At 63.5% G+C, this 55,763-nt stretch carries 56 protein-coding genes and 1 pseudogene (1 of these 57 running past the window's edge); 24 read left to right on the top strand and 33 right to left on the bottom strand.

Going from position 1 to position 55,763, the window contains the following annotated elements; genetic code table 11:
- Together argF and VQ044_RS02245 are read right to left on the bottom strand one after the other, a co-directional pair.
- On the bottom strand, positions 1–174 hold the 5' portion of the coding sequence (gene argF, locus VQ044_RS02250) for an ornithine carbamoyltransferase (RefSeq protein ID WP_327625159.1). It extends 789 nt beyond the left edge of the window; 174 of the gene's 963 nt are visible here — the first part of the coding sequence; the start codon lies at positions 172–174; the stop codon falls past the left edge of the window.
- Positions 175–184: 10 nt separating this feature from the next.
- On the bottom strand, positions 185–1,399 hold the full coding sequence (locus VQ044_RS02245) for an aspartate aminotransferase family protein (RefSeq protein ID WP_327625160.1): 1,215 nt from the start codon (positions 1,397–1,399) through the stop codon (positions 185–187).
- 251 nt (positions 1,400–1,650) lie between these two features.
- Here VQ044_RS02245 and VQ044_RS02240 point away from each other — a divergent pair, with 251 nt between their 5' ends.
- Together VQ044_RS02240 and VQ044_RS02235 are read left to right on the top strand one after the other, a co-directional pair.
- Positions 1,651–2,598, top strand: a complete 948-nt coding sequence (locus VQ044_RS02240) for a DUF5996 family protein (RefSeq protein ID WP_327645887.1) — start codon at positions 1,651–1,653, stop codon at positions 2,596–2,598.
- Positions 2,599–2,820: 222 nt separating this feature from the next.
- Positions 2,821–3,372, top strand: a complete 552-nt coding sequence (locus VQ044_RS02235) for a GcrA family cell cycle regulator (RefSeq protein ID WP_327625162.1) — start codon at positions 2,821–2,823, stop codon at positions 3,370–3,372.
- 112 nt (positions 3,373–3,484) lie between these two features.
- On the opposite strand, the gene phoB is transcribed toward VQ044_RS02235, so the two are convergent.
- The 8 genes from phoB to VQ044_RS02195 all read right to left on the bottom strand — a co-directional run bounded on the left by phoB (position 3,485) and on the right by VQ044_RS02195 (position 12,302).
- Positions 3,485–4,225 (bottom strand): phosphate regulon transcriptional regulator PhoB, encoded by a 741-nt coding sequence (gene phoB / locus VQ044_RS02230; RefSeq protein WP_327625163.1) that lies wholly within the window; start codon positions 4,223–4,225, stop codon positions 3,485–3,487.
- A gap of 6 nt (positions 4,226–4,231) precedes the next feature.
- Positions 4,232–4,969, bottom strand: a complete 738-nt coding sequence (phoU, locus tag VQ044_RS02225; protein WP_327625164.1) for a phosphate signaling complex protein PhoU — start codon at positions 4,967–4,969, stop codon at positions 4,232–4,234.
- 25 nt (positions 4,970–4,994) lie between these two features.
- The gene (gene pstB / locus VQ044_RS02220) at positions 4,995–5,795 is read right to left on the bottom strand and encodes a phosphate ABC transporter ATP-binding protein PstB (RefSeq protein ID WP_327625204.1); all 801 of its coding nucleotides are present in this window, start codon (positions 5,793–5,795) and stop codon (positions 4,995–4,997) included.
- 32 nt (positions 5,796–5,827) lie between these two features.
- Positions 5,828–7,108, bottom strand: a complete 1,281-nt coding sequence (pstA, locus tag VQ044_RS02215) for a phosphate ABC transporter permease PstA (protein ID WP_327625165.1) — start codon at positions 7,106–7,108, stop codon at positions 5,828–5,830.
- A complete protein-coding gene (pstC, locus tag VQ044_RS02210; protein WP_327625166.1) occupies positions 7,101–8,483 on the bottom strand; it encodes a phosphate ABC transporter permease subunit PstC in 1,383 nt (460 codons plus the stop codon). Before pstC ends, pstA begins: the two co-directional genes overlap by 8 nt.
- 80 nt (positions 8,484–8,563) lie before the next feature.
- A complete protein-coding gene (locus VQ044_RS02205) occupies positions 8,564–9,601 on the bottom strand; it encodes a substrate-binding domain-containing protein (protein ID WP_327625167.1) in 1,038 nt (345 codons plus the stop codon).
- A 161-nt stretch (positions 9,602–9,762) separates the two neighbouring features.
- A complete protein-coding gene (locus VQ044_RS02200; protein ID WP_327625168.1) occupies positions 9,763–10,803 on the bottom strand; it encodes an ATP-binding protein in 1,041 nt (346 codons plus the stop codon).
- 392 nt (positions 10,804–11,195) lie between these two features.
- Entirely contained in the window at positions 11,196–12,302 is a 1,107-nt protein-coding gene (locus VQ044_RS02195) for a hypothetical protein (protein ID WP_327645885.1), read from the bottom strand.
- Between the two features lie 208 nt (positions 12,303–12,510).
- Between VQ044_RS02195 and VQ044_RS02190 the strand changes: the two genes are divergently transcribed.
- From VQ044_RS02190 to VQ044_RS02180, 3 genes are all read left to right on the top strand, one after another.
- Complete coding sequence (locus VQ044_RS02190) at positions 12,511–14,376, top strand: glycoside hydrolase family 15 protein (protein ID WP_327645884.1); 1,866 nt, start codon at positions 12,511–12,513, stop codon at positions 14,374–14,376.
- Positions 14,363–15,172, top strand: a complete 810-nt coding sequence (locus VQ044_RS02185) for an SDR family oxidoreductase (RefSeq protein ID WP_327645882.1) — start codon at positions 14,363–14,365, stop codon at positions 15,170–15,172. Before VQ044_RS02190 ends, VQ044_RS02185 begins: the two co-directional genes overlap by 14 nt.
- A gap of 119 nt (positions 15,173–15,291) precedes the next feature.
- Positions 15,292–16,083 (top strand): SDR family NAD(P)-dependent oxidoreductase, encoded by a 792-nt coding sequence (locus VQ044_RS02180; protein ID WP_327625172.1) that lies wholly within the window; start codon positions 15,292–15,294, stop codon positions 16,081–16,083.
- Positions 16,084–16,167: 84 nt separating this feature from the next.
- On the opposite strand, the gene VQ044_RS02175 is transcribed toward VQ044_RS02180, so the two are convergent.
- The 3 genes from VQ044_RS02175 to VQ044_RS02165 all read right to left on the bottom strand — a co-directional run bounded on the left by VQ044_RS02175 (position 16,168) and on the right by VQ044_RS02165 (position 18,524).
- Complete coding sequence (locus VQ044_RS02175; protein WP_327645880.1) at positions 16,168–16,866, bottom strand: DUF1013 domain-containing protein; 699 nt, start codon at positions 16,864–16,866, stop codon at positions 16,168–16,170.
- A gap of 369 nt (positions 16,867–17,235) precedes the next feature.
- Entirely contained in the window at positions 17,236–17,685 is a 450-nt protein-coding gene (locus tag VQ044_RS02170) for a cupredoxin domain-containing protein (protein ID WP_327645878.1), read from the bottom strand.
- A gap of 176 nt (positions 17,686–17,861) precedes the next feature.
- Positions 17,862–18,524 (bottom strand): ArsR/SmtB family transcription factor, encoded by a 663-nt coding sequence (locus tag VQ044_RS02165; RefSeq protein ID WP_327645877.1) that lies wholly within the window; start codon positions 18,522–18,524, stop codon positions 17,862–17,864.
- 93 nt (positions 18,525–18,617) lie between these two features.
- Between VQ044_RS02165 and VQ044_RS02160 the strand changes: the two genes are divergently transcribed.
- From VQ044_RS02160 to VQ044_RS02150, 3 genes are all read left to right on the top strand, one after another.
- The gene (locus tag VQ044_RS02160; protein WP_327645876.1) at positions 18,618–19,490 is read left to right on the top strand and encodes a sterol desaturase family protein; all 873 of its coding nucleotides are present in this window, start codon (positions 18,618–18,620) and stop codon (positions 19,488–19,490) included.
- An 84-nt stretch (positions 19,491–19,574) separates the two neighbouring features.
- On the top strand, positions 19,575–20,330 hold the full coding sequence (locus VQ044_RS02155) for a DUF1499 domain-containing protein (RefSeq protein ID WP_327645875.1): 756 nt from the start codon (positions 19,575–19,577) through the stop codon (positions 20,328–20,330).
- 72 nt (positions 20,331–20,402) lie between these two features.
- Positions 20,403–20,756 carry a DsrE/DsrF/TusD sulfur relay family protein gene (locus VQ044_RS02150; RefSeq protein WP_327645873.1) on the top strand — a complete coding sequence of 118 codons (354 nt, stop codon included), beginning with the start codon at positions 20,403–20,405 and terminating at the stop codon, positions 20,754–20,756.
- A gap of 16 nt (positions 20,757–20,772) precedes the next feature.
- Here the strand turns inward: VQ044_RS02150 and VQ044_RS02145 are convergent, their stop codons facing one another.
- Together VQ044_RS02145 and rocF are read right to left on the bottom strand one after the other, a co-directional pair.
- Positions 20,773–21,831, bottom strand: coding sequence for an ornithine cyclodeaminase (locus VQ044_RS02145; RefSeq protein WP_327645872.1), 1,059 nt, complete (start codon positions 21,829–21,831; stop codon positions 20,773–20,775).
- A 2-nt stretch (positions 21,832–21,833) separates the two neighbouring features.
- Positions 21,834–22,769 carry an arginase gene (gene rocF / locus VQ044_RS02140; protein ID WP_442872842.1) on the bottom strand — a complete coding sequence of 312 codons (936 nt, stop codon included), beginning with the start codon at positions 22,767–22,769 and terminating at the stop codon, positions 21,834–21,836.
- A gap of 122 nt (positions 22,770–22,891) precedes the next feature.
- Between rocF and VQ044_RS02135 the strand changes: the two genes are divergently transcribed.
- Positions 22,892–23,350, top strand: a complete 459-nt coding sequence (locus tag VQ044_RS02135; protein ID WP_327645947.1) for an Lrp/AsnC family transcriptional regulator — start codon at positions 22,892–22,894, stop codon at positions 23,348–23,350.
- Between the two features lie 54 nt (positions 23,351–23,404).
- Here the strand turns inward: VQ044_RS02135 and VQ044_RS02130 are convergent, their stop codons facing one another.
- Entirely contained in the window at positions 23,405–24,412 is a 1,008-nt protein-coding gene (locus VQ044_RS02130) for an NAD(P)H-quinone oxidoreductase (protein ID WP_327645871.1), read from the bottom strand.
- 388 nt (positions 24,413–24,800) lie between these two features.
- Here VQ044_RS02130 and rcdA point away from each other — a divergent pair, with 388 nt between their 5' ends.
- The gene (gene rcdA / locus VQ044_RS02125) at positions 24,801–25,316 is read left to right on the top strand and encodes a protease adaptor protein RcdA (protein WP_327625182.1); all 516 of its coding nucleotides are present in this window, start codon (positions 24,801–24,803) and stop codon (positions 25,314–25,316) included.
- Between the two features lie 139 nt (positions 25,317–25,455).
- On the opposite strand, the gene VQ044_RS02120 is transcribed toward rcdA, so the two are convergent.
- Positions 25,456–25,734: a hypothetical protein gene (locus tag VQ044_RS02120; RefSeq protein WP_327645869.1), complete on the bottom strand. Its 279-nt coding sequence runs from the start codon at positions 25,732–25,734 to the stop codon at positions 25,456–25,458.
- A 120-nt stretch (positions 25,735–25,854) separates the two neighbouring features.
- On the opposite strand from VQ044_RS02120, the gene VQ044_RS02115 reads away from it, so the two are divergent.
- Positions 25,855–26,757, top strand: coding sequence for a LysR substrate-binding domain-containing protein (locus VQ044_RS02115; RefSeq protein ID WP_327645868.1), 903 nt, complete (start codon positions 25,855–25,857; stop codon positions 26,755–26,757).
- Between the two features lie 110 nt (positions 26,758–26,867).
- Here VQ044_RS02115 and rpmE read toward each other — a convergent pair whose 3' ends face one another.
- Positions 26,868–27,089 (bottom strand): 50S ribosomal protein L31, encoded by a 222-nt coding sequence (gene rpmE / locus VQ044_RS02110; protein WP_327625185.1) that lies wholly within the window; start codon positions 27,087–27,089, stop codon positions 26,868–26,870.
- A gap of 198 nt (positions 27,090–27,287) precedes the next feature.
- Between rpmE and VQ044_RS02105 the strand changes: the two genes are divergently transcribed.
- Positions 27,288–29,093: an ABC transporter transmembrane domain-containing protein gene (locus tag VQ044_RS02105; protein ID WP_327645945.1), complete on the top strand. Its 1,806-nt coding sequence runs from the start codon at positions 27,288–27,290 to the stop codon at positions 29,091–29,093.
- 25 nt (positions 29,094–29,118) lie between these two features.
- On the opposite strand, the gene VQ044_RS02100 is transcribed toward VQ044_RS02105, so the two are convergent.
- From VQ044_RS02100 to VQ044_RS02060, 9 genes are all read right to left on the bottom strand, one after another.
- Positions 29,119–29,457 (bottom strand): c-type cytochrome, encoded by a 339-nt coding sequence (locus VQ044_RS02100; RefSeq protein WP_327645866.1) that lies wholly within the window; start codon positions 29,455–29,457, stop codon positions 29,119–29,121.
- A 161-nt stretch (positions 29,458–29,618) separates the two neighbouring features.
- On the bottom strand, positions 29,619–30,875 hold the full coding sequence (locus VQ044_RS02095) for a PQQ-dependent sugar dehydrogenase (RefSeq protein WP_327645864.1): 1,257 nt from the start codon (positions 30,873–30,875) through the stop codon (positions 29,619–29,621).
- Between the two features lie 170 nt (positions 30,876–31,045).
- A complete protein-coding gene (locus VQ044_RS02090; protein WP_327625188.1) occupies positions 31,046–32,074 on the bottom strand; it encodes a peptidoglycan -binding protein in 1,029 nt (342 codons plus the stop codon).
- A gap of 3 nt (positions 32,075–32,077) precedes the next feature.
- Positions 32,078–33,118, bottom strand: coding sequence for a flagellar motor protein MotA (locus VQ044_RS02085; RefSeq protein ID WP_327645862.1), 1,041 nt, complete (start codon positions 33,116–33,118; stop codon positions 32,078–32,080).
- Positions 33,119–33,327: 209 nt separating this feature from the next.
- The gene (locus VQ044_RS02080) at positions 33,328–34,161 is read right to left on the bottom strand and encodes an inositol monophosphatase family protein (RefSeq protein WP_327625190.1); all 834 of its coding nucleotides are present in this window, start codon (positions 34,159–34,161) and stop codon (positions 33,328–33,330) included.
- A 128-nt stretch (positions 34,162–34,289) separates the two neighbouring features.
- On the bottom strand, positions 34,290–34,853 hold the full coding sequence (gene efp, locus VQ044_RS02075) for an elongation factor P (protein ID WP_327625191.1): 564 nt from the start codon (positions 34,851–34,853) through the stop codon (positions 34,290–34,292).
- Between the two features lie 228 nt (positions 34,854–35,081).
- Positions 35,082–36,137, bottom strand: a complete 1,056-nt coding sequence (locus tag VQ044_RS02070) for a tetratricopeptide repeat protein (RefSeq protein ID WP_327645861.1) — start codon at positions 36,135–36,137, stop codon at positions 35,082–35,084.
- The gene (locus tag VQ044_RS02065; protein ID WP_327645859.1) at positions 36,137–36,793 is read right to left on the bottom strand and encodes a thiamine phosphate synthase; all 657 of its coding nucleotides are present in this window, start codon (positions 36,791–36,793) and stop codon (positions 36,137–36,139) included. The genes VQ044_RS02070 and VQ044_RS02065 overlap by 1 nt, the downstream gene beginning before the upstream one ends.
- Before the next feature lie 242 nt (positions 36,794–37,035).
- On the bottom strand, positions 37,036–37,272 hold the full coding sequence (locus VQ044_RS02060) for a hypothetical protein (RefSeq protein WP_327645858.1): 237 nt from the start codon (positions 37,270–37,272) through the stop codon (positions 37,036–37,038).
- Positions 37,273–37,588: 316 nt separating this feature from the next.
- Here VQ044_RS02060 and VQ044_RS02055 point away from each other — a divergent pair, with 316 nt between their 5' ends.
- From VQ044_RS02055 to VQ044_RS02045, 3 genes and pseudogenes are all read left to right on the top strand, one after another.
- Positions 37,589–38,182 carry a hypothetical protein gene (locus VQ044_RS02055; RefSeq protein ID WP_327645857.1) on the top strand — a complete coding sequence of 198 codons (594 nt, stop codon included), beginning with the start codon at positions 37,589–37,591 and terminating at the stop codon, positions 38,180–38,182.
- A 388-nt stretch (positions 38,183–38,570) separates the two neighbouring features.
- Positions 38,571–39,329: a sulfite exporter TauE/SafE family protein gene (locus VQ044_RS02050; RefSeq protein ID WP_327645856.1), complete on the top strand. Its 759-nt coding sequence runs from the start codon at positions 38,571–38,573 to the stop codon at positions 39,327–39,329.
- Between the two features lie 86 nt (positions 39,330–39,415).
- Positions 39,416–41,038 (top strand): annotated as a pseudogene (locus tag VQ044_RS02045) (acyl-CoA synthetase); the annotation flags it as partial.
- A gap of 184 nt (positions 41,039–41,222) precedes the next feature.
- Here VQ044_RS02045 and VQ044_RS02040 read toward each other — a convergent pair.
- Entirely contained in the window at positions 41,223–41,399 is a 177-nt protein-coding gene (locus VQ044_RS02040) for a YdcH family protein (RefSeq protein ID WP_327625210.1), read from the bottom strand.
- A 210-nt stretch (positions 41,400–41,609) separates the two neighbouring features.
- Between VQ044_RS02040 and VQ044_RS02035 the strand changes: the two genes are divergently transcribed.
- From VQ044_RS02035 to VQ044_RS02010, 6 genes are all read left to right on the top strand, one after another.
- Positions 41,610–41,813 (top strand): YdcH family protein, encoded by a 204-nt coding sequence (locus VQ044_RS02035; RefSeq protein WP_442872843.1) that lies wholly within the window; start codon positions 41,610–41,612, stop codon positions 41,811–41,813.
- The gene (purE, locus tag VQ044_RS02030) at positions 41,810–42,313 is read left to right on the top strand and encodes a 5-(carboxyamino)imidazole ribonucleotide mutase (protein ID WP_327645854.1); all 504 of its coding nucleotides are present in this window, start codon (positions 41,810–41,812) and stop codon (positions 42,311–42,313) included. The genes VQ044_RS02035 and purE overlap by 4 nt, the downstream gene beginning before the upstream one ends.
- Positions 42,310–43,395 carry a 5-(carboxyamino)imidazole ribonucleotide synthase gene (locus VQ044_RS02025; RefSeq protein ID WP_327645852.1) on the top strand — a complete coding sequence of 362 codons (1,086 nt, stop codon included), beginning with the start codon at positions 42,310–42,312 and terminating at the stop codon, positions 43,393–43,395. Before purE ends, VQ044_RS02025 begins: the two co-directional genes overlap by 4 nt.
- Positions 43,396–43,573: 178 nt before the next feature.
- On the top strand, positions 43,574–43,699 hold the full coding sequence (gene ykgO, locus VQ044_RS02020) for a type B 50S ribosomal protein L36 (RefSeq protein ID WP_206452832.1): 126 nt from the start codon (positions 43,574–43,576) through the stop codon (positions 43,697–43,699).
- 87 nt (positions 43,700–43,786) lie between these two features.
- Positions 43,787–44,545: a tetratricopeptide repeat protein gene (locus tag VQ044_RS02015; protein WP_327645850.1), complete on the top strand. Its 759-nt coding sequence runs from the start codon at positions 43,787–43,789 to the stop codon at positions 44,543–44,545.
- 98 nt (positions 44,546–44,643) lie between these two features.
- Positions 44,644–45,705: a DMT family transporter gene (locus tag VQ044_RS02010; RefSeq protein WP_327645848.1), complete on the top strand. Its 1,062-nt coding sequence runs from the start codon at positions 44,644–44,646 to the stop codon at positions 45,703–45,705.
- Positions 45,706–45,771: 66 nt separating this feature from the next.
- On the opposite strand, the gene pyk is transcribed toward VQ044_RS02010, so the two are convergent.
- The gene (pyk, locus tag VQ044_RS02005) at positions 45,772–47,208 is read right to left on the bottom strand and encodes a pyruvate kinase (RefSeq protein WP_327625202.1); all 1,437 of its coding nucleotides are present in this window, start codon (positions 47,206–47,208) and stop codon (positions 45,772–45,774) included.
- A complete protein-coding gene (locus tag VQ044_RS02000; RefSeq protein ID WP_327645944.1) occupies positions 47,205–47,636 on the bottom strand; it encodes a DUF1036 domain-containing protein in 432 nt (143 codons plus the stop codon). Before VQ044_RS02000 ends, pyk begins: the two co-directional genes overlap by 4 nt.
- Positions 47,637–47,932: 296 nt before the next feature.
- Here VQ044_RS02000 and VQ044_RS01995 point away from each other — a divergent pair, with 296 nt between their 5' ends.
- On the top strand, positions 47,933–48,238 hold the full coding sequence (locus VQ044_RS01995; RefSeq protein WP_327645846.1) for a DUF1244 domain-containing protein: 306 nt from the start codon (positions 47,933–47,935) through the stop codon (positions 48,236–48,238).
- Between the two features lie 254 nt (positions 48,239–48,492).
- A complete protein-coding gene (locus tag VQ044_RS01990; protein ID WP_327626408.1) occupies positions 48,493–48,756 on the top strand; it encodes a DUF2312 domain-containing protein in 264 nt (87 codons plus the stop codon).
- Between the two features lie 388 nt (positions 48,757–49,144).
- Here VQ044_RS01990 and VQ044_RS01985 read toward each other — a convergent pair whose 3' ends face one another.
- The 3 genes from VQ044_RS01985 to VQ044_RS01975 form a co-directional block, all read right to left on the bottom strand.
- Positions 49,145–49,576, bottom strand: coding sequence for a MucR family transcriptional regulator (locus tag VQ044_RS01985; protein WP_327626409.1), 432 nt, complete (start codon positions 49,574–49,576; stop codon positions 49,145–49,147).
- 587 nt (positions 49,577–50,163) lie between these two features.
- On the bottom strand, positions 50,164–51,861 hold the full coding sequence (locus VQ044_RS01980) for a DUF882 domain-containing protein (RefSeq protein WP_327645844.1): 1,698 nt from the start codon (positions 51,859–51,861) through the stop codon (positions 50,164–50,166).
- Positions 51,862–52,107: 246 nt separating this feature from the next.
- Positions 52,108–53,592 (bottom strand): sigma-54-dependent transcriptional regulator, encoded by a 1,485-nt coding sequence (locus VQ044_RS01975; RefSeq protein ID WP_327645843.1) that lies wholly within the window; start codon positions 53,590–53,592, stop codon positions 52,108–52,110.
- A 178-nt stretch (positions 53,593–53,770) separates the two neighbouring features.
- Between VQ044_RS01975 and VQ044_RS01970 the strand changes: the two genes are divergently transcribed.
- Entirely contained in the window at positions 53,771–55,600 is a 1,830-nt protein-coding gene (locus VQ044_RS01970; protein ID WP_327645943.1) for a M3 family oligoendopeptidase, read from the top strand.
- Positions 55,601–55,763: the final 163 nt, after the last annotated feature.

Below are 55,763 nucleotides of genomic sequence, written 5' to 3'. Positions count from 1 at the left end.
GCGGGTGCGCGTCGAGGGCTTGTCGAAGATCATCGCCAGCACCTTGCCGGCAAGCGGTTTCGGGCCGTTGCGGCCGAGCGCCTTGCGCTCCGCCGCATCGCTCATGATGGCGCGAAGCTCGCCGCTTTCGACCGCCGCGATATCGAGAAAATGCTTGGGATGTCCGTTCATCATCGCTCCGGCCTCATGCACTCTTGCGCCGGTTGCCCAGCGACAGGGAAGCAACGGCCGTTTCAATGCGGGCCATTCCTTCCCGGACTTCGTCCGCCGTCAGGATCAGCGGCGGCAGCAGACGTACGACATTGTCTCCGGCCGGAACCGCCAAGAGCCCCTGCTCCCGCATGCCCGCCACCAGTTCGGTATTGGGAACCTTGGCCTTGAGGCCGAGTAGCAGACCTTCGCCGCGGATCTCCTCGACGACGTCGGGATAGCGGTCGGCCAGCGATGCCAGCGACTGCTTGAACAACAGTGCGGTGTCGCGGACATGCTCAAGGAAACCGTCCGCCAGCACGATGTCGAGAACCGCGTTGCCCACGGCCATGGCCAGAGGATTGCCGCCATAGGTCGTGCCATGGGTTCCCGGCGTCATGCCGATGGCCGCTTCCGCCGTCGCCAGGCATACGCCCATGGGAAAGCCGCCGCCGAGACCCTTGGCCGAGGCCAGGATATCCGGCGCGGCGCCCGAATGCTCGTAGGCGTAGAGCGTGCCGGTTCGCCCGATCCCGGTCTGCACCTCGTCATAGATCAGCAGGATGCCATGCTTGTCGCAAAGCCCGCGCAACCCCCGGAGACACTGGGGCGGGACCTTGCGGATGCCGCCCTCCCCCTGGATTGGCTCGATCAGGATCGCGGCGACGTCCGGCGCGGCAGCGGCCTGTTTCAGCGCTTCGTGGTCGCCGAACGGCAGTTGATCGAAGCCCTCGACCTTCGGGCCGAAGCCTTCGAGATATTTCTTCTGGCCGCCGGCGGCTATCGTCGCGAGGGTCCGCCCGTGGAACGCGCCCTCGAAGGTCAGAATCCGGAAACGTTCGGGCGCGCCGCTGACAAAGTGATAACGCCGCGCCGTCTTGATCGCGCATTCCAGCGCCTCGGCACCCGAATTGGTGAAAAAGGCGCGATCGGCAAAGGTCGCGGCGGTCAATCGTTCGGCGAGGCGCCGCTGGCCGGGAATCTCATAAAGATTAGACACATGCCAGAGCTTCTCCGCCTGGTCCTTGAGCGCGGCGACGAGATGCGGATGGGCATGACCGAGGGAATTGACCGCGATACCGCCGCCAAAATCCATGTACCGTCGGCCATCGCGCGTCTCCAGCCAGACGCCTTCACCGCGCTCGAAGGCGAGATCGGCGCGCGCGTAGGTCTCGAAGAGAGGCGATTGATGGTCCTTGCTGTCAGCCATGGCGATCGACTTCGCTGATGATCCGGTTCGGCTCCCGGGTGGGATCGTCTTGGATCAGGTTCTGGAAACGTCAAAGCCTGCCGAGAGGGCAGGCTTTGCGGGTCGCTCCGAATGCATCGGATGCCTAGCTATACCACAGCGGGTCGGGCGGGTGTCAATGAAACCCGCAGAAGGATACTATCGGAAGCGATCGTTTGCCCCGTGGGCAACCGCCTTCGCCGCGAGGGCTTTGGCGAAAAGAGGTCGATTGAATGAATTCCGATTGGCCCGTCTTGCCTTTCCCGGCCTGGCGGGAAACCTGCAAGGCCCTTCATCTCTGGTCGCAGATTGTCGGCAAATACCGGCTCGCCCATACCCCCTGGGTCAATCATTCCTGGCACGCCACCCTCTATGTCACCCCACGCGGGTTGACGACCGGTCCGATCCCGGATCCCGGCGGCGTGGTCACGCTCAGCTTCGACTTTTGCGACCATGCTCTTGTGGCCGAAGCCGCAAGCGGTTCGCGTGAAAGCTTTCCGCTACAGCCGATGAGCGTCGCCGCCTTCTTCGACCGCACCAAGCGATTGGTCACGTCCGTGGGCGGTGAGCCTTCCATTCATGGCCGCCCTAACGAATTGCCGGACGAGGTTCCATTCGCCTCCGACACCGAGGAGCGGCCTTACGACCGCGACGCGGTGCGCCGCTTCCACCAAGCCCTTATCCATATCGATCGTGTGTTCGGACGTTTTCGCACAGGCTTTGTCGGCAAGGTCAGCCCGGTGCATCTCTTCTGGGGCGCGCTCGATCTTGCCGTGACACGTTTTTCCGGTCGCCCCGCCCCTTTGCATCCCGGCGGTTTTCCAAACTTACCGGATATGGTGACGCGCGAGGCCTACAGCCACGAGGTCTCTTCGGCAGGGTTCTGGCCGGGGGGCGGCGGCATCGACGAGGCGATGTTCTATTCCTACGCCTACCCCGTGCCGAATGGCTTCGCGGACCGTGCGGTGGAGCCGGTCGCCGCGCGCTTCGACGCGAAGCTCGGAGAGTTTCTGCTGCCGTATGAATCGGTCCGGACAAGCGCCGATCCGGAAGCGACGCTGCTGCGGTTCCTGCAATCGACCTACGCGGCAGCGGCCGATAGGGGTGACTGGAACCGGGCCGCGATGGAGTGCGAATTCGGCGTGCCTCGCGTTCCGCGCAAAATTCACGGTCTGCGTTAACGCCCCATTAACCCACAAGTCTGGGGAAAACGACAAATCGATTCGCCTGTGACACGCTGGACTCTTGTCACAGAGTCCAGCGATGGGCTAAATTGAATTCAAGATACTAGATTTCGTGCGGCGGACCTAGTTCCTCAATAAATGTAGTGCGTCACCTCGCACACCGTTTGTGCGGGGTGAAGGATTCCGCCCGCCGCATATTTTTGCTGTAAGGAGCTTGTCATGGGCTGGACCGACGAACGCGTGGAGTTGCTGAAGCAGCTTTGGACGGAGGGCCTCAGTGCCAGCCAGATTGCCGAGAAGCTGGGCGGTGTCAGCCGCAATGCGGTGATCGGAAAGGTCCATCGGCTGAAGCTGGAATCGCGCGCGAAGTCTCCCAATGTCGCGGCTCCGGTTGCGGAACGGCAAGCGTCGCCCCACTTGAAGGAAGTCGAGACCATCGAAATGGTGCAGCCGGCACGTTTTATGCCGGCGCAATCGGTTTCGGCGCGCTCGATGCCCCGCACCCACGGTGCGACGGCTTTGAAGATGGATCCCGAGGAGGAGACGGAAGTGATCGCCGAACCCCAACGTCAATCTGGCGAAGTGGTCCCGATCGCGCGTAAGCTCAGCCTCGTGCAACTGACCGAGAGCACCTGCAAATGGCCAGTGGGCGATCCGCTGAAGCCGGGTTTCCACTTTTGCGGCAACGGCTCGAACGAGTCTTCGCCCTATTGCGAATACCACGCGTCATTGGCCTTCCAGCCGGCATCCGAACGGCGACGGGCGCGCTGACAAGCGCGCGTCCTTCCGAACTTTCACTTTCCGGGAAATCGAGACCGCCATTCGGCGGTCTCTTGGTATTCGGAGGTCTCTTCGTCTTGAACGGCCGCGGATGCTCGTTCCTCTACGACCCCGCGCTCTCCATCGCGCTTGTCGCCGACGGTTTGGCGGTGGCGGAGAATTGCTCGTCGAGGGCGTAGCCGGCACCGCGAACAGTCCGGATCGGGTCTCGCTCGCGGCCGCGTTTGATTGCCTTGCGCAGGCGTCCGACATGGACGTCGACGGTGCGCTCATCCACATAGATGTCCCTGCCCCAGACGCCATCGAGCAGTTGCTCGCGGGAGAACACCCGCCCTGGGGACTGCATGAAGAACTCCATCAGCTTGAACTCGGTCGGGCCGAGCTTGATCTCGCGGCCGGCCCGGCGAACCCGGTGGTTCTCCCGATCGAGGTCGATATCACCGGCGGTCAAAAGCTTGGAGATTTTCTCGGGCTTTGCCCGCCGCAGCATTGCCCGAACCCGTGCGATCAGTTCCGGCGTCGAGAACGGCTTGACCACGTAATCGTCGGCGCCGACCGACAGGCCGCGCACGCGTTCGCTTTCCTCGCCGCGGGCGGTCAGCATGATGATCGGAAGTTTCTCGCTCTCGCCGCGCTGACGAAGTCTGCGGCAAAGTTCGACGCCGGACAAACCCGGCAGCATCCAATCCAGGATCAGGAGGTCGGGTAATTCTTCCTTGAGGCGCAGGTCCGCCTCGTCGCCCCGGGTAATGACGTCGACCTGGTAACCTTCGGCTTCGAGATTGTAGCGAAGCAGGACGCCGAGCGCGTCCTCGTCCTCCACCACGGCGATGCGTGTGGCCATGTCCGTTTACCCTTCGGGGCCGGCGGGCGGCAGGTTGGACCCCTGCTGCACCAAGGACGGAGTGCTGTCGCCTTTCGGCCGCTCCGCCTCCATCTGTTCGCCGGTCTGGATATAATAGATCGTCTCGGCGATGTTGGTCGCGTGGTCGCCGATGCGCTCGATGTTTTTCGCGCTGAACAGCAGATGCGTGCAGGCGGTGATGTTGCGCGGATCTTCCATCATGTAGGTCAGCAGCTCACGAAAGATCGAGGTGTACATCGCGTCGATCTGCTCGTCATTGTCGCGAACCGCCATCGCCCGAAGGTGATCGTGCTCGCCATAGGCGTCGAGCACTTCCTTCAGCTGCACCAGCGCCAGTTCCGACAAATGCTCGATGCCGCGCACGAGTTGCACCGGCTGGGAATGGTCGTGCACGGCGATCACACGCTTGGCGATATTCTTGGCCAGATCGCCGATCCGCTCCAGATCGTTGGAAATGCGGATGGCGCCAACAATCTCGCGCAGGTCGACGGCCATCGGCTGGCGCTTGGCGATGGTGCGGATCGCCCGCTCGTCGAGGTCGCGCTGGGCCGCGTCGAGCAACACGTCATCGGCGACGACCGACTGCGCCAGATCCCAGTCGCTGCGCATCAAGGCCGCGACCGACTGCTCGACCATCCGCTCGGCCTGGCCGCCCATCTCCGAAATCCGGCGCACGATGAATTTGAGTTCGTCCTCGTAGGACGTGACGGTATGCTCGGTCATCTGCCGCTTTCCTCATAGTTTTCGTTCAGCCGAAGCGCCCGGTGATGTAGTCTTGGGTGCGCTTGTCGTCGGGGTTGGAGAACATTTTCTCCGTCGCCCCGACCTCGACGACGCGGCCCAGATGGAACATCGCCGTGCGCTGCGACACCCGCGCCGCCTGCTGCATCGAGTGGGTAACGATCACGATCGTGTAGTTCTGCTTCAATTCGTCGATCAGTTCCTCGATCTTGGCGGTCGCGATCGGATCGAGGGCCGAACACGGCTCGTCCATCAGGATCACCTCGGGCGAGACGGCGATGGCGCGAGCGATGCACAGGCGCTGCTGCTGACCGCCAGACAAGCCGGTCCCCGGTTCATCGAGACGGTCCTTGACCTCCTCGAACAGGCCAGCCTTGCGAAGGCTGGTCACCACGATCTCTTCCATCTCCGTCTTCGACGTCGCCAGGCCGTGGATACGCGGTCCGTAGGAGACGTTGTCGAAGATCGACTTGGGAAATGGATTGGGCTTCTGGAAGACCATGCCGACCCTGGCGCGTAGCTCCACCACGTCGATGTCGGGATCGTAGATATCCCGGCCGTCGAGCGTGATATGGCCTTCGACCCTGGCGATGTCGATCGGATCGTTCATCCGGTTGAGACAGCGCAGGAAGGTCGATTTCCCACAGCCGGACGGGCCGATCAGGGCGGTGACCTGACGCTCCTCGATGTCGAGATCGACGTCGAACAGGGCCTGTTTCTGGCCGTAATAGACCGAGACCTTTTCGCCCCGCATCTTGATCGGATGGTTGGGTCGCACCGCAGCTCCCTTCGCTGACGTCGTTTGCATATCGTCCACCATGGCGGATTCCTGTCGCAAGATCACCAGCGCCTCTCGAAACGGCGGCGCAGAAGAACCGCGGTAAGATTCATCACGGTTAGGAACATCAAGAGCACGACGATCGCGGCACTGGTGCGCGCGACGAATCCGCGCTCGGGACTGTCGAACCAGATGAAGATCTGGGTCGGGAGCGCGGTGGACGCGTCCACTATGCTGGATGGCGCCGACGTGATGAACGCGTTCATGCCGATCAGCAGCAAGGGTGCGGTTTCGCCGAGTGCCTGGGCCAGACCGATGATCGTTCCAGTCAGGATGCCGGGCAACGCCACGGGAAGAACGTGGTGGCCGATGACCTGCATCTCGGAGGCGCCAACGCCCCTCGCCGCTTCACGGATCGACGGCGGCACGCCCTTGAGCGCGCTGCGCGTCGTGATGATGATGGTCGGAAGCGTCATCAGCGCCAGCACGAGCCCGCCGACGAGCGGCGCGGAACGGGGCAATCCGAAAAAGCCCAGGAACAGCGCAAGGCCCAGGAGGCCGAAGACGATGGACGGCACCGCGGCAAGATTGTTGATGTTGATCTCGATGAAATCCGTCAGCCGGTTTTTCTTGGCATGTTCCTCCAGATAGACTGCGGCTCCGACGCCGAGCGGCACGGCCACGACCAGGCAGACGAGCAGCAGGAAGAACGAGCCGATGATTGCGCCCTTGAGGCCGGCCAGCTCCGGAAAGCGGCTGTCCGCGTTGGTGAACAGACCCCAGTCGAATGTCGAGCGGATGCGCCCGGCCTCATCGAGCGCCTGATAAACCTCGATCTGCCGGTCGCTGAGCGGACGCCGACTGGCGTCGACGGTGGGATCGATCACGCCCTCATAGAGCTGCTCATAGGGGTCGGATACCGGAACCCACACATCGAGCCCCTCGGTAACGGCAGCGCCAGCTGCAGCGATCGCATCCCTGACGTCGTATTGCGCGCCGTCGCTGAGGATCGAGGTGATCTCGCGGCGCTCCTTGCGACCCTCGGTCGCGGGAAAGAACGACAAAATGGCATCGTTGGCAGCCGAGCGGGGGCTTTTTGCCGCCGCCTCCTCGACGCTGGAAAAGGGCGGTATTTCGATGCGGACTTGGGTCTGCGTCCAGGCGCCCATGGACGAGCTGACGACCGACCCGACCAGGATCGCGAGCATTGTGAGGGCGAACAGGATCGCCACGATCCCGTACAGCTTGAGACGCGTCTGCGCGGCCTTGCGCCGTTTCAGGCTCGACCGAACCAATTGCTGCGTGCGGGAGGTCTCGCCGCCGGAAGACACGATCTCAGTCATATTGTTCCCGGAAGTGCTTGACGACCTGCAGCGCGATGAGATTCAGGCCGAGCGTCGCGATAAACAGCGTCAGACCGAGACCGAACGCGGCGAGTGTCTTGGGGCTGTCGAATTCCGTGTCGCCAGTGAGCAGCGAGACGATCTGGACTGTGACCGTCGTGACGCCTTCCAAGGGGTTGGCGGTCAGATTGGCGGTGAGCCCCGCAGCCATCACCACGATCATCGTCTCGCCGATCGCCCGGCTCGAGGCCAGGAGAACACCGCCGACGATGCCCGGAAGGGCCGCCGGTAGCACGACGCGCATGACGGTTTCGGCCTTGTTCGCGCCGAGGCCGAACGAACCATCCCGCAGCGACTGCGGCACCGAATTCAGCGCATCGTCGGAGAGCGAGGAGATGAACGGTATCAGCATCACGCCCATCACCAGGCCGGGCACGATCGCCGCCGTCGGCGAGACGGAGACGCCGACTACCTCGCCGGCTCCTCGGATCGCCGGAGACACAACCAGGACCGCGAAGAAGCCGTAGACGATGGTCGGGATCCCAGCCAGGACCTCGATGAGTGGCTTGACCAGGCCGCGAACCGCCCTCGGCGCGAATTCGGACATGTAGATCGCCGCGAACAGCCCGACGGGCAGCGCGACGATCATCGCGGTCGTCGCGATGACGAAGGTTCCGACGAAGATCGGCACGGCGCCGAATGCACCAGTGCTGCCGACCTGATCGGCACGAATGGCGATCTGCGGATCCCATTTCGTTCCGAAGAAGAATTCGATCGGCGAGACCACCGCGAAGAACCGGAATCCCTCGAATACCAGTGAGAAGAAAATTCCCGCAGTCGCCAGAATCGACACGGTGGCGCAACCAATCAGCAGCCATTTCAGGATCCGCTCGGCGTTGTTGCGCGCCTGGAACCGCACCCGGACCCGCGCCAGCACCCAGGCAATGGCGCCGGCACCGATAAGCAGGAGGAGCCCCGCCAAAATCCACCGCGACAGGGTGGCAGCGCTTTTGAAGCGCTCCGCGGCGGCCAAAACCGCCGCACTGGGCTCGCCGAAGGTAATACCCACAGCGGCCTGCCGGACCTCGCCGACGATGAGGCTGAGCCGTGATGGGCTCAGTCCGTCCGTCACTGACGACGGCAGCAGCGTGCGAATATAGGCGTTCAGGATGGCCGGCTCGAGCAACAGCCAGGCGACGATCAGCGCGAGACTTGGCACCAACACCAGCAGCACCGCCAGATATCCGTGATATTTCGGAAGCGAGTGGAGCCGCGCTTCGCTCGCCGCGCCCGAACGGCGTGCCTTGCGGCTGGCAAGAATGAAGCCGGCGATGCTCAACAGCACCGGAATGGCGAAGATGATGCTCAGCGGCACGGCCAGGCTCCGTTGGGGTCCCGCCGACCCGGATAGGCCGACGGGATTGCTTGAAGGCGTAGGCTAGGAAACGCCGGATGTCAGCCCTGAGGAGCTTCCATCGAGCCGCCGTTCACAGTCTTGTCCTGGATCTCTTTCAGCTTTTCGTCCTTCAGCGGGACGAGGCCGCGGTCCAGCAGATAGCCATCCTGTCCCATCGCGTTTTCGCTGACATATTCCGCGACGAACTCGTTGAGGCCGGGAATCGCCTGACGGTGTGCATTCTTGATGTAGACGAACAGCGGACGGGATACCGGATACTCGCCCGATTCAACGGTCGTCTCCGACGGCGTGACGCCACCGATCTCCGCCCCCTTCAGCTTGTCCTGATTTTCGTACAGGAAGGAATAGCCGAAGATGCCGAAGGCGCTCGAATCGGACTCCAGACGCTGGACGATGAGGTTGTCGTTCTCGCCGGCTTCGACAAACGCGCCGTCGGTGCGCATGCGCTGGCAGACTTCGGCCTTGCGGTCGTCTTCGAGAGCTTCGACTTCGGCAAGCTCGCCGCAGCCTTCTTCCATGACGAGTTCGACCCAGGCGTCGCGGGTGCCGGACGTCGGCGGCGGGCCGTAAACCAGGATCGGCTCGGCGGGCAGCGAAGCATCGATCTCGTTCCAGCTCTTGTACGGATTGGCCTTGATCTCGCCGTCGACGGGCACTTCGGCGGCAAGCGCCTTGTAGAGCTGCTCTTTGGTGACGGACAGATCCGGGCCGTTCTGCGACGACGCGAGCGAAAGCGCGTCATAGCCGAGCAACACCTCGGTGATGTCGGTCACGCCGTTCTTCTGGCACAACTCCCACTCGGACGGCTTCATGGCACGCGACGCGCCAGTGATGTCCGGGGTCTGGGCGCCAACACCTTCGCAGAAGATTTTCATGCCGCCGCCGGTACCGGTGGATTCGACAACCGGTGAGGAAAACTCCGACTGGTTCGCGAACTGTTCCGCGACAGCCTGGGTGTAGGGAAAAACAGTCGAAGAGCCCACGATTTGGATCTGATCACGGCTCTGCGCGCCAGCCTGGCCGGTCAAAGCGATTGCGGTGCCGAGCGCAAGGCCGGCGATGAGTCTGTTGTTCACGGGAAGATCTCCTTGAGGAGTTTCGTTGAGAACCGAGCGTTGAATTGCCACCCTGCTTGGCGGCTACGGTTCGCCGTCACCTCTATCGACGTCGCACGAACTCTATATGACACCTTGAACTCAGTTTTATGACACCATAACGCATTGATTATTATTGTATTTTAAGATTGCACTGACGTTCGCCGCGGATCGGGAAAGCGCGCCGTGAAGACCGACCCCTCACCGATACGCGAGACGATCACAAGCCGACTGCGATGGCGCAGGAGGATATTGCGGACAATCGACAGGCCCAGACCGGTGCCGTGCTTGGCGCGCGAGTTGCCCACATCCACCCGGTAGAAACGCTCGGTGAGCCGCGGTACGTGCTCGGCGGGAATGCCGGGACCGAAATCGCGAACCGAAGCGTCGATCACCGGTTCTCCCCGTTCGCTGGTTAGGGACAACTCCATTTCAACGCGCTTGCCACTCTCACCGTATTTGCAGGCGTTCTCGACGAGGTTCGAGAACACCTGGATCAGTTCGTCCTCGTCGCCGGCAACGACGAAGGCGCCCTCGGGAACGGAAAAATCGATCGTCATACCAAGTTCCGCGGCGAGCGGGGTTAAGTGCGATCGGACCTTGTTCAAGACCGCCGCCAGGTCGGCGGTCGCCGCGATGGGCACATGCCGCTTCATCTCAATCCGGGAAAGTGACAACAGATCGTCGATCAGCCGCGACATCCGCGTGGCCTGCTCGCGCATGATCTGCAGAAAGCGCTCGCGCGCGGCGGCGTCGTTGCGGGCGGGTCCCTGCAGCGTCTCGATGAAGCCGGTCAGCGACGCCAGCGGTGTGCGCAGCTCATGGCTCGCATTGGCGACGAAATCCGTCCGCATGCGCTCGATCCGCAATTCCGCCGTCCGGTCGCGGAACAGAATCAGGAAGAAATGCGGCCGCTCGCCCTGATGCGGCGGAATCGCCACGATCTCGGCTTGCCAGGTTCGCTCGGGCCGCCGCTCCTCAAGCATGGCATAGGCCGGCTGAAGGCTTGCGATGGCGCCCTCGATAGTGCCCAGCAATTCCGGCGAGCGGAAGCGAAGCGAAATCGGGTCCCCGAGCGCCATGTTGCCGAAGGCGATCAGCGAGGCCGGGTTCCGGTAGCGCAGCAGCATCGCACGGTCGACGATAAAGCCTGGCTCCTGAAGCGCCTCGACCACTGCCTTCATGCCCCGCGCCGGCCAAATCGACTGCCCTCCATCCGCGGCGGGGGCTCGCCCGCGGGCCGCTCCACGTCCACGAGGCCAATGCATGACAAGCATGAGCAGAACGAACACGAACAGCGCGCCGACCGCGGCCTCGGGAACCCACCAGGCGAGAGCACCAAGCGCCACGGCTGCAGCAAGGCTCGTGCGTTTGGTATGGCTGGTTCTGCTTACGCCAGTGGCGTCGGTGCTCAGTTCATCTTCCGGTCGTCCGGTCAAAGCCATCGGTCTGCCTTTGCCGGGAAATTTGCGAATCGCAAGGGAAACAGCATGGAGCGAGCCTACGTCGGTCCCATCAGATTTTCATGACGAGGTGGCGGATTGCGTCGCCGCGCCGGGGCGGCTGCGCCGATCCCTCATTCGACCGGCCGAAGGCGAAACCCGTAAACATTGAGGTCGCGCGCGTTTCCGCCGACGCCCGGACCGATCGCAAGCTGCGCCGGTCCGTCGACACCTGCCGGCACATCCATGTCGAACACGAAGGTTTCCTCCCCGATTGTCGTCGAAAAGCGCTGCCGGCCACAAACAGTTTTGCCGGCGAACAGGCACCGGATGGTGAACTCGCGAGGCGTATCGTCCGGCGAGCCGACGGTCAGTTCGCCGCGCGCCTTCTGGCCGGCCAGTCGCGCAACGATACCGGGTCCAATCAGCAGCGCGATTTCGGCCTCCTCCGTATCAGCCGGCCCCTCGATCTGGACGGCGGCGCGTCCGCCGGCGCCGTCGATCGCTTTTACCCGGCCACCGGTTTCGGCCGACACGCGGTCGATTTGACCGCCGGCAAAAACCTCAATCCAGTTTTCTTGAGAGGCCCCGGCCGCGACTCCGTCAGAAGATCCGACACGGACACGCCGTCCGGTGGTTTCCTGCTCCGACCCGACAGCCGTCGGGTCTGATGACGTGCGGGACAGTGCGAACCAAGTGGCCACGGCAACGAGCAGTAAAATCACGAGGGCGATCACCGAAATGGCGAGACGCCGGTGCGCCCATCGCGCCGGCGGGGCGCGACGACCACCCGGCGACCAGGCGTCGTCGGCCCGCGCGATCCGATCTTGCTCCGGGTCGCTTAAAATCGGCACGGTGTCGATCCCGCGTTCCCCCGCCAGCCGCGCGGCGCCGGCCGCAGTCGCCTGCCGCACCGGTGCGTCGAGCCCGCCGGGGGGCGACTCGGCGACAAAGGGAGATCGGCCACCACCGGATGTGGCAACCGCGACATCGGCCGGGATTGCCTCCCCGCCTTGCGAGTCTCGATAGGCCGCCGGAGGATAGTCGGCTTCGATCGCCTCGATCGCCGCCATCAAATCGTCGCGCTGGCGATTCGCCTCCGCCTCGTCCTGATTCTTGTCGGTCACCACGCGAATCATCGCGCGCTCGGCCGCCTCATAAACCTTGACGCGGAAATCCGGATCGGCCGCGTTGCCCTTTTCCAGAGCGCGTCTGACGCCCCGTTCGATCGCGCTGATCACGATTTTCCACCCTTGTCGGTAAGAAAAGCTGCGCCTCCTTCGATATATAGCAAAAGAGGCCAGCACGGCTTGTACCGGGGGGCGTGGCGGCATTCAATCCCGCATCTGCCGTGCACAGCCGCTCCTTGGGTGGCGGCTCGCGAAATTGACGTCACTTTGCGGTGGAGAATGTCCCGCCACGAACAAGCCCCAAACGAACGAGTCAGAGATGTCATCAAAGCACGCGCCCGAGCTTCCCAACCGCATCGCCGATCACGGGGTGATTGGAGACATGCGGACGCTGGCGCTGGTCGCCATGGACGGAACCATCGACTTTTTCTGCCATCCGAACATCGACTCGCCGACGCTGTTCGCCGGCCTCCTGGACCCGAAGAACGGTGGTTTCTTCCGGCTCGCGGCGGGCGGAGGCACCGACGAGCGCAAGCATCGGCAGATGTATCTGCCGGACACCAACATTTTGATCACGCGGTTTCTGGACAATGACGGCATCGGCGAGGTCTGTGATTTCATGCCGGTCGACGGCTCCGGCCGCATCGTGCGCCGCGCCAAGGCGATCATGGGTGCAGTCACCTTCGAGCTGACGATCGCGCCACGGCCCGACTACGGCCGGCGCGCGCCTGTCATCCAGCCGATCGAAGGCGGCTTCACCGTTGGGTGGGAGGGGTCGAATGACATTGTCTATTTCTATACGAGAATCCCCCTCGAGATCGACGGCGAGAACGTTCACGGAACCATTCAATTGGCCGAGGACGAGACCTGTCACGTGGTCTTCTGTCCCGGCCGTAAGGATCAGCCGACGGTCGATGACGGCTACGTCGCCAAGGTCTCCTCCCGAACCCGCGATTACTGGCACGAATGGGTCGAGAGCGGCACCTATCCGACCTATTGGCGTGATCTCGTTGTGCGATCGGCGCTGACGCTCAAGCTTCTGACCTCATCCGAATACGGCTCGATCGCCGCCGCCGGGACATTCGGCCTGCCCGAGGTGATCGGCGGCGAGCGAAATTGGGACTATCGCTTCACCTGGGTGCGCGATGCCGCCTTCACCCTCTACAGCCTGTCACGCCTCGGCTATTACGACGAAGCCGAGGCATTCGTCCATTTCCTCATGGTTCGGGCCGTGGAAACCGGCGAATCGGGCCTGCAGATCATGTACGGCATGGACGGGTCGGAGCAGCTGCCGGAATCCAATCTCGATCATCTCGAAGGGTATTTCGGTTCTCAGCCCGTACGGATCGGCAACGAAGCCTACAGCCAGCGCCAGATGGATATCTACGGCGAGTTCATGGACGCGGTCTATATCGCATCCAAGGCCCGCGGAAAGCCCGCCTATTCCGTCTGGAAGAAGCTGTCCGGCATTCTCGACTGGCTCTGCGACAATTGGCACCTGCCCGACAAGGGCATCTGGGAAAGCCGGGGCAAACCGCGGGAGTATCTGTCATCGCGACTGATGTGCTGGGTGGCGCTCGATCGTGGCATTCGTATCGCCAACGACCAGTCGATGCCCGCCGACACAGCTCGCTGGCGCGGCCAGCGCGACCTGATACAGCAGTCGATTCTCGAGGAATTCTGGGATCCGGACATCGGCGCCTTTACCCAGTTCAAAGGCAGCAAGGGGCTCGACGCCGTCGTACTGCTCATGCCGCTGGTCAAGTTCATCAACCCGCGCGACCCGATGTGGACGTCGACCCTGAAGGCGGTCAAACGCCATCTCGTTCACGACTGCCTGGTCAAGCGTTACATCAACACCGAAGAGAACCACGACGGCCTCGATGGGGAAGAAGGCGCCTTCACCATCTGCTCGTTCTGGTACGTCGAGGCATTGGCGCGGACCGGATACGTCGCCGAGGCACGGCTGCTGTTCGAAAAGCTCCACACCTACGCGAACCATCTCGGGCTCTATTCGGAGGAGTTGTCGTCGGCAGGCGACCATCTGGGCAACTTCCCGCAAGGCCTGACACATCTTTCGCTGATCTCTGCAGCCATTTGGCTCGATCGCGCGTTGAACGGTGACAGACAAGATCCGAACCATTTCGAGTTCCAGATGCTGGAGGATCCAGATGGCGTCTTTTGACCTGCACAGTCTTGCCGGACAGACTGCGATCGTCACGGGCTCCTCGTCGGGTATCGGCGAGGCCACCGCGCGGGAACTGGCGCGAGCAGGTGCCGACGTGGTCATCAATTTTCACGGCTCTGACCGGGAGGCCGACACCGTCGTCGCCGACATCCGGGCGCTAGGGCGACGCGCCATCAAGATCGCGGCGGACGTCTCCAACGAGGCCGATGTCATCGCCATGTTCGACAAAGCAGAAACCGAGCTCGGGCCGATCGACATCGTCGTGTCCAACGCCGGCGTGCAAAAGGACGCTCCCCTGACCGAGATGAGTCTCGACGACTGGAACATGGTGATCGGAGTTAATCTGACCGGCGCTTTCCTGGTCGGGCGGGAAGCGGTGCGGCGGTTCCGCCAGAAGGGACTGCGCGAAGACGTCAGCCCGGCGCTCGGCAAGCTCGTCTTCGACTCCTCCGTTCACCAGTTGATCCCTTGGGCCTTTCACGTCAATTACGCCGCTTCCAAAGGCGGCGTCGACATGCTCATGCGCTCGATCGCCCAGGAGGTCGCGGCCGAGAAGATCCGGGTGAACTCGATCGCGCCCGGCGCCATCGCAACGGCCATCAACGCCGATGAGCGCGAGAACCACCGCGACGCGATGCTCAAGCTCATTCCCTATGGCCGGATCGGCGAGGCGGTCGACGTCGGCCGCACCGTTGCCTGGATGGTCTGCGACGCGGCCGATTACCTGACTGGACAGACCATTTTCCTCGACGGCGGCATGACGCTGTATCCCGGCTTCAAGGGCAACGGCTGAACGGCCGGCATCGAGGAAAAACCCCCGCCCTGCCCTTTCCTTTCGCATCTGCTATGGAGGCGCGTTCAATCGCGTCGTTTCGCACGGCTCGCGACCGACGCAGCAAAAGGAGAAGCGCCATGGCCCTGAACGGCAAGGTTGCGATTGTCACCGGCGGCGCCAAGGGAATCGGCTACGCGATTTCGCGTCGCTTTCTCGAGGACGGCGCCAAAGTCGTCATCGCCGACGTCGACGAAAAGGCCGGCACCGCCGCCGCGGCCGAACTCGGCGAACTCGGCGAGGTCCGGTCGATCGTCTGCAACGTCGCCGACCGGCTGCATGTCCACAACCTCCTCGCCGCAGCGCTCGACCAGTTCGGCGACGTCGATATCCTCGTCAACAATGCCGGTATCGTCCACAAGGCGGACTTCCTCGACCTCGACGAAGAGGCGTTCGACCGCGTGCTGAACATCAATCTGAAGGGATCCTTCCTTTGCGGCCAGGCGGTTGCCCGTCATTTGGTCGAAAAGGTCAAGGCTGGCGGCGCCCCCGGCGCGATCGTCAACATGTCGTCGGTCAACGCTGTCTTCGCGATCGCCGACCAGGTCGGCTATTCGGTCTCGAAGGGCGGCGTCAATCAGTTGACCAAGGTCATGGCGCTGTCGCTGGCGCCGCACGGCATTCGCGTCAACGCCATCGGTCCCGGGTCGATCATGACCGACATGCTGCGCGCTGTGGCAGAGGACAAGGAAGCCTCGCGGCGCATCCTGTCACGCACGCCGCTGGGCCGGATCGGCCAGCCGGAGGAGATCGCGGCGATCGCCGCCTTCCTGGCGTCTGACGACGCCAGCTATATCACCGGGCAAACGATCTATGCCGATGGCGGCCGTCTCGGTCTCAACTATACGGTGAACGTCGCGGAGGACGACTGATCACCGCCACTGTCCCTTCATAAAGCGACGGCGCCGGATTGCTCCGACGCCGCGTCATTCTTCCGATCGGTCTGACGGACTGCTTCAGCCCTGCTCCTCGCCGTCCTCGGGCTCGCTGCTGCGCATCGAGGTGAGCTTGGCGAACACCGCGGCCGCATCCAGTTCCTCGTCCTCGGCGGCGGCTTCGCCGCGGCCCCAATTCTGCGTCTGCGACGCCGACAAAAGCCGCTCTTCCTCCGCCAGTTCTTCCGGCCGCACGATACCGCGAGACGCTTTTTCCACTTCCAGGTCGAGATTGATCTGCGTGCACAGACCAAGCGTTACCGGATCCATCGGCTGGAGATTGGCGGAATTCCAATGGGTCCGATCGCGAATCTGCTGGATGGTGTTCTTGGTCGTACCGACCAGACGCGAAATCTGCGGATCCTTCAGTTCCGGATGGCTGCGCACCAGCCAGAGGATCGCGTTCGGCCGGTCCTGGCGCTTGGAGACCGGCGTATAGCGCGGCGCCTTGCGCTTGGCTTCCGGCACACGCACCTTGGGCGCCGACAGCTTCAGCTTGCGATTGGGGTCCTTCTCCGCCGCCTCGATCTCGTCGCGCGATAGCTGCCCGGTCATAATGGGGTCGAGCCCCTTGATGCCCTGCGCCGATTCGCCATCCGCGATCGCCTTGACCTCCAAATGATGCAGCGTGCAGAAATCCGCGATCTGTTCGAAGGACAGCGAAGTGTTGTCGACAAGCCAGACGGCCGTCGCTTTCGGCATCAATAATTGCTGTGCCATGAATACAATCCTCCTTAGTGCCTGCCCCGGGAGGCAAGCCGTGGATGTTCAACCACATGTCCGGGAATTCGGCCGCCCTTATAGGCGCGTCGCTGCGGCGACGCAAGGAAATCGAAACGAATTATCGGGGCCGGAGGATCGATGCGGCGCGGGCAGCGGCAACGTCCGGTCTCGCGGCCGAGTACCACGTTGCGGTTGCAGCGCAAACGAGCAAGCCGGGCGACGACGCCGAGTACCGAGATCAGATTTGCGGCCAGCCGCGCCTGACGGACACGGCGGCGCTCCCTTCGGCCGATCCGCAACCGAGGAGCCTTTCACGGCACGCGAAAGGACGGCGGTCGCCCCAGATCGAGACGAACGCCGACAGTGTCACTTGATGGTGATCGTGCCGAACATGCCGGCTTCCTTGTGCCCGGGAAGCGCACAATCCACCGGGATATCTTCGCCGGTTTGAACCGGTACGATGAACCATTCGACCTCTCGCTTCGGCCCGACTTCGATCTCAGTCACAGGACCCTTTATTTCGGCGACCAACTCTCCGGCAGGGTCCGTGATCTCCACCTTACGCGTGAAAATCTTCTCGATGAATTCATGGCCCTCGAACTCGTGCTTCACGTCGTCGACGTTTTTCAGCACGATCTTGTAGGCCTTGCCGGTTTCCAACTCGATGTTGTCCGGCTTGAAATACATCTTGTCACCGGATGTGCCCATTTCGATGACGATTTCCGTTGGGTCCGCCCGACTGAGGTCTCCGGCGGCCTGCGCGGCCGACGACAACAACAACGCGGCGACCGGAAGCAGAAATGCAATCCGTTTCATCTGATGATCTCCTTTAAATAACTTCACCTCTTGAATGCTACGTCAAACGGCGCTCGCGGCTATTGACCCAAATCAACGGTGGTTCGGTTTATTCGATATCCGCATTCTGCCGTAGGGGATTCGGAGGCATTGGGGGGCGCGTGCGCGCGGCCGCGGCTATACGATCGCGGCGCGGTTTAGGCGCCGACCTCGATCGGCAAACCCGCCGCTTTCCATTCGGGATAACCGTCTTCCAGGCGTCGGGCTAGAAGCCCGTGCGAACGCAACGCGGCGACTGCCTCGAAGGAAAAGACGCACCAGGGACCGCGGCAATAGGCGACGATTTCATGGCTCGGATCGAGTTCGCCAAGCCGCGCCTCCAGCTCGCCGGGAGGGACGTTGATCGCGCCCGGCAGATGGCCGGAGGCGAACTCGTCCGCCGGGCGGACATCCAGGACAGTGACCCGGCCGTCGCTTGCGCGGGCCACCAACTCCTCGCGCGTCACGGGCTCGAGCGTGTCCCGCGCGTCGAAATACGATCGCTGGATCTGTGCGACTTCGTCGAGGGTTCGCGTCCCCAGCCGCGAAAGCGCCGCCATCAGATCGAGCACCGCGTCGTCGGCGAGACGATAGCGCACGAATTTGCCGTCCCGCCGCGCCGCGACCAGGCCGGCGCGCTTCATCTGCTGGAGATGATGCGAGACATTGGCAAGCGGCAGCCTCACCCGCGCTGCCAGCCCTTCCACGCTTCGCTCGCCCTGCGCCAGATGCTCCAGCATCTCCAGCCGATGAGGCGAGCCGAGCGCCTTCGCCACGACCGCAAACTCCGCATAGAGGGCCTGCTTCGGGCCGATTGACATCACCGCCACGCCCTCACTATATCATTCAAAGATTCGTTTGAATGTAATTCGAAGCGGATCATATATCAAGCCACTCGCGCAAAGGATGGCCGCATGACCGAGACCCTTCTGGCAAACGAACCGCTCATCCGCCTATCCGTCTTCCTCGGCATCCTGCTCGCCATGGCGCTCTGGGAGGTTGCCGCGCCGCGGCGGCGGCGGGAAATTCCCCGCCTCCTGCGCTGGACCAACAATCTCGGCGTCGTCGTCGTCGACACGCTCCTCGTCCGCCTCACCTTTCCGATCGTCGCGGTCGGCCTCGCGCTTCTCGCCGAGGAGCGCGGCTGGGGCCTGTTCAACATTTTCGAGGTGCCGGGCTGGATCGCGGTGATCGTGGCGATATTGGCGCTCGATCTGGCGATCTATTTGCAGCACGTCATGTTCCACGCCGTGCCCGCCCTGTGGCGGTTGCACCGGATGCATCACGCCGATCTGGAATTCGACGTGACCACCGGCTTGCGCTTCCACCCGGTCGAAATCCTTCTGTCGATGGGGATCAAGCTGGCGGTCGTCGCCGCGCTCGGGCCACCGGCGGTGGCGGTGCTGATTTTCGAAGTGCTCTTGAATGGCACCGCCATGTTCAATCACAGCAACATCCGCATCCCGCTGGCCGTCGACCGGGTACTGCGATTGTTCGTGGTGACGCCGGACATGCACCGGGTCCACCACTCCATCCACCCGAGCGAGACCAACAGCAATTTTGGTTTCAACGTGCCGTGGTGGGACCGACTACTCGGAACCTACAAGGCACAGCCGAGGGATGGCCACGAAGCCATGACCATCGGCATCGAGCAGTTTCGCACCCGTCGCGATCTCTGGCTCGACCGGATGCTGATCCAGCCGGTCAAGGGACCGGCAAGCGGCTACGCAATCAATCGGAAGCGTGGGGAAAAGGCCGAGGAGGGCCACCGCGCGGATTGGCCGTGATCGGCTCGACTTTTGCGGGCCTATTGAGCGGCCGCCGACACGCTTTTCTCCCGGCACCGGCCAACCCCATCAGAGGAACGACGCATGAATGAGACCACAGGACATCGCGGCGACAGACCGTGGTCCCGAACCGCGCTCACCGGCTTCGCGCTCGGCCTGGGCGCGATCGCCGGGATCGCGCTATCAGGCATCGGCTACCGGTATGGCTGGTGGCAGGTCACGACCGCGCTGAACATCTCGACCTATGCGGCCTATACGGCGGCGCTCGGCCTCGTACTCTCGGTCATCGGCCTCGCGCGATCGCGTCCCGGCGGCGAGCGGCGCGGCTTTCTGGTGGGGCTTCTCGGTCTCGCGGCCTCCTTGCCGGTGGTCGCGATGGCGGCAGAGTGGGAATACGCCACCCGGGCCTATCCGCCGATCAATGACGTTAGCACCGATATCGAGGACCCGCCGGTTTTCTGGGACATGCCCAAGCCGACCGACTATCCGGGCGGAGAGGTCGCCGAGTTGCAACGCGCGGCCTACCCCGATCTGGCGCCCCTGGCGCTGACGGTCACGCCCGACCAGGCCTTTTCCCTGGCTCGCGAGCTCGTCGATGACGAAGGCTGGGAGATCGTCGCGGAAGAGCCCGAGGATGGCCGGATCGAAGCCGTCGCCGGCAGTTTCCTCTACGACTTCAAGGACGAGGTCATCGTCCGCGTTACTCCTTCGGACGACGGCGCGATCGTCGACGTGCGCTCGCGTTCGCGCACTGGGCGCCTCGATCGCGGAGTGAACGCGAAACGGATACGCGCGGTCCTTGCCGAACTGAAAGAGCGGTCCGGCGACGTCCGGCCTTGAGCCCACGCCGCGCCGGACGATGGCGCGGCGCCCTTCCCGTTCCGGGAGATTGGTCAAGCGGAGCGAACCGACATGCAACATCTTCTCATCCTGAACGACCCGCCCTATGGCACCGAACGCAGCTTCAACGGGCTGCGCATGGCCCATGCGCTGGCCAAGCACGACCCGGAGGGCACCGTGACGGTGTTCCTCATGGCCGACGCGGTTATCTGTGCGAAGAAGGGGCAGAAGACGCCCGACGGCTATTACAACATGGAACGCATGCTCCGCCGGGTTCTCAGCGCGAATGGGCGGGTGCTGCTCTGCGGCACCTGCATGGATGCGCGCGGCCTGTCCGACGACGAGGTGATCGACGGCTCGACGCGCAGCACGATGAACGAATTGGCCGAGGCCACGCTGGCCGCGGACAAGGTCCTGGTGTTCTGAGATTCCTTGGTGCGGATTACGCGGCTTTGTCGGCCCTGAGCACCATGCCGAACAGATCGCGCGGGTCATCCGGATCGGCGATCATGTCGAGCCGGTCGAAGAACGCCGTCGGCGCCACCTTTTCGCGCACATAACGAAGCGCCGAAAAATCCTCGATCGCGAAGCCGACGGAATCGAACAGCGTCGTCTGACGCGCATCCCGACGGCCGACAGCGTCGCCGGCGATCACGGTCCACAATTCCGTCACCGAATGATCGGCGGCAAGTTGCTGGATTTCCCCCTCGACCCGGGTCTGCGGCGGATATTCGACGAAAATATCCGAGCGCAGCAGGATGTCCTTGTGCAGTTCGGTCTTGCCGGGACAGTCACCCCCGACCGCGTTGATGTGGATACCGGACCCGACCATGTTGTCGGTCAGGATGGTCGCGTATTGCTTGTCCGCGGTCACGGTCGTGATGATCTGGGCCCCCTCGACAGCGGCTTCCGCACTGGCGCAGCCGGCAATCTCGAAGCCCTTGCCCGCAAGGTTGCGCATGCACTTCTCGGTCGCCGCCGGATCGATGTCGAAGAGCCGCAGCTTCTTGATCCCGAGCAGCGCCTTGAAGGCCATCGCCTGGAACTCCGACTGCGCCCCGTTGCCGATGATCGCCATGCATTCGGCCCCCTTGGGGGCCAGATACTTTGCGGCCATGGCTGACGTCGCGGCCGTCCTCAGCGCCGTCAGGATCGTCATTTCGGACAACAGCACCGGATAGCCGTTGTCGACCCGCGACAGAACCCCGAAACCCGTGACGGTCTGCAGGCCTTCCTTGAAGTTCTTCGGATGCCCGTTGACGTATTTGAAGCCGTAGACCTCGCCGTCGCTGGTCGGCATCAGCTCGATCACGCCCTCGGCGGAATGGGAGGCGATGCGCGGCGTCTTGTCGAACAGGTCCCAGCGCCGGAAATCCGCTTCGATGAAGCCTGCCAGCTCCTGAAGGAACGTCTCCACGCCGACGCTGAGGACGAGCTTCATCATGTTGTCGACGCTGACGAAGGGGACGATGTTGATGTTCTTCGGCGGTTTGGCGGTCATGGTCAGTAGCTCCTGGTGCGGCGGTCGAGGACCTGCCGGCCGAACAGGCTGGCCACGAGGTCGACGATCAATTTCGCGGTGCGGCCGCGTTCATCGAGAAAGGGGTTGAGTTCGACGATATCGAGCGATGAGACCAGGCCGCTGTCATGCAGCATTTCCATCACCAGATGGGCCTCGCGAAAGGTGGCACCGCCGGGAACGGTCGTGCCGACGGCCGGCGCGATCTCGGGGTCGAGAAAATCCACGTCGAAACTGACATGCAGGCGGCCGTCCGCCGCGCGCACCCGCTCCAGAAAGGCGCGCAACGGCGCCGTGACGCCGAATTCGTCGATTGCGCGCATATCATGCACCGTAATGCCGGACTCGACGATGCGGGCGCGCTCAGCCGCGTCGACCGAGCGAATACCTATCATGCAGATGTTGTCCGGCCGGATCGGTTCGTCGAGAGTCGGAACCGCCCCCTCGAACCCCGGCGCTCCCGTGACATAGGCGACCGGTGTTCCGTGCAGATTGCCACTCCTGGTGCTGTCGAGCGTGTGCAGGTCCGGATGCGCGTCGAGCCAGAGCACGAACGGCTCGCGGCCCTCCTGCCTGGCCCGCCGAGCGATAGCCGGCAGGGTTCCGGCGGCAATCGAATGATCGCCGCCCATGAAGATCGGGACATGGTCGCTATCGAGCGATTGCCGGCAGACGTCGCCGAGCATGGCGATCAGAGCGGCGTAGCTGGCCAGATCGTGAACCGTTGCGTTGGCGTGAGATTTCGATTCGCCGGCGACCGCATGAAAATTGCCCAGATCCTCCACCCGGTGCCCCAACTCGGAGAGAGCCCCGACGATACCGGCGGTCCGCAAGGCGTCCGGCCCCATCAGGCAACCAGCATAGGCACCGCCGGTGTCGGCCGGTGCGCCGATCAGGGCGATGGAGCGTCGAGATGTCATCTGGGTCGCAATCCGAAAGAATTCAGTCCGGATATTCGATCTGGATCGGATGGCGACGACAATGCTAAAAACTGATCAAAACGGGCAGGAAACTTCGCGAAATGGCAAGTAAAAATTCCGAAATGGACGACACCGATCGCCGGCTCGTCGGCGCTTTGCGCCGGAATGCCCGCATGGCGATTTCCGATCTGGCGGCGGAGCTCGGCATCTCCCGCGCCACGATCCGCTCCCGCATGGAGCGGCTCGTGGCGAGTGGCGAAATCCTCGGCTTCACCGTGGTGCTCAGAGGCGACGCCACCGAAATGCCGGTTCGCGGCATCACGCTCATCGAAATCGAAGGCAAGGGAAACGAGCGGATCGTGTCTCGTCTCCGGGGCTTTCCCGAAATCCAGACCATCCATTCGACCAACGGGCGGTGGGATCTGATCGTCGAATTCGGCACCGAAACCCTGGCCGATCTCGACGAGGCGCTCAAGCGCCTGCGCCTGATCGACGGCATCGTCGCCAGCGAGACCAGCCTTTATCTCGCCACCCAGCGCAGCAGCAAGGTAAGCGCCCTGGCGCCAAGATCACCGACCTGACAGGCGCTGCGGGACCGGAGCGCCATTGGCGGCGCCCCGATAGTTCGTGGGCGATCAGCCCTTCGAATGCCGCGTCGTCAGGATGATCTTGCCGATATGATCCGCGTCCATGTGCTGGTGCGCCTTGACGGCCTCGGCAAGCGGATAGGTCGAGTCGATCAGCGGCTTCACCTTGCCATTGGCGAAAAGCGGACCGACCTTTTCTTCGATGTCCCGCGCGATGGCGGCCTTGAACGCGATCGAGCGGTTGCGTAGCGTTGAACCGGTTAGCGTCAGCCGCTTGCGCATCACCAGATTGAGATCGATCTGAACCTCCGGCCCTTTGAGGAACGCGATCTGGACGATGCGGCCGTCCTCGGCCGCGACGGCGAGATTGCGGTTGGTGTAGTCTCCGCCGACCATGTCGAGCGTGAGATCGACGCCGCGCCCGCCGGTCGCCTCGCGCAATACCTCGACGAAATCGGCGCTGCGGTAGTTGATGCATCGCTCGGCGCCAAGCTGTTCGGCCGCGCGGCATTTGTCGTCGCTGCCCGCCGTCGCGAAGACTGTGGCGCCGAACGCCTTGGCGAGCTGGATCGCCGTGGTGCCGATGCCGGACGTACCGCCATGGACCAGGAAGCTCTCGCCCGCCTTCAGGCCGCCGCGCTGAAACACGTTATGCCAGACGGTGAAGAAGGTTTCCGGAACGCCCGCCGCCTCCTCGATCGACAGGGCGCCCGGCACCGCGATGGCGTTGGTTTCGGCAACGGTTGCGTATTCGGCGTAGCCGCCGCCAGGAACGAGCGCCATGACCCGGTCGCCCAACCCGTGCCGACCTGCCCCCTCCCCGAGCGCGACCACCGTGCCGGCCACCTCCAGTCCCGGCCAGTCCGGCGCGCCCGGCGGCGGCGGATAGGCGCCCTGGCGCTGCAAGACGTCGGGTCGGTTGACCCCGGCGGCCTCGACGGCGATCAGGATCTCGGCCGGTCCCGGCGTCGGGACGGGGCGCTGTCCGGCCTTCAACACCTCGGGGCCACCAAACCCATCGAGGAGAACCGCTGTCATTTCCTGGGGAATCGTCATGAGTCTTGATGTCTCCATGTGTCGGGTTCAGGTGCAAAGGTAGAGAAAATCTTGCGAGGGCGGGCGCGGGTTAATCTTCAGGTAAGGTTTCCAGTGTTTAACTAATCCCGGTCCAGATTGATGCATTGGCAGCTTGATGGATAGACGAAGCGGCTTCCCGCCTCGTTTGACGCCTCCCTGTTGTAAACTCCTGAGAGCCGCTCGCTGCGGCTCTTTTTTTTTGCCGGCGATTCACCCGTTAACCGGAATTAACAATTGTGCGGGAGTTCGCTTGCAAACCGGCCGCTCTCGCCGCACCCTTTGACGACGCAGGATGCCTTCGGTATCGCGGCCTGCCGAGAGATCAATTTTACACTTTGGGGGACCGTCGCAGCCGATGACGATTCAGATGACTGGTTCGAAAGACGACGACCACACCATTCGGCTGGCTGAGCACCTCGCCTTCTCGCGATCCTTCCAGCCGCTGTTCAACGAAGGCATGACGCTCGTCGACGAGACGGCGGTCTATCTCGACAGCGACGGGCGGACCGACGCCAAGGCGCTGTCCCGGCTTGCGGCGACGCTGTATGCGGCCGAATCCATGCGCCTGACCACGCGGCTGATGCAGGTGGCATCCTGGCTGCTGCTCCAGCGCGCGGCGAACCAGGGCGACATGTCGCGCGCGCAGGTCGAGGCCGAGAAGGTCAAGGTTCGGCTCGAGGGCCTGGGAAGCGCCAAGGACTCGCCGCAATATGGCGAGCTTCCCGAAGCCTTCCGCGGCCTCGTCGAGCGTGCCCTCAGGCTGGAACGCCGCATCGCCATGCTCGATCGCGAGATCTACGGCGACGTCTCCCGCGAGAATACGGACGGGAACAACCCGGTCGGCGAGCAGATCAATCTTCTGAAGACCGCCTTCCACGGCTAGCCGCTCTCAGCGTGGCTGGGCAATGGTTGGTAAGGGAACGCTGATCTGGGGCCGCCCCTCAGGACCACCTAAGAAAGCCTCTCACGTCCGTATGAGAGCTTCGTGCGCCGTTCGGACGCACGAAGCCTCCCCACCACTTTTATTGAGAATCGGGCTCCTGCCTTTGCATCGAGCGGAGCGCTTTCAGCGCATCGATCGACAGCGGCAGGCGTGCGGCGTGTTCCAGCTGCTTGCGCTGGAGCCCTGTGACGTCTTCGAGGATGTCGGCATCGACCCTGAGCAAGGTATCGAAGGCCTCGCGCCGCAGCCGCTGGCGGCGGCGCTCCAAACTCCATGAACGCAACCAGGCGAAGCCGTTCGATGACGTCTGTGCCGAAGCCTCGTCGACGTGTTTCGGAAGAAATGCGGATCGCAGCATGGTGGTCTCCTTTGTCCTGAGACCACACCCTGCCGAAACGCTATTGATGAGTCGAACGAGAAGTTATAAGACTTGCTATGAGATTTTCGAATAGAAAACTCCATTCACGAGGAATCCGCCATGAGCCGCCCCCTGGCATCGCTACCGAATCTCGACATGGATCTGGCCCGCACTTTTGTCGCCATCTGTGAAAGCGGAAACTTCTCCAGAGCCGCCGAGCTCGTGCACCGCACGCCGTCGGCCGTCAGCCTGCAGGTCAAGAAGCTGGAGGACATGGTCGGCCGCGCGTTGTTTCGCCGCGAGCCGCGAGCCGTCGTGCCAACCGGCGACGGCGAGATGCTGCTCGGCTATGCGCGCAGGCTCTTGCGGCTGAACGACGAGGCGATGGCGCGCTTCCTGGTTCCGCAGATCGAGGGACGGGTCAGTTTCGGCGCGCCGAACGATTCGGGCATCTTCGCCATTCCCGGCATTCTGAAGCGCTTCGCATCGACTCATCCACAGGTCGCGGTGGACGTCAGGCTCGATTGCAGTGCCGAACTCCGGCGTCGCTGCGCGGCGGGAGAATTGGACGTGGCGATCGTCAGTTGCGGCGAGAAACCCAATTCTTCGAGCGAGGAGATCTACAGCGAGGCGCTTGTCTGGATCGGGCTGCGCAATGGCCGCGCGGCCGAGCAGACGCCCCTGCCTCTGGCCTTGGCCGATCAGGGCTGCTCCTGGCGCGGTCGGGCGCTCGATGCGCTGGACAGCGTCGGAAGGGACTACCGCATCGCCTATTCAAGCGAGCTTTGTCAGGGCCAGATTGCGGCCGTCGAAGCCGATCTGGCGATCGCCCCCTTGCCCGCGAGCGTGCTGTCGTCGACCTTGGTTCGGTTGAACGATCCGGAACGCCTGCCACCGCTTGGCAGCTATCGCGTTTTCATGATGAAGCGGGACGGCGCAGGTCCGGCGGCCGATGCTCTGGCGCAGCATGTGTCGGAGAGCTTTCGCGATCTTTCCGACCGCCAGACGCGCATCTTCGCCTGAGCGGCACCCTCTCCGCCGACTGACCCGACGCAAAAAGCCCGGCGCGCTCATCGCGGCCGGGCCGATGTCGTTGCCACGACCGGAGCAATGCTCCAGCCGCAAGCGACAGATTACATGCCGAGGCCTTCGTAGCGCTTCTTGAAGCGCGACACGCGGCCACCGCGGTCGAGAAGGTGCTGGTTGCCGCCCGTCCAGGCCGGATGGCTGGTCGGGTCGATGTCGAGATTCATCTTGTCGCCGTCCGAACCCCAGGTCGAGCGAGTCTGATACTCGGTGCCGTTGGTCATCACCACGGTGATCGCGTGGTAATCGGGGTGAATTTCTTTCTTCATCGTCTTCGATCCTTGGTCTTGCCGGCTTCCCCGAGACGCCGACGCCGAGGCGGCCAAGCCGCTTGCGTGACTGGATTGCCATGGGGAAAGGGTCGGCGCAATCGCTTCCAAATTCGAGGAGGAGCCTATACATGAGGGCCGGTAGGGGCACAAGGGGCGACCGGAGCCACGCATAAAGGGGAGGCGCGTTTGCGCGACATGACACCGGTCGACCGCGAGACAGAGCGGAAGCGACGCAATCTGAAGCCCCTGGCACGGTTGGTTCCCTATCTGAAGCGTTACAAGGTCAAGGTCGCCGGCGCGGTGTTCTTCCTCGCGCTGGCCGCGCTGACGACCCTGTCGCTGCCGCTGGCCGTGCGGCGCGTGATCGACAAAGGTTTTTCGGCGTCCGACACTGCCTTCATCGATACTTATTTCAGCATGCTCCTGGTGCTTGCCGCCCTCCTCGCCGTGGCCAGCGCCGGCCGCTATTACTTCGTCATCACGCTGGGCGAACGGGTCGTCGCGGACCTTCGCAAGGACCTCTTTGCCCATGTGACGCGGCTGTCGCCCAGCTTCTACGATCAGGCGCTGACCGGCGAAATCATCTCGCGGCTGACCGCCGATACGACGCAGATCAAATCCGCCGTCGGCTCCACCGCGTCGCTCGCCTTGCGCAATGTCATCCTTTTCTTCGGCGCCGTGACGATGATGATCGTGACGAGCCCCGGCCTGTCGCTGATCGTGATCGGCGCGATCCCGCTGATCGTGTTGCCGCTCGTCGCCTTTGGCCGCTCGGTCCGCCGGCGCTCGCGCCTCGCTCAGGACACGCTCGCCAACGCCACCGCCTATGCCACGGAGGCGATCGGCGCCGTGCGCACCGTCCAGGCCTTCACCAGCGAGGCGGCGACGAGCGGTCGGTTCTCCTCGGCCGTCGACCGGGCCTTCGAAGCCGCGCGTTCCTCGATCAAGGCACGCGCCTTTCTCACCGCCTTCGCGATCTTCCTGATCTTCGCCTCGGTCGTCGCGGTGCTGTGGATCGGCGCCCAGCAGGTGGCGGAAGGGACCATGAGCGGCGGCACGCTCGGCCAGTTCCTGCTCTATGCCGTCTTCGCCGCCGGCGCGCTCGGCCAGCTGTCGGAGGTCTGGGGCGAACTCGCACAGGCCGCCGGCGCCGCCGAGCGCCTGACCGAACTGCTCGGCGAGGAGGCGGCGGTGCAGTCGCTCAGCGATCCGGTCGCGCTGCCGGTCCCGGCGCGCGGCGAAGTCGTGTTCGAGCGCGTCAGCTTCGCCTATCCGAGCCGTCCGGGCGTTTCGACCGTCCACGACCTGTCCTTCACGATCCGGCATGGCGAGACCGTCGCCATCGTCGGCCCGTCGGGCGCCGGCAAATCGACGATCTTCTCGCTGATCGAACGCTTCTACGATCCGGATGCCGGACGGATTCTCATCGACGGCGTGGATGCGCGGCAAGCCGATCTCGAGCATCTGCGCCAGCGCATCGCGCTCGTGCCGCAGGACGTGACGATTTTCGCCGCGAGCGCGGCGGACAATATCGGCTTTGGCGACCCGGACGCCTCCGAGGATCGAATCAGAGCGGCCGCGAAATCGGCGCTGGCCGACGGCTTCATCGAGGCGATGGAGGACGGTTATCGCACGACCATCGGCGAGCGCGGCATCACCCTGTCGGGCGGCCAGCGCCAGCGCATCGCGATCGCCCGGGCGATCCTGCGCGATGCACCGATTCTGCTACTGGACGAAGCCACCTCGGCGCTCGACGCGGAAAGCGAGAAGCTCGTGCAAAAGGCGCTGGAAAAGCTGATGGAGGGGCGCACGACGCTCGTCATCGCCCACCGCCTTGCCACCGTCCTCAAGGCCGACCGTATTCTGGTACTCGACGGCGGGCGGGTCGTCGAGGAAGGCACCCATGCCTCGCTGATCGCCAAGAACGGAATCTATGCCCGCCTCGCCCGCCTGCAATTCGAGGCTGGCCATGCCGGCACGCTGCTCGGCGCGGCGGAGTAGCGAAGGCGGGCCGAGCGGTGCCCGTCTATTCGACCGCCGGCATCGTCGCCGTGACCTCGATCGCCGAATACCAGGCGGCGAGGTCCGCGATGTCCTCGTCGCTGAGGCCCTGGGCGATGATCGACATCTGCTGATGCTCGCGCGCGCCGGACCGGAAGGCTTTCAGCTGTTCGGTGATATAGAAAACATTCGTCCCGGCCAGATTGGGCGCATTCGGCGCCTTGGCGATGCCGTCGAGCCCATGACACGTCGCGCACATGCCGGCCTTGTCCTTACCGGCCGCCAGTTCCGCCGCCTCCCCAGGCAGGACGAGGCTCGCCAGAAAAAGTGGCACCGAGAGGATCCAGGTCACGGTATTGATCATGGGGAATTCCGGGAAAAGGGCGCGAAAACTTATCCAGGCGCCTCGATTGAAAAGGATATCGCAACGACTCCCTCGTCGCATAGCTCGCGGGGCGAAACGCGCGCCGTCCACGCAAGTTCCCGGGCGGCCTGACGACCGCCCGGTTTTCAAGTCGGCGTTCCCTACTTCTCGTAGGAGATGCGATAGAGCGCGCCAGCCAGATCGTCGGAGACCAGCAGCGATCCGTCCTTCATCATCTCCACGTCGACGGGCCGGCCGATATATTCGCCGCTCGGCGTCAGCCAGCCTTCCGCGAAGGCTTCCGTTTCCCCGGCTGTGCCGTCATCGTTGACCGGGGTGAACATGACGCGCGCGCCCACCGGTTCGGTGCGGTTCCATGAGCCATGCTGAGCCGAGAAGATGCCGCCCCGATACTGACGCGGGAAGCTTGTACCAGTGTAGAAGTCCATGCCGAGGTCGGCGGCATGCGCGACCATCTCGACTTCCGGCATGACCGCGTCGGTCGGCAACTCGGCATCCTTGTACTCGTTGGTGCGCGCACTGCCGCCGCCATAGATGGGGAAGCCGAAATTCTGACCCGATCCCGTGCTGCGGTTCAGCTCGCCGGGAGGAATGTCGTCCCCCATGCCGTCGACCTGATTGTCGGTGAACCAGAGATCGCCATTTGCCGGGTTGAACTGCATACCGACGGAATTGCGAATACCGGTGGCATAAACCTCACGGCCCGAGCCGTCTCGGTTCATGCGGATGATCCCCCCAATGCCCTCGCGCTGATAGAGATCCGCCTTTTCCGGCGGCGGCACGTTGAATGGCTGCCCGAGCGCTATGTAGAGTTTGTCGTCCGGGCCGATCCGGCAGACACGGGCGGTGTGGTTGAACGACTCTTCCGATGTCGGAACCAGCTTGCCCTGTTCCACCACGATTCCGACGGCGACATCCGGGCTTTCATAGAAGAACTCGGCGGCCGGCAGTACCAGAACCCGGTTCTGCTCGGCGATGTATAGAAACCCGTCCTTGGAGAAGCAGACGCCATTGGGAATGGTAAAATCGATCGACGGGGCGAACTCCTTGACCTCGTCGGCGACGCGGTTCTTGTCGCGATCGGTGACCACCCAGACGTTCTGCTTGCGCGTGCCCACGAAGGTGGCAACGCCCTGCGACCCGATGGCGATATGCCGCGCATCCGGCACGACCGCGTAAAGTTCGATCTTGAACCCGTCCGGCAGTTTGACGCTTTCGAGATTCTTGCGCAGCTGATCCGCGTATTCACCGGTCTGTTCGATGGTCTTGAAATCCATCGAGGTGCCGGTCGTCTGCATTCCCTGGAGTTTTTCCATATTGTCGGCGGTCTGAGCGACCGCATGTGTCGCAGCAATCAGGCCGAGCGCTGCCACGCTACTGAGTAGTAGACGTTTCATATTTTTCCTCCCAGCCGCGCTTTATGCGCGGTCCTCAAGAAGGGGTGCCCTTCCCTTCGAGGAAAGGCTCGCATGGCTGCGGCGGCATCGTCAATCGTTACACTTGTAACGACAGCGGCTCGGGGCAGTTGCGCCGCGGTTACGACACTCGGGAGTCTGTGCGGGGCGTTCTAGCGCTCGGTGAGCTTGAGCTCAATTCGGCGGTTGCGGTCACGCGCCTCGGGCGTGTCGTCGGTGTCGAGCGGCTGGAACTCGCCGAAGCCGGTCGCTGCCAGACGCTCTGGCGGCACGCCCTGGCTGATCAGATATTTCACCACGGCTCCGGCCCGCTCGGTCGAGAGTTCCCAATTGTCCTCGAAGCGGCCACCGGTAATCGGAATATTGTCGGTGTGTCCATCGACGCGGAGGATCCAGTTGATGTCGGAAGGAATCTCGCGCGCCAGCTCCTTGATCGCCGTGGCGAGCTTGGCCATCTCCTCGGTGCCGGCCGGCTGCAACACGTCCGAGCCTGAGGGAAACAACACCTCCGACTGGAAAACGAAACGGTCGCCGACGATGCGGATATTCTCGCGGTCCGACAGGATCTCCCGCAGCCGCCCGAAGAAATCCGAACGATAACGTGACAATTCCTGCACCCGCTGCGCCAATGCCACGTTGAGACGGCGGCCGAGATCGGCGATCTTGGTTCGGCTTTCCTGATCACGGCTCTCCGACGCGCCGAGCGCGTTCTCCAAGGCCGCAATCTGCTGGCGCAGGGCCGACAATTGCTGATTGAGCAATTCGACTTGCGATCGCGCTCGCTGGGAGAACTGCTGTTCGTCGTCGAGGGCCGATTGCAGACCCTCGACTTCGGCGCTTGCCGCCGCAGCCGAACCGGAGTCCGATTCCAGCGCACGTTGCAGCCGGCTCTTTTCCGTTTCCGTGGAGGACAGCGAGGCGCGCAGCGTCGCGATCTGATCCTGATAGTCCTGCCCGGTCGAGCGTTCGAGCGCCAAGAGCTGCGTCAGTTCATTGATCTGCGTGTTCAGCCGGTCGAGCACCTCGTCCTTGCCCGAGATTTCGCGGCTGAGCAGAAACTGCACCAGTACGAAGACGGAGAGCAGGAACATGATCGCCAAAAGCAACGTCGACAGCGCGTCGACGAAGCCCGGCCAATAATCGACGGTGCGTTCGCTCCTGCGGTTACGCGCCAGCGCCATCGCTCAGCGGTCCTTGCTCATGTCGCCGATCTGGCGGGAAAGACGGTCGAGCACCTGGCGCAACTCGCGCTGCTCGCCGGCTTGCATCTCAACGAAATCGCGCAAGAGCTGCTGCTCGCTGCGCATGTGCGTGACCAACCCCTGAATGCTTTCGGCGAGATTGGCCATGGCGGCGCTGGTGCGCGGGCTGGCGCCCTGGTCGTGGACGAGCTTGGTGACTTGATCCGACAGGACCCGCAATTGCTCGCCTTGGGCGGGACTCTGGCCAGCATGCGGCGCAAGGACCATGTCCGACCCGACGTCGGTCACCGACGAGAGCCAGTTCTCCAGCTCGGTGTAGAAGCGGTTCTGGGCGCGGCCGATCTGCAGGTCGAGGAAACCGAGGATGAGCGACCCGGACAGACCGAACAGCGATGAGGAAAATGCCGTCCCCATGCCGGACAGCGGAGCCGCGAGACCGGCTTTCAGCGAGTCGAGGACACTCGCCGTATCGCCGGCGCCGGGGTCCAGCCCCTGGATCGTCGCGCCGATCGATCCGATCGTGCGCAACAGGCCCCAGAATGTTCCCAGCAGGCCCAGGAAGACCAGCAGGCCGATCAGGTAACGGGCGATGTCACGGGTCTCGTCGAGGCGAGTCGCGATCGAATCGAGGATCGAGCGCATCGAATGGGTCGACAGCGAGATCGATCGCCGCCGACCGAGCAGCCCGCGCATCGGCGCCAACAGCACCGGGTCCTTCAGCGTCTCGAAATCCGCCGCGCCCTCGCGATAGGCGTTGACCCAGCGCACCTCCCGCGCCAGGCGCAGGACCTGCAGCATCGCCAGAAAGATACCCACGGCGAGGACGCCGATGATCAGACCGTTTAGCCCGGGATTGGTGGCGAAGGCCGAAGAAATCTGACGGCTGAGGATCGCCGCGACGAACCCGGCGAGTGCCAGGAACACGAGCATCGACCACAAGAACACCATGGGACTCGAAAGTCGATTCGGGTCGAAATCGTCCGGTCTTACCGTCTTGTCGTTCGGCGAACTGAAGACCTGCATTACGTTCCAATCAACTCCTGCGGCAGTTGGCACGGCCACCGGCCTCGACCGCTTCCGCGAGCCGGCCCGGGCGCCTCGTACCGCTGCCCCGCGTCCTCGTGAGTCGACCGGTTCGCATTCCGGCCAGATCCCTGAAGCAGGATAAGGAATAATACGGCACTTTCAAACGTCCGCGACGGTTACCGGAACGCCTTTGAATTAATTCATCGTTAAACTGGCGCGGCTGAGTTGGTCATGACCGCCTGGCGTTTTGCCTCCGCCTGCTGCAACTGGTCGATCAGAGCCTTGTGCATAAACTCGTTGCCGCAAACGATGTCGCCGGCGATGTGGTCGAACTTCTTGCCATCCATGCCGGTGACGAACCCACCGGCTTCGCGGACCAGGATCGCCCCCGCCGACAGGTCCCACGGCTTGAGCGTCCGCTCCCAGAAGCCGTCGAGGCGGCCGGCCGCCACATAGGCGATGTCGAGGGACGCAGCGCCGATCCGCCGGATGCCGGCGGTCTCCGATATGATCTGCCGCAATTCGTAGAGGAAGCCGGCATGATCGCCGCGCCCGAGGAACGGAATTCCCGTGCCGAACAAGGCGTCCGGCAGTCGCTGGCGCCCTGCCACCCGCAAACGCCGGTCGTTGAGAAACGCCCCACCGCCCTTTTCCGCCGTATAGAGCTCGTCCATCGCCGGGTTGAACACGACGCCTGCGACGATCTGGCCGTCACGCTCCAGAGCGATGGAGACGGCGAACATCGGGATGCCATGCAGGAAATTGGTGGTGCCGTCGAGCGGGTCGACGATCCAGCGGTGCTGGGGGTCCTTGCCCTCGATGACGCCGCGCTCCTCCATCAGGAAGCCCCAGTCCGGACGGGAACGAGACAGCTCCTGGTAGACGATCTCCTCCGCCCGGCGGTCGGCATTGGAGACGAAGTCCGCCGGCCCTTTCATGGACACCTGGAGATTCTGCACCTCGCCAAAGTCGCGGGTCAGGGCTCGGCCGGCCTTCATGGCAGCCTGCGTCATCACATTGAGAAGCGCGGAACGGGCCATTGGTTGCTTTCGTCAGATGCGGCGTGGCCGCCGGAGCGGCGTCAGGCGTCGGGTATGAGTGCCGCCAAACATGGTGTCATTCGGTATCTTGGGACGTGCGCCGCAGCGCAGTCCCAAAGTCGAGCGCCTCAGTCGGCGCGGCGCAGATAGGTGATTTCGTTCGTGTCGACCAGAATTTTCTCGCCGGAATCGATGAACGGCGGCACCATCACCCGCATGCCGTTTTCCATCACAGCCGGCTTATAGGACGAGGTGGCCGTCTGACCCTTCACCACCGGGTCGGCCTCGATGATCGACAGCACGACCTGATCGGGCAGCTTGATGCCAATCGGCTTCTCCTCGTGGCTTTCGACGGTCACCATCATGCCGTCCTGGAGGAAGGCCGCCCGCTCGCCGACGAACTCCTTCTGCAACTCCAGTTGCTCGTAGGTTTCGGTGTCCATGAACACCAGCATCTCGCCTTCGGCATAGAGGAACTGATAGTCCTTCTGCTCCAGGCGCACCCGCTCGACGGTCTCGGAAGCCCGGAAGCGTTCGTTCAGCTTGGTGCCGTCGATGAGATTCTTGAGCTCGACCTGGGCAAAGGCACCGCCCTTGCCCGGCTTGACATGGGCGGTTTTGACAGCCGCCCACAGGCCGCCATTGTGCTCGATCACATTGCCCGGGCGAATTTCGTTTCCGTTGATCTTCATCGAAGCTCTCGAAGGTTTCGGCGCCGGCGGCGGGAGGTCCGAGCGTGGCGGCGTCAGTGATTGGCGAGATGGTCGACAGCAACGCCGCGAGGGCGTCGGACGATAAATAGGTGCGCTGTATCTGCCGGTTGGCGCTCAAGACCATAAATCCCCGATCCATTCAAGCCTCGACGCGCCGCCGGTCGGCCCCGAACGCCGCTCAAGGCGGCCGGCCGTCGCGATCCGACGTCAGCTCAAGCGAAAGCGGTTTGCCGCTTCGAGGGCAGATTTTTGCGTCGCAGGATCGAGGCCACGAAAGAAATCGTCGAGAACCGGGTCGGTGTTCTCCACCCGCTTGGCCAGGACCGACCATTTGGCCGCCTCCATCCGGTCAGGCGCGGTGCCGATGCCGTCCTTGTAAAGATGCGCGATGCGATTGATGGCGATGGGATTGCCGCGCAGGGCGGCACGCTTGAGAAACTGGAACCCGTCCTCGAGCTTGGCGGGGCCGCCTTTGCCGTTGACCAGCCAGATACCGTATTCCACCTGGGCGGTATCTTGACCGTTGATGGCCGCGGCCTTCAGCCATGCGCGCGCTTTGATGGGGTCGGCTGGAACCCCTCGCCCATATACATAAAGCTGCGCCATCGCATATTGCGCGTCGGCGACGCCTGCATGGGCTGCCTTGGCGAAATAGTCCTTCGCTTCCTGGAAGCCCGCGGTCGGAGCCGCTTCGATCAGCATTTGCCCATAATTGTACTGCGCGAGCGGCAAGCCTTCGTCGGCCGCCGCCTTCATCAGATCGCGGGCCTTGGCGACATCAGGGGCCACCACCGTACCGTCCAGCAACATCATCGCGTAGCGGAACTGCCCTTCCGGGCTGCCCGACGCGGCGGCGGCCTCGTACCAGCGCGCCGCCTCCTTCAGGTTCTGGGCGACTCCCAGACCACGGGAATAGATTTCTCCGAGCAGCGTCTGGGCCGCGGAATCGCCGAGATTGGCGATCGGCTCGGCAAGCTTCAGCGCCGACAGATAAAAGCCGCGCTGGAAGGCGCCATAGGCCAATTCGCTTTTCGAGGGTGCCGCTCCATCGTCCGCACCATTTGCCGCGCCGGATTCCGGCGCGGCGTCCGAAGGCGCCGGCAGATCTGTGCCACTCGCGCCATCGAGCACCGAGCCGGACGTGTCGGGGTCCGTTGCTGCTTCCTCAGCGCTTGGCCCAGCCGCCGAGACTCCGGACAAGCTGCCGAGAACCAGGACCAGGGCTGCGACGAGCCGGATCGACGGGCGAAAAGACCACGGCATCAGGCTGCCTCGCTCTCCATCCAGCTATCGATGATCGCGTTCGCCCGCGCGACCATGGCGCCGGCCTCCTGCGGCTTGTCGAACACCGCCCCGGAAAGCGCGATGAATTCGACCCCCGTGTCCGCCGCGTCGCCCACGCTGTCCACACTCCGGCCCGCCATGACGATACAGGGAAGCTCGACGATCTCGGCCCACCACTCCGCCATTTCCAGGTTCTTTTCATGCGGCGGATCGGCGACGTCGCCACCGAAGCGCCCGAAAAACAGATAATCCGGCAAACGCTCACCGGCCTCCAGAGCGTCATGCCGGGTCTCGAAGCCGGAAGCGCCGACGATCAGCTTCGGCGAATATCGCTCCATCGCTGCGTCCAGGGCTCGAAGATCGCCCGCGCTCAGATGGAGGCCATCGGCTCCCACCCGGCCCGCGCAACGGCTATCGTCGGCGATGATGGCAGCCGCGCCAGCTGCCTGAATAACCGGCACCAGGCCCTCGGCGAAGAGCTGGAACGAAGCGGAGTCGCGTCCGGCGGCGTCGATGATGACGGAGGCGACATCACCGCCTGCGAGCGCCGCGCGCATTGCGGCTTCCGCGCCGACATCGCCAAGCACGGTGGTCAAGAGGACAAGTCTCGGACGGATAACAAGGTCGACGGTCATGGAATGGTTCTGGCGATCCGATTTCGGCGACGGCACCCCGTCTTCCCGGCCCTTCTAGCAAATCGACTGGGGGCAGCGAAACCTTCGATGTCAGATAAACGTCGAGACCAAGGGACGGCCCGCGCGAACCGAACCGGTTCCTTCAGCCGGCCGCATCACCCCCGTGGAGAAAACACCCGGTCCCTGCCCATGCCAAACGGTCATCCGCAGGGACCGGAATTGAATTCCGTGAGATGCCGTGATCAGTAAAACGAATCATCCGGGGCCGCGAACTCGGCGCTGAGACCAGCAGCCCTGGCCCGGTTAATCAGGGCACCCACCCGCATGGCGCAGGCGCATTCTCGCGCCTCTATCGCCTCTTCGCCCAAACCCCAGCGATCGAAGTCCCTGCCCAGTTTCCACATGCTGTCCGCCCGCAATTCAAACTGCCCGGCAAGATCGCCCAACGCCTCCGCGCGGGTGCGCAATTCCATCTGCATCCCCAACTCCCTCTCAGGCGTTCCGAATAGCACAGCATGGTGAACAGAGGGCCGTATGGGCATGATTTTGCGGTGGATAAGCTGGATTATCACTCCCTGCCAAAGCCTTACCTTCCGGGGCTCTAAAACGACGCCAGCAGCCCGCCAACAGCGCGATCGAAATCCATCTCCGAACTCCGAATTCATTGCGTCGGGCGCGAAGACTGCGGCGGTCTTAACCACTTGTTAACATAGCGGTGGCCCGTCACGGCGCTTCGTGCAAATGTAAAGTCGAACGTGAAAGCACGTCGCGAGATTAGTAGTCGGAGAGAGTATCATGGCGACAAATGCGGTGGACGAATTCAACGCAGGCATCAGTGACATATTGCGCAGCAAGCCTATCAAGGGATCAGCGGGAGAAATCGATCGCAACGTCCCGAGCGCTCCCATGCCCGTCACGCAAGGCACTGCGGTGCAAAACACCGCGCCGCAAGGTGCGTCGGACACGACTGCGCGTCTGCCCCGTCGCATCGCAGGTGGCTTTCAGGGCGTGGGCGACGACTTGGATCGCCGGGCCCGCGACTGGAGGAATACGGTCCGTCTCTTGGAGCAGCAGCGGCCCCAGCTTGAATCTGCCGAAACGGAACATGCCAGGCTGCACGAGGCTCTTGCCCGGATCGTCCCGGAGGTTCAGGAAAACGGCCGCGCGTTGAAAGCGTTGCTGGACACGACGAAGACCGGCGATATTTCGGGCGACCTGGCGACTCAGTTCAACAAGAACCTGAACTCGCTGGATGAACTCGAAAGCGTCGCCGAAGCGCTGACCGCGAATCTGGTCTGGGTCCGCTCGACCTGGGAGCAGTATGCCCGGACCATCATCAAGGCGCAGAGAATGCGCGAGGATCTCAAGCAGGGCGCCGCGGAACACTAGATCGCGGTGACATCGGCTCGACTCGATCCGATGTCGTGAAACTGATCGATTCCAAGTCAGGGAGCGCCGACCAGCAGCATACCGAAGCAGGATCGAGACATCGCAGCGGCCTCCCGTCGAAGGACGGGAGGCCGTTTTCGTTCAGCGCAATTGACCGGCCGCCTTCCCAGAGCATCGGACGATAATGGGGAGGCGGTTCTTGTTACTCGGTTGCCGAGACGATCCCCGCGGAGCATGGCGACGAGCTTAGCGGCGCTACGGCCGAGCCGGCCGACGGTTCGAGGGTCGGCGGGATTCCGGTTTTTGGTCCGATGCTCAATCCAAATGGTAGAGCATCCTTTGCGCGTCCGAATGGCCGAACGGCGCACGAAGACCGGTTGAGCGCAACGTGATCACAGACCCTATCTTTTACCTCGCCGCCATTCCCGCGGTTCTGCTCATCGGCTTGTCGAAGGGCGGCTTCGGCGGCTCCATATCGCTGGTCGGCGTCCCGCTGATGGCGATGATCATCTCACCGGTCGCCGCTGCCGGCATTCTCCTGCCGATCATGGTCGTCATGGATGCCATCAGCCTCTACGCCTGGCGCGGCAGGTTCGATCGCACCCTGCTCCTCTCCATGCTGCCGGCTGCGATCGGCGGAGTTGGCCTTGGCTATCTGACAGCCGCGTTCGTCTCGGCCGACGGCGTTCGGCTTCTTCTCGGGCTCCTGGCCCTGTGGTTCGCCGCCGACTGGTTTTTCCGTTCGCGCCACAGAAGCGAGTCGAAGGAAAGCCGCCCGCTCCGGGCAAATGTCTGGGGCGCCATCAGCGGCTTTTCGAGCTTCGTCAGCCATGCGGGCGGCCCGCCGTATCAGATCTACGTATTGCCCTTGCGGCTCTCGCCGCAGATCTATGCCGGCACGTCGGCGGTGTTTTTCGCCGGCGTCAACGGGGTCAAGCTGCTGCCCTATTCGCTGCTAGGGCAGTTTTCGACCAGCAATCTCATGACCTCCGCCGTGCTGTTGCCGCTCGCCCCGGTAGCAACGCTCATCGGCGTCTGGCTCGTCCGCAAGGTCGATCCCGCCGCGTTCTACATTTTCACCTATGCCCTGCTCGTTCCGGTGGGCCTCAAGCTCGTTTTCGACGGCGCCGCCGCTATGCTCCCCTGATCCTTGCTTGCCGTGACGCAGGGCGCGCGATCTTCTATAGCTCATGCGCTGGCGCGTCGACGAACCGCGCCGACTGGGGAGGACCGATGGGCATTTACGACGAGCATCTCGACCGCAACGCGGCGAATTATCAACCGCTGACGCCGCTGACCTTTCTGTCGCGCGCGGCGCTGATCCATCCCGACCGGACCGCCATCATTCACGGATCGCTGCGCCGCAGCTACGGCGATTTCTATCGCCGCTCCAGGCAGCTCGCCTCGGCGATCGAAAAGCGCGGCATCAAGCGGGGCGAGACCGTGGCCGTCATGCTGGCCAACACGCCGCCGATGCTCGAAGCCCATCACGGCGTGCCGATGGCCGGCGCCGTGCTTCTGTCGATCAACACCCGGCTCGACGCCGATATCATCGCCTTCCAGCTGGAACACGCAGAAGCCAAGATGGTCATCGTCGACCGCGAGTTTTCCGGCGTCATGGCCGAGGCGCTGGCCAGGGTGAACGTCACGCCGATCGTCATCGACTACGACGACCCCGACTTTGCCGAGGATGCGCCGGCCAAGAAGGGCGACGCGATTGGAACGATCGAATACGAGGCGCTCGTGGCCGAGGGCGATCCCGATTACGACTGGCAAATGCCCGGCGACGAATGGGACGCCATCTCGCTGAACTACACCTCGGGCACCACCGGCAATCCCAAAGGCGTCGTCTATCACCATCGCGGCGCCGCGCTGATGGGCTACTCCAACGTCATCGCCTCGGGCATGGGCCGGCATCCGGTCTATCTGTGGACGCTGCCGATGTTCCACTGCAACGGCTGGTGCTTTCCCTGGACCCTGGCCGTCGAGGCCGGCACCCATGTCTGCCTGCGCTGGGTACGGGCGAAGGCCATGTATGACGCCATCGCCGATCATCGCGTCACCCATCTGTGCGGCGCGCCCGTGGTCATGGCGATCCTGATCGACGCGGCGGAGGCGGACAAGCGCCCCTTCGATCAGACGGTCACCTTCAACACCGCCGCCGCCCCGCCGCCGCAGGCCGTGCTGGCCGGCATGCGAGACGCCGGCTTCGAGGTGACGCATCTCTACGGTTTGACCGAGACCTACGGCCCTGCCGTCGTCAACCAGTGGAAGGACGAATGGGACGCGCTCGACGGGCCCGCCCGCGCCGCCCAGACCGCGCGACAGGGGGTTCGCTACCCCTCGCTCGAAGACCTCGCGGTGATGGACTCCCGGACCATGGAGCGGACCCCGCCGGACGGCGAGACGATCGGCGAGGTGATGTTTCGCGGCAATATCGTCATGCGCGGCTACCTCAAGAACCCGGCCGCTTCCGCAGAAGCGTTTCGTGGCGGCTGGTTCCACTCGGGCGATCTCGGCGTCCTGCACGAGGATGGCTACATCGAACTGAAGGACCGGGCCAAGGACATCATCATCTCGGGCGGCGAGAACATCTCCTCGATCGAGGTGGAGAACGCCCTCTACTTGCATCCGGCGGTCCAGACCGCCGCGGTAATCGCCAAGCCCGACGACAAATGGGGCGAGACCCCACTGGCCTTCGTCGAGCTCAAGCCCGGGCAGAGCGTCTCGGCCGAAGACCTGATCGCCCACTGCCGCGCGACGTTGGCGAGATTCAAATGTCCGAAGGAGATCAGGTTCGAGGAGGTGCCGAAGACCTCGACCGGCAAGATTCAGAAATACGTCCTGCGCAAGATGGTGGGCNACGTTGGCGAGATTCAAATGTCCGAAGGAGATCAGGTTCGAGGAGGTGCCGAAGACCTCGACCGGCAAGATTCAGAAATACGTCCTGCGCAAGATGGTGGGCTGACGACCGTCGCCGCAGGCCGAACGCACAAAACCGGGCGCGCTGAACAGCGCGCCCGGTTTTGATTGGACTGATTCAGTTCTTGGTCTGACGAAGCCTTTCGATTTCGTCCTTCAACTGCAATTTCTTTCGCTTCATCTCCCTGAGGTCCGCATCGCTCATCGCCGGTTTTGAGATCCGTGCCGCCGAAATCTCGTGATCAAGCGCCGTATGGCGTTGTTCCAACGTTGCGAGATGAGTATCCAAGGACATGTGCGTCTCCCTTCAAGGTTTGCCACGGCGTGCCTCGAGAGCCGTGGCCTCGACTGTTCGAAAGTGGCACAATGCGTCCACACTGTCGAACGGCAAGATCGGGCCGGTATCGCCGGAATGGGCTTTTTGCTAATCCTCGGCGAAGTGCCTTGGGCAGTAAGTCCTCAGGGCCCGATTCGGTTGCGTCCACGGCCGCATGAAAGGATGGGAATGGAGGATCAGGAACAGGCGGGCCTGAGGCTGCAAGTCGCGCGCTTGCGCCAGGAGCACGCCGATTTCGACGCAGCGGTGAACGCCATGGAAGCGACCGGCTGCGACCGTTTGCAGGTGCAGCGAATGAAGAAGAAGAAGTTGACGATCAAGGACCGCTTGCAGGATCTCGAGGACGAGATCATTCCGGATATCAGCGCATGACGCGACAGGAAGGCCCCGTTCCGGTCGCGATCATCATGGGCAGCCAGTCGGATTGGGCCGTGATGAAGAACGCCGCCGACACGCTCGACGCGCTCGCCATTGGTTTTGAGGCTCGTATCGTGTCCGCCCACCGCACACCGCAGCGGCTCTACGAATTTGCCCAAGGGGCCAAGACCGCAGGCTTCAAGGTCATCATCGCGGGCGCCGGGGGCGCCGCCCATCTTCCAGGCATGACCGCCGCCCTGACCCCCTTGCCGGTCTTCGGGGTGCCGGTTGAAAGCCGTGCGCTTTCCGGCAAGGACAGCCTGTTGTCGATCGTGCAGATGCCGGCGGGCATTCCGGTCGGGACGCTCGCGATCGGGCGGGCCGGCGCGGTCAACGCCGCCTTGCTCGCCGCCAGCGTCCTCGCCCTGTCGGACGAGGCACTGGCCGCCCGGCTGGACAGCTGGCGCAAGGCGCAGACCGATTCGGTCGCGTTGGCTCCAAGGGATGCGGAATGAATTCGGCTCCGCTACCGCCGGGCTCCACCATCGGCATCATCGGCGGCGGCCAGCTGGCCCGCATGCTGGCGATGGCGGCCGCCCGTCTCGGCTACCGCACGATCGTGCTCGATCCGGATCCGGCCTGCCCGGCGGCGCAGCTGGCGAACGAGACCCTGATCGCCGCCTATGACGACGTCGCCGCCTTGGGCAGACTGGTCGGCCGTTGCGACATCGTGACCTATGAATTCGAGAACGTGCCGGTCGAACCGCTCCGCGTCGCGGTGCAGGCCGTTGCGCTGCATCCCTCCGCCGACGCGCTGGAAATCGCCCAGGATCGGGTGGTCGAAAAGGCATTTCTGAACGGCATCGGAGTCGCGACCGCGGAATGGCGGGCGATCGACAGCGTCGCGGAACTGAATCACGCGATGATCGAGCTTGGCGGTGAGGCAATCCTGAAAACGCGACGCTTCGGCTACGACGGCAAGGGCCAGGCGACGATCCGCAAGGACGCCCCGCTTGCCAATGTCTTCGAAAGCCTCGGCGGCGTCCCGTCGATTCTGGAACGGCGCATCCCCTTTGCTTATGAATGCTCGGTCATCGGCGCGCGCGGCACCGACGGGACCATCGCGGTCTTCGATCCGGCGGAAAACGTGCACGGGCTGGGCATTCTCCAGCGCTCCACCGTGCCGGGCCAAATCACCGAGGACGTGGCGCGCGAAGCCAAGGGTATCGCGTCCCGTATTCTCCAACGGCTGCAATATGTCGGCGCCATCGGTGTCGAGTTCTTCGTCGGCGCCGACGGCAGCCTGCTCGTCAACGAGATCGCGCCGCGGGTTCACAATTCCGGCCACTGGACCGAAGCCGCCTGCGTGATCTCGCAATTCGAGCAGCACATCCGGGCTGTTGCCGGCCTGCCGCTCGGCGCGACGGCCCGCCATTCGGACTGTGTCATGGAAAATCTGATCGGCGACGATGTGAAGCGCGCCGCAAGCCTCCTCACCGAGCCGGCCGTCATGGTCCATCTCTACGGTAAGGCGGAGGCGCGGGCCGGGCGCAAGATGGGGCACTTCACGCGGTTGATCGGGCCGGCAAGCGCCTGAAGGGATGGGGCGGCTCGCACGGCATCGAAGCGGCCGCGGCACGGCCGCCAACATTGACAAGCGCGTCCGGTGAAGCTATCTCGACCCCAATCTTTTCGGCGCGTCAGCGATGGCGCGCCGCTCATTTTGCGGCGGAGCCGGGTGATCCGATCGTCGCACCAGACGATCCGGTGATGTCATGAAGATCAAGAACTCGCTCAAGTCCCTGCGCTCGCGCCATCGCGCCAATCGTCTCGTGCGCCGCAAGGGCCGCGTCTATATCATCAACAAGGTGGCGCCACGCTTCAAGGCGCGCCAGGGCTGATTCTAAAGGAAGCCGAGCGTCCGCTCCTTCCCCGACGATCACGAAAATTCTGATTGACGCTGCGCTGTGGAGAATTACCCTCTCCGCATGCGCAGCTTTGTCATCTCCGGTGCGATCGGCCTCGCGGTTACCGGCTTCCTCGCCCTGCCCGCGGCAGCCCAGGACGCCGCCCCGCCATTGTTCGACTTCCAGGTCGATCCTGAGGCATCCCCCGACACCGCCCCTCACCCCGAAGACCAGCCCCCCATGGTGATCCCGCCTCCCGACGAGGAGGCGACCGACGCGCCGGAGGCCTTCGGCGGCGCCCCGACGGCCGAGAGCGAATCCACCGACGAGCCGGAGGGCCGCGCCGCTGACGAGACGCCAGCGGAAAAGCGCGATCGGTTGTTCGCGGAACTGCGCAAGGAGCCGTCGGACAGCAAGGCACGGCGGATCGCCGCCGGCATCGAAAGGCTGTGGCGCAAGAGCGGCAGTGCGACGGTCGATCTTTTGATGCTGCGCGCCGCTGAGGCGATGGCCGAGCAGAAGAACACCGCCGCTTTCGACGTACTCGATCAGGCGCTGGTCCTCGATCCGGGCTATGCCGAAGCCTGGAACCGCCGGGCGACCCTCAATTTCACCACCGGAGCCTGGGGTAAGTCGCTGGCCGACATCGAACAGACCCTTGCGCGCGAGCCGCGCCACTGGGGTGCCTTGATGGGCTTGGCGATGATTCTCGAGCGAACCGGCCGCAAGGACAAGGCGCTGGAGACCTATTTGCGGGTGCTTGCGGTCTATCCGGCCCTGAAATCGGCTCAGGACGCGGCCGGGCGGCTGTCAGAGGAACTCGTCGGCCCGGCGATCTAAGGAACGGGTTCGCGAATTGAAACTGCCCCCTGTGATTGCGTTCTGGAAAATCACGCCACGGCGGTGCTTGGCGCCGTCCGCATGTGCTAATTTCAGGTATGAAAAACTTGCATTCCCATCGCTGGCCCGGCGTTCCGCTTGCGCTCGGCGCGGCCGTGCTGTTCGGGGCGTCCGCTCCCTTCTCCAAACTGTTGCTTGGCACGGTCGATCCGTGGCTGCTGGCCGGAATTCTTTACGTGGGCGCGGGCCTCGGGCTGGCCGCGATCCATTTTGCACGACAGGCGATCGGACTGCCGCGAGTCGAAGCTCCTTTACGCAAAGCCGATCTGCCATGGCTGGCCGCTGTCGTCGTCATCGGCGGTGGCGTGGGGCCTATTCTACTGATGTTCGGCCTTTCCCTGACGTCCGCTGCGTCCGGCTCCCTCCTCCTCAATCTCGAAGGTCTGGCGACGATGGCGATCGCCTGGCTGGTCTTTCGGGAAAATGTCGACCGGCGCCTGCTGCTCGGCGCCTTCGCCATTCTGGCCGGGGCAGTCTTGCTGACATGGAACGGCCAGGGCCTACAACTCGATACGGGCGCGCTGCTGATTGCCGGGGCGTGCCTCGCATGGGGTATCGACAATAACCTGACCCGCAAACTCTCGTCCGCCGATCCAGTTCAGATCGCCATGATCAAGGGCCTCGTTGCGGGCTTCGTCAATCTGGCTCTGGCTTTCGGGCTCGGCGCGGCGCTGCCTTCGCCCGGCTATGTCGCGGCTGGCGCTATCGTCGGCTTTTTCGGCGTCGGGGTCAGCCTCGTGATGTTCATGCTCGGACTTCGCCACTTGGGAACGGCTCGAACCGGGGCTTATTTCTCGCTCGCGCCCTTCATCGGAGCCGCTCTGGCCATCATCCTGCTGGGCGAGGGGATCTCCGCTCAATTCGCCATCGCGGGAGCGCTGATGGCTCTTGGTCTATGGCTGCATCTGAACGAGCGTCATGATCACGAGCATGCCCACGAGGTTCTGGAACACGATCACGCCCATACGCATGATCCGCACCATGGTCATGATCACGACGGGCCGGTGAGCGAGCCCCATTCGCACTGGCATCGGCACGCGCCCATGCGGCACGAACATCCGCATTTTCCCGACCTGCACCACCGGCACGGTCACGGCTAAAATGGGCGCCGTGGGAAACAGATTGCCGTTGCTGTTACGGTTTGGTTGCGCCGATGCTTGTCAACCTCACACGGCCGAGAGGCCGTCCGAGCCGATATAGGCGATGCGCAGCATGTTGGTCGCGCCAGGCGTCCGGAGCGGCACGCCGGCGGTGACGATCAAGCGCTGGCCCGCCCGGGCATAGCGATGCTCCACGGCGATGCGGCAGGCACGATCGACCATGTCGTCGAGATCCTGGGCATCTTCCGTCACCGCGCAGTGCAGACCCCAGACGAGCGACAGCCGCCGCGCCGTCTCGACCACGGGCGACAGCGCCAGAATCGGGATGTTCGGCCGCTCGCGCGCCGTCCTGAGCCCGGTCGTCCCGGTCGCCGTATAGGTGACGATGACCGCCACCCCCAGCGTTTCGGCCATCTGCCGTGCCGCCAGCGACACCGCGTCGGCGCCGGTGGCTTCCGGTGCCGGACGCTGGGCAAAGATGATGCCCGGATAGAGCGGATCCTTTTCCACCTGCACGGCGATCCGGTCCATGGTCGCGACCGCTTCGACCGGATATTGACCGGCGGCCGATTCGGCCGAGAGCATGACGGCGTCCGCGCCTTCGTAGACGGCCGTCGAAACGTCGGAGACTTCGGCGCGGGTCGGAACCGGTGCCGAAATCATCGATTCCAGCATCTGGGTCGCCACGACGACCGGCTTGCCGGCCTTGCGGGCGGCGCGCGTGATACGCTTCTGGATGCCGGGAACCGCTTCGAGCGGCATCTCGACGCCCAGATCGCCACGCGCGACCATGATGCCGTCGGACAGATCGATGATCTCGTCCAGACGCTCGACCGCCTGGGGCTTCTCGATCTTGGACATCAGGAACGCCCGGCCACGCGAGATCTTGCGCGCCTCGGCAAGATCGTCCGGCCGCTGGATGAAGGACAGCCCGACCCAATCGACGTTTTCCGCCAGCACGGCGTCGAGATCGCGCCGGTCCTTGTCGGTCAAAGCGCCGGTGGCGAGCGTCGTGTCGGGCAGGCTGACGCCCTTGCGGTCGGAGATCTTGTTGCCGGCGACGACGCGGCATTTGATGCGGTGCTTGTCCGTCTCCGTGCAGACCAGCTGCAACCGTCCGTCATCGATCAGCAGCCGATGGCCGACTTCAACCGCTTCGAGGATTTCGGGATGGGGCAGGAAGACGCGGGTCGAATCACCCGGCTCGGAATTGTCGTCGAGGGTGAAATCCTGGCCGACCGTGAGCTCGGCCTTGCCTCCGATAAATTGCGCGACACGCAATTTCGGTCCCTGCAGATCGGCGAGAATCCCGATCGGAAGCCCGACATCGGTTTCGACCTTGCGGATGCGCCGGACCAGCTCACGCATCAAATCGTGGTCGGCATGGCTCATATTGATTCGGAAGGCGTCGGCACCGGCTTCGTGAAGCTTGCGAATCATCTCTTCCGATGACGACGCGGGGCCGAGAGTTGCGAGGATCTTGACCCTGCGATTGCGTCTCATTGTTTCCCCGTACCTTCGCGCGGCGCCTCGGTCAGTTGAACCATCCAACTGGCCTGCTCGCCCGTGTCATACTCCCGGAAGCCTATTTTTTGATAGCCCCGTTTGAAACAGTCGGTCACGCCCGCGATCTTGAACTCGTTCTCGGCGATGCAAAGGTCGACCGAGCCGGCCCATCGCCCCTGCCCCTCCGCGTCCTCGGCATAGACATAGTAATACCGCGACGACAGCGGTCCCTCGATGATCGTCTTGCATGTGGTTGCCGGAATGCGCCACCAGCCCTCCGTGGTCCAGCCCGCATCGGCGCGATAGCCGATGGCAACGCCCACCAGAGACTGGGTGCCGTTGCATACGCGGAACGCCGCTTGCGCGGCGCCCGCGACGATTGGAGCTGATGCCAGGAAAAACCCGGCGGCAAACAGGCACAGCATGGCCGCGCTCCGCAGCCGGCGCAGGGATCTTGATATCATCGTGCCATCCTCGAAACAGGCGGTTGTTCTCATGATTTCAGTCTTGGCATAGCGGCCGAACCTGTCAACGAGGTGGACCCGGCGATCCGGCTGGCTTACACGGGCGCTCTTGCCAGTAGACTATCCCGGCGTGGCTTTCGAGCCCCGTGCGGCGCGATACCATCATCTTCGATGCCGCGGGCTTGATGCCGGTTCGGTTCGGCTCGATATGTCGGGGCGGGGCCGAAGGCGCCACCCAACGTGAGGAGTAGCGAAACATGGACGAGATCAGCGCAAGGCAACGCCTGGAATACGAAGCGGCGGCGTTTCGCCGGTTGCGGGATCATCTAAGGCAGCGGGCGGACATCCAGAACATCGACCTGATGAACCTCGCCGGTTTTTGCCGCAACTGTCTGTCCAACTGGTATCGCGAGGCAGCCGAAGCAGACGGTGTGGCGATCAGCAAGGACGAAGCCCGGGAGATCGTCTACGGCATGCCTTACGAGCAGTGGCGCTCGCAACATCAGACCGAGGCCGGCCCGGCCGCGCAACAGCATTTCGAGAAAGTTCGGCCGCGCGACTGACAAAAGTGCGGTCGCGCCCGACACCAACCTGCGGTGAGTAAGACCTGTTTGATGTGCTGAATGGGCTTGTCTGGCCAGGAGCGACGCGCGGTTCGATGCGGCGCATCGGCGACAAGGTCGAGGCAATGGCCGGTCGAATGGATTCCTATCGCCATTGGTTGGCATAACTGGCCTGTTCACCCATTCAACGAATCACCGAGGTCTGCTAGGTGCGGCGGACTCATCCCATGAATGCGCCTTACGGAGACGGAAACATGTCCGACGTGAATGGTGTCGCCCAGGATCAACTGCGCTCCTTCGTCGAGCGGATCGAGCGACTTGAGGAAGAAAAAAAGACGATCAGCGACGACATCAAGGATGTCTACGCAGAGGCCAAGGGCAACGGATTTGATACCAAGGTGCTGCGTCGGGTTGTCTCGCTGCGCAAGCAGGATCAGAACGAACGCCAGGAGCAGGAGGCCATCCTCGACCTTTATCTGCAGGCGCTCGGCATGGCAGCCGATCTGCCGAAAGACTGATGTCGACCAGCGCCCTGTTCGGCTTCAATTACAAAAAGCCCGCCGGATACGATCCGGCGGGCTTTTTGCGATGCCTTGATGGCTTATACCAACCTGCGGTGATAGGAACCCCTTCGACCGGGACGATCGCCGATGCGTGGCGAGGAGCGGGACGACGCACGATGCGGCGCATCGGGCGAGGCCCGCGACGAATGCAGGCGCGGCGAGCGCCCGGCCTTCGGTGGGCTGTACGGGCTTGCCGGACGGCGTCGCACCGCTTGCCCGATGCGCCGCATCGAACCGCGCGGCGCTCCTGGCCGGACAAGCCCGTCCAGCACCATCGAATAGGTCTCTATCACCGCAGGTTGGTATTACGGCGCGACCTAGAAGCGGGTCGGCTGACCTTTGCCTAGCGGGCGGTGGCGCGGCGACGCTTGTGGCCGAGACCCATCTGCTTGGCCAGACGCGAGCGGGCCGCAGCATAATTCGGCGCGACCATCGGATAGTCAGGCGCAAGATCCCATTTCTCGCGATACTCTTCCGGCGAGAGACTGTAGTGGGTCATCAGATGACGCTTCAGCGACTTGAACTTTTTGCCGTCCTCGAGGCAGATGATGTAATCGTCCGTCACCGACTTCTTCACCGGGACGGCCGGCTTCGGCTTCTCGGCCTGAACAGCCTGAGGAGCGTTCGTAGTGCTGCCAAGCGCCCCATACACATCCGAGATTAAGCCCGGCAGTTCCGACACCGGAAGCGAGTTGTTGCTGACATAGGCGGCGACCACTTCGGCCGTCAATTCCATCAGCATTTCGTTGTTTTCGATGTTTGCGATCTGGTCCATGTTTTGCCCCATTGTGCTCAGTAGCCCGCCGGTCAAGCCACAGCGGAATGTCTATGTTCCGATATCGTTCGTAAAACAGATAATTGAACGGTGGCGCTGCTTTATCCGACCTTGCCACTCACATCCATGTATTTATAGGCATATACTTAATGTCAATATGCTTGGTTACAATCCCAAGATTTTTGTCCGCTTTTGACGAACGTAAACAGCTGAAATCAACAAGGACGAGGGGGATCATTACAACGGCGTAAGGATTGACAAGGTTCGGAGGGAGCAAAGAAATTCTTGCAACCTACCCGTGAGAAACTTCGCTATGACAGATAATGGAAGCCGATCGGGCCCTCCGGCGACGCCTGGTAGCCCCCTAATTGTCAGCCGGCCATTGCGGCAAGCTCTGTTAAGCAAACAGATCTTCGAACCAACGCCGCGCGTGGCGCATGCTTTTCTGGTCGTACGCGGGCTTTCGCAAGTACGGCTCCGCGCATCAGAGCATCAGACGGCCACGAAGAACGCGCCCGGCTGAATTGACCCGGTCGAGTGTCGATACCGCCGGATCGTCCAGGTTTCTTGACCGGATAACCGAGCGGTTACTGCTTGAGCTTGACCAGTGGCAGGAAATTCACAGCGGAGCCGGAAAAGCGATCGGTCTTGCCTGTCGCGGTGGAGGGCGTGAAGCCGGCCGCGAATAGCGTCCGTGGCAGATCACCGACGAGCCGGCCCGTATCGGGATTGCTCGTCGCCATCTGTTCGGCTCGACGATTGGAATCGGACACGAGCGAAGCGATTTCGATCCGCGAATTGATCACCTGCTGCGGGTCGACCCGCGTCGACTTCGCGGTCGGCTTCGCCGCAACCCGCATCACCCGATCACCCTTGCCGTCGCTAGAGGTGTTGCCGTCTCGCGAGGTCGTCATCGCCTTCGGCCGGGAGCGAGCCGGGGGCGTCACCGCCGCGACTTTCATCATCGCCGCAGGCTGCGCCGTCTTCGGCTCGATCACCGGTCGCGCCACGGGCATCGCCGCCGCGACGACGCTCTCGATCGCTTGCCGCGTCGCAGCGGAAGGAGCTTTATCGGTCTTCAACAAATCGTCGAACACCGGCCGGTCGCGCGGCGTCGGCACGACATAGGCCAGTTGACCGCTGGCCGCCGTCTCCGCCGCTTGTGCCTCGAGAGCCGCGACCAGAGTGGAAACAGAATCCGACGAGGGTCCAGCGGCCGGCGAGGCGGGCGCCTCCGAGCCGGCTGTCAGCGTTTGCGCGGTGGCGCGCACGGGTGCCCAGGTAGGAACCGGAATTCGCGCCGCGTCGAGGGATGCGACGACGGTCGACGCTTCCGGCGCGCTCATATTCGCCGGCGTTCCGGTGTCGAAGCGATCGCCGACCGGCATGGTGACGCCACCGGGCAGCGATGGCCGGGACTGCGGAACGGCGGAAGCCAACGCGACGGCCGGGGCGGGAGCCGCGCGGTTCGGAGTGGCGCGGCTCGGTGCCGCCACTGCTTCCGCATCGTCTTCTGCTTCGTCGCTGCCGCCACCGAACAGCATGGCCAGCAGCGTCTTGCCGCCGCCGGACGAGCCGGAACTGGCGTTGGCGACCTGGATTTCGGAGGCCCCGCGGCGCTGCTTGTACGACGCCAGCGCCTGCTGGTAGCCGGGCAGCGGCTTGCCGTCCGAGGGAACATGAACGGTGTTGCCATTCGGAAAGACCGCCAGCAGCTGCTTGCGGTTCATGCGCGGCCAGTGCCGGGCATTGCCAACGTCGAAATGCACGAACGGCGAACCGGATCGAGGGTAGTAACCGACCCCGCCGACCTGCATCTTCAGGCCGATCTCACGCATCCTCGCCAGCGGAACGTCGGGAATTTGAAAGTCGAGCGCCTTGCCAAGCGTGTGCTGACTCTTCTTGGCGACGCCTGAGGACCGTGAGCGCAGTAGCGAGTTGGTGCCGGGCGATCGATAGCCAGAGATCACGTTGATGTTGGCGCGCGAGCCGGACTGGCGATACGCCTCCCAAATCACGTCCATCAAGCGGGGGTCCATGTTCGTCGGCTCGGACTTGCGCCAATCCCGGAGAAACCAGTTGATCTTCTTTAGTTCGGAACGGTCGTAGCGACCATTGCGCTTATAGGCGAAGCTCGCTTTTTCCTTGGTATGGAGATTGTAGAATTTGAGAACCCTGGTTTCCGCCTGCGCCGCGGTGACCGTGCTGACGGCCAGAAGGGACAAAGCTGCGAACGTCGCGATGCGCCAGGCCCTGCGGTCGACACGAGCGGTATGTCCGAACATGCGGTCTTCCCCTCAATGATGGCGTCCTTCCCCGTAAAAAATCCCCCGGGGCCGGCACCGTCTTAGAAACTGTTTCCACGCTCGTCTAGTTTTGCTCAAACTGCGGCATGAAAATGACAGTCATGGAACTTTCTACGGATTTTGAGGGGAAAGCGTTAAGCTTGGATTAAGTTTAACTTGCCCGCCCAAGGACGGACCGCGGGTTTGTGCCGCTAAACTCGGCTGTGACCAGATGACGCAGAGACATCAGTCTACCGCGATATTATAGGCACGCAGCTTTCGGTAGAGCGTCGAGCGCCCGATGCCGAGCCGCCGCGCGATCTCGCTCATCCTGCCCCCGTATTGAGCCATGGCGAGCCGGATCAGGTCTGCCTCCACGTCCTCCATGCGGCGGATTTGTCCGTTCGCGTCGCGAAGCGGGAAAGCCGGGACGTCGCGCCGCCGTTCGTTACCGCTCCAAGGCTTCTCCATCTGTTCAGATGCCGGCGGTTCCCGATGGTCCGTGCCGGGGTCCTCGGACCAAGCCGGCCCCGCCGGGTCGGCGTCGAGAAGCGCCGCAATCTGCGGAAAGTCGCCCGCGAGGAGATTCTCATTATCGCTCAACACCACGGCGCGATGGATGGTATTCTCCAACTGGCGGATATTGCCCGGCCAGTCGTAGCGGCACAGAACCGCGATGGCCTCCTCGGACAGACGGCGGACCCGGGTGCCGCGCTCCAGACCGACGAAGTGCGCGACGAAGCCACGCGCCAGCGCCGAAATTTCGCCGCGACGTTCGCGCAGCGGTGGGACGCGAAGTTCGAATGCGTTGAGGCGATAGTAAAGATCCTCGCGAAACCGCCCCGCGGCAACCGCTGCCGCCAGATCGCGATTGGTCGCGGAGATGATCCTGACATCTGTCTTTGTCGGCGTCTTGCTTCCGACCGGGTCGATCTCGCCGTCCTGCAGCACCCTCAAGAGCTTGACCTGGGCGCTGGCCGACAATTCACCGACCTCGTCCAGAAACAGCGTCCCTCCGTCGGCCTCGATGAATTTGCCCTCATGGCGCGCGGTCGCGTCGGTGAATGCGCCCTTGGCATGGCCGAACAGGATACTTTCGACGAGATCGGTCGGCATTGCGCCGCAATTGACGGGAACGAAGCCAGCCTTGGCGCGGTCCCCATGCGCCTGGATGGCGCGGGCAAGCCATTCCTTGCCGACGCCGGTCTCGCCTTCGATCAGGACCGGTATATTGGACGCTGCGGCTTTTGCCGCGCTCGCCAGCACGGGACGCAGCGCCGCGGATGCGGCAGAGCCGTCGAGGCTCGGCGCCGCGGCGGCCACGGCGGTATCTGCCTGGTCGCGTCGCCGTGTCGCGGCGCGCATCCGCAATGCGTTGTCGAGAGCGGCCCGCAGCTTTTCCGGCGAGACCGGTTTGACGACGAAGTCGAAGGCGCCGGCGCGCATCGCCTCGACCACGGTGTCGACCGATCCCTTGGCGGTCTGGACGATGATCGGAATATCCATCCCCCGGCGCCGCATCTCGGCCATCACCTCGATGCCGCTCATGTCCGGCATCATCAGATCGAGGACGATCGCCCCGATCTGTCCTGCCTCACCGTTTGCCAGTGCCTCGAGGGCCGCGCGTCCGCCGCCGCACGACACCGGCCGCAGTCCCGCACGGGCCACTTGAGCATCGAGCAGGCGTCGCTGTATGGGATCATCGTCGACGATGAGTACGGATTGGGTCATGTCGGCCTCCGGTCTCGTCTTGTCGCGAGAATGACCCAATCTGACACGCGCCGCTAAAATTCGACTGAACAAGCAAGGCTAACGATGCGCTGTTGATTTCAGTCTGATTTGAACGACATGGCAGCTACCGGCCCTCCCCGTCGCCCAGCCCGACCCTTCGCCAACGAGATCGATGTTCATGACCCAAAGCTTTTCCCCGACCCGCTCGGCAACCGAAGCAGCCGCCGCAGACGCTGACGCGCTGCCGGAGTGGAATTTGGCCGATCTCTATCCGGCGATGGATAGCGCCGAACTCAAGAGCGATCTGGAAAAGGCACGAGACAAGGCCGAGACCTTCCAGAGCCGCTGGCGCGGCCGGCTTGCCGAGGCCGCTCGCGGCGAAGGCGAAGGCCTGGCGGCGGCGGTCGTCGAATTCGAGACGCTGGAAGAACTGCTGGGCCGGATCATCTCCTATGCCGGGCTGGTTTATTCCGGCGACACCTCGGACCCGGCGCGGGCGAAGTTCTACGGCGATATTCAGTCAAGCGTCACCGACATCTCCTCGCGGCTCCTGTTCTTCCCGCTGGAGCTCAACCGAATCGCGGATGCCGAGATGGATGCGGCCATGGAGCGGGACCCCGCCCTGGCACATTATCGCCCCTGGATCGTCGACCTGCGGAAAGACAAGCCGTTCCAGCTCGAGGATCGCGTCGAGGAATTGTTTCACGAAAAGGCGATCACCGGCCGCGGCGCCTGGAATCGTCTCTACGACGAGACGCTGACCTCGCTGCGCTTCACCGTCGACGGCGACGATCTGGCGCTCGAAGCCACCTTGAACCTCTTGCAGGACCCCGAGCGCGAGAAGCGGCGCAAGGCGGCGAGCGCCCTCGCCAATGTCTTCAGCGAGAATTTGCGTGTCTTCACCCTGATCACCAATACCCTCTCCAAGGACAAGGAGATCTCCGATCGCTGGCGGGGTTTCGAGGATGTCGCCGACTCGCGCCATCTCGCCAACCGGGTCGAGCGCGAGGTCGTGGACGCGCTGTCGGAGGCTGTGAGCGATGCCTATCCGGCGATTTCCCATCGCTACTACGCCATGAAGGCGAAATGGCTGGGACTGGACGTTCTGGAATACTGGGATCGGAACGCCCCCCTGCCCGATTCCACCCGCCGCGACATCTCCTGGGACGAAGCGCGCCAGACTGTGCTGTCGGCCTATTCCGGCTTTGCCCCGGAGATGGCGACGATCGCCGACCGCTTCTTCGCCAATGACTGGATCGACGCGGCGAACCGCCCCGGCAAATCGCCGGGCGCCTTCGCGCATCCGACGGTGCCGAGCGTCCACCCCTATGTGCTGCTCAACTACATGGGCAAGCCGCGCGATGTCATGACGCTCGCGCATGAGTTGGGCCACGGCGTCCACCAGGTACTCGCCGGCCGGCAGGGCGCGTTGATGGCGGCGACGCCGCTGACATTGGCCGAGACCGCCTCGGTGTTCGGCGAGATGCTGACCTTCCGCTCGCTGCTCGAGCAGGCCAAGACCAAGGCCGAGCGCAAGACGCTGCTGGCCTCCAAGGTCGAGGACATGATCAACACGGTGGTCCGGCAGATCGCCTTCTATCAGTTCGAGCGGGCACTGCACGAAGAGCGCCGGCAGGGCGAACTGACGACCGAGCGGATCGGCGAAATCTGGCTGGAGGTCCAGACCCGCAGCCTCGGCCCGGCGCTGCGCCTCGGCGATGGCTACGACACCTACTGGACCTATGTCCCGCACTTCATTCACTCGCCCTTCTACGTCTATGCCTATGCGTTCGGCGACTGCCTGGTGAATTCGCTTTACGCGGTCTACCGCAATTCCGAGACGGGCTTTCAGGAGAAGTATTTCGAGATGCTGAAGGCCGGCGGCACCAAGCACCATTCCGAGCTTTTGAAGCCCTTCGGCCTCGACGCCTCCGATCCCGCCTTCTGGTCGAAGGGTCTGGCGATGATTTCCGGCTTCATCGACGAATTGGAGGCGATGGACGATTGATCGGGGCGGCCGGCGAAGGACCGACCCACTGCGACGCCCGCTTTTTCGCTCAGCCTCGCAACGGTCCGGTGCCTTAGCATTACAGTTGCGTCTTTCGACGAGTTCTGAATCCATGGGCGACCATGATTCGGAGGTCATGGATGATGGGCGCATCGATCGAGAC

Source organism: Aurantimonas sp. C2-5-R2 (assembly GCF_036549495.1).
GTDB lineage: Bacteria > Pseudomonadota > Alphaproteobacteria > Rhizobiales > Rhizobiaceae > Aurantimonas > Aurantimonas coralicida_A.
Note: the sequence above shows the minus strand (reverse complement) of the source record. Positions and strands in the feature narration are given on the sequence as shown.

Coding starts and splice junctions, on each gene's coding strand:
- VQ044_RS02245 (WP_327625160.1), bottom strand. CDS start 1,399: ATGGCTGACAGCAAGGACCATCAATCGCCTCTCTTCGAGACCTACGCG.
- VQ044_RS02240 (WP_327645887.1), top strand. CDS start 1,651: ATGAATTCCGATTGGCCCGTCTTGCCTTTCCCGGCCTGGCGGGAAACC.
- VQ044_RS02235 (WP_327625162.1), top strand. CDS start 2,821: ATGGGCTGGACCGACGAACGCGTGGAGTTGCTGAAGCAGCTTTGGACG.
- phoB (WP_327625163.1), bottom strand. CDS start 4,225: ATGGCCACACGCATCGCCGTGGTGGAGGACGAGGACGCGCTCGGCGTC.
- phoU (WP_327625164.1), bottom strand. CDS start 4,969: ATGACCGAGCATACCGTCACGTCCTACGAGGACGAACTCAAATTCATC.
- pstB (WP_327625204.1), bottom strand. CDS start 5,795: ATGCAAACGACGTCAGCGAAGGGAGCTGCGGTGCGACCCAACCATCCG.
- pstA (WP_327625165.1), bottom strand. CDS start 7,108: ATGACTGAGATCGTGTCTTCCGGCGGCGAGACCTCCCGCACGCAGCAA.
- VQ044_RS02200 (WP_327625168.1), bottom strand. CDS start 10,803: ATGAAGGCAGTGGTCGAGGCGCTTCAGGAGCCAGGCTTTATCGTCGAC.
- VQ044_RS02190 (WP_327645884.1), top strand. CDS start 12,511: ATGTCATCAAAGCACGCGCCCGAGCTTCCCAACCGCATCGCCGATCAC.
- VQ044_RS02185 (WP_327645882.1), top strand. CDS start 14,363: ATGGCGTCTTTTGACCTGCACAGTCTTGCCGGACAGACTGCGATCGTC.
- VQ044_RS02180 (WP_327625172.1), top strand. CDS start 15,292: ATGGCCCTGAACGGCAAGGTTGCGATTGTCACCGGCGGCGCCAAGGGA.
- VQ044_RS02175 (WP_327645880.1), bottom strand. CDS start 16,866: ATGGCACAGCAATTATTGATGCCGAAAGCGACGGCCGTCTGGCTTGTC.
- VQ044_RS02170 (WP_327645878.1), bottom strand. CDS start 17,685: ATGAAACGGATTGCATTTCTGCTTCCGGTCGCCGCGTTGTTGTTGTCG.
- VQ044_RS02165 (WP_327645877.1), bottom strand. CDS start 18,524: ATGTCAATCGGCCCGAAGCAGGCCCTCTATGCGGAGTTTGCGGTCGTG.
- VQ044_RS02160 (WP_327645876.1), top strand. CDS start 18,618: ATGACCGAGACCCTTCTGGCAAACGAACCGCTCATCCGCCTATCCGTC.
- VQ044_RS02155 (WP_327645875.1), top strand. CDS start 19,575: ATGAATGAGACCACAGGACATCGCGGCGACAGACCGTGGTCCCGAACC.
- VQ044_RS02150 (WP_327645873.1), top strand. CDS start 20,403: ATGCAACATCTTCTCATCCTGAACGACCCGCCCTATGGCACCGAACGC.
- VQ044_RS02145 (WP_327645872.1), bottom strand. CDS start 21,831: ATGACCGCCAAACCGCCGAAGAACATCAACATCGTCCCCTTCGTCAGC.
- rocF (WP_442872842.1), bottom strand. CDS start 22,769: ATGACATCTCGACGCTCCATCGCCCTGATCGGCGCACCGGCCGACACC.
- VQ044_RS02135 (WP_327645947.1), top strand. CDS start 22,892: ATGGACGACACCGATCGCCGGCTCGTCGGCGCTTTGCGCCGGAATGCC.
- VQ044_RS02130 (WP_327645871.1), bottom strand. CDS start 24,412: ATGACGATTCCCCAGGAAATGACAGCGGTTCTCCTCGATGGGTTTGGT.
- rcdA (WP_327625182.1), top strand. CDS start 24,801: ATGACTGGTTCGAAAGACGACGACCACACCATTCGGCTGGCTGAGCAC.
- VQ044_RS02120 (WP_327645869.1), bottom strand. CDS start 25,734: ATGCTGCGATCCGCATTTCTTCCGAAACACGTCGACGAGGCTTCGGCA.
- VQ044_RS02115 (WP_327645868.1), top strand. CDS start 25,855: ATGAGCCGCCCCCTGGCATCGCTACCGAATCTCGACATGGATCTGGCC.
- rpmE (WP_327625185.1), bottom strand. CDS start 27,089: ATGAAGAAAGAAATTCACCCCGATTACCACGCGATCACCGTGGTGATG.
- VQ044_RS02105 (WP_327645945.1), top strand. CDS start 27,288: ATGACACCGGTCGACCGCGAGACAGAGCGGAAGCGACGCAATCTGAAG.
- VQ044_RS02100 (WP_327645866.1), bottom strand. CDS start 29,457: ATGATCAATACCGTGACCTGGATCCTCTCGGTGCCACTTTTTCTGGCG.
- VQ044_RS02095 (WP_327645864.1), bottom strand. CDS start 30,875: ATGAAACGTCTACTACTCAGTAGCGTGGCAGCGCTCGGCCTGATTGCT.
- VQ044_RS02090 (WP_327625188.1), bottom strand. CDS start 32,074: ATGGCGCTGGCGCGTAACCGCAGGAGCGAACGCACCGTCGATTATTGG.
- VQ044_RS02085 (WP_327645862.1), bottom strand. CDS start 33,118: ATGCAGGTCTTCAGTTCGCCGAACGACAAGACGGTAAGACCGGACGAT.
- VQ044_RS02080 (WP_327625190.1), bottom strand. CDS start 34,161: ATGGCCCGTTCCGCGCTTCTCAATGTGATGACGCAGGCTGCCATGAAG.
- efp (WP_327625191.1), bottom strand. CDS start 34,853: ATGAAGATCAACGGAAACGAAATTCGCCCGGGCAATGTGATCGAGCAC.
- VQ044_RS02070 (WP_327645861.1), bottom strand. CDS start 36,137: ATGCCGTGGTCTTTTCGCCCGTCGATCCGGCTCGTCGCAGCCCTGGTC.
- VQ044_RS02065 (WP_327645859.1), bottom strand. CDS start 36,793: ATGACCGTCGACCTTGTTATCCGTCCGAGACTTGTCCTCTTGACCACC.
- VQ044_RS02060 (WP_327645858.1), bottom strand. CDS start 37,272: ATGCAGATGGAATTGCGCACCCGCGCGGAGGCGTTGGGCGATCTTGCC.
- VQ044_RS02055 (WP_327645857.1), top strand. CDS start 37,589: ATGGCGACAAATGCGGTGGACGAATTCAACGCAGGCATCAGTGACATA.
- VQ044_RS02040 (WP_327625210.1), bottom strand. CDS start 41,399: ATGTCCTTGGATACTCATCTCGCAACGTTGGAACAACGCCATACGGCG.
- VQ044_RS02035 (WP_442872843.1), top strand. CDS start 41,610: ATGGAGGATCAGGAACAGGCGGGCCTGAGGCTGCAAGTCGCGCGCTTG.
- purE (WP_327645854.1), top strand. CDS start 41,810: ATGACGCGACAGGAAGGCCCCGTTCCGGTCGCGATCATCATGGGCAGC.
- VQ044_RS02025 (WP_327645852.1), top strand. CDS start 42,310: ATGAATTCGGCTCCGCTACCGCCGGGCTCCACCATCGGCATCATCGGC.
- ykgO (WP_206452832.1), top strand. CDS start 43,574: ATGAAGATCAAGAACTCGCTCAAGTCCCTGCGCTCGCGCCATCGCGCC.
- VQ044_RS02015 (WP_327645850.1), top strand. CDS start 43,787: ATGCGCAGCTTTGTCATCTCCGGTGCGATCGGCCTCGCGGTTACCGGC.
- VQ044_RS02010 (WP_327645848.1), top strand. CDS start 44,644: ATGAAAAACTTGCATTCCCATCGCTGGCCCGGCGTTCCGCTTGCGCTC.
- pyk (WP_327625202.1), bottom strand. CDS start 47,208: ATGAGACGCAATCGCAGGGTCAAGATCCTCGCAACTCTCGGCCCCGCG.
- VQ044_RS02000 (WP_327645944.1), bottom strand. CDS start 47,636: ATGCTGTGCCTGTTTGCCGCCGGGTTTTTCCTGGCATCAGCTCCAATC.
- VQ044_RS01995 (WP_327645846.1), top strand. CDS start 47,933: ATGGACGAGATCAGCGCAAGGCAACGCCTGGAATACGAAGCGGCGGCG.
- VQ044_RS01990 (WP_327626408.1), top strand. CDS start 48,493: ATGTCCGACGTGAATGGTGTCGCCCAGGATCAACTGCGCTCCTTCGTC.
- VQ044_RS01985 (WP_327626409.1), bottom strand. CDS start 49,576: ATGGACCAGATCGCAAACATCGAAAACAACGAAATGCTGATGGAATTG.
- VQ044_RS01980 (WP_327645844.1), bottom strand. CDS start 51,861: ATGTTCGGACATACCGCTCGTGTCGACCGCAGGGCCTGGCGCATCGCG.
- VQ044_RS01975 (WP_327645843.1), bottom strand. CDS start 53,592: ATGACCCAATCCGTACTCATCGTCGACGATGATCCCATACAGCGACGC.
- VQ044_RS01970 (WP_327645943.1), top strand. CDS start 53,771: ATGACCCAAAGCTTTTCCCCGACCCGCTCGGCAACCGAAGCAGCCGCC.